Genomic DNA, 56,768 nt, shown 5'->3' with positions numbered 1-56,768 from the left:
CATCAAAGCTTTGCACCGGCACCGGCGCCATGGGCACGCGGCCCACGATCATGCCCAGAGAGGATGACCAGACCGGGCCGATATGCGCCCCGTCCAGCCCGACACCGAACGCCCCGATCAACCCCCAGCCGGGGTCGCGCGCCTCGACCTCGGCGATGCGGGCGGCCAGCAGGCGTTCCCATCCGGCAGGGAAATAGACGTCCTGATGGGCGAAGATGACCACGGGCGCAGTGGTCGCATCCAGCGCGCGGTTGTAGGCCCGCGCGGCGGAAGGCGCATTCCATTCCTCATGCAGGCGGATGCCGTTTCGCAGCAAGGGGGAACGCGACAGGTTATCGGCCAGAATGTCGACCGATGCGCAGGCCGCGGCGACAACAAAACGATCAGGCATTGGCGCCCCCGCGAATCAGCAGCGCCAGCCTTGCGGCCTCGGTCTCGACATTGTGGCGGGCGAAAACGCGATACCGCGCGGCGACACCCATTGCGGCGATCCGTTCCGGCGGGGTTTCGGCCAGCGTGTCGATGGCCGAGGCCAGCGCGGCCGCATCCCCGGCCGGAACCAGCCATCCGGTATCGGCCGTCACCAGTTCGGGCAGGCCCGCGATCGCGGTGGCGATCACCGGCCGGCCAGAGGCCATGGCCTCCATCGCGACGACAGGCAGGCCCTCGGCAAAGGATGGCAGGATCAGCGCCTGCGCCGCGGCCAGTTCCTCGCGCACCTGTGCCCCGGTCAGCCAGCCGGTCAGGGTGACATGGCGGCGCAGTGTCAGGCTTTCGATGCGTGCCTCGATCTCACCCCGCAATTCACCGTCGCCCACCAGCGTGACATGCAGGTCAGGGTGGCGCCGTGCGGCCTCGGCAATAGCCTCGATCAACAGGGGGAAACCCTTCTGCTCGAAGAAGCGCCCGATGGCGATGAGCCGCAGTTTGGCCGGAATCGGAGCCGGGGCAGGGAAATGCCGGGTCTCGATGCCGCAATGGACCACCTTGATCCTTGGCCAGTGCGCCAGTTCGGCCCAGCGGCAAAGCTGGCTGCGCCCGAAGGAGGATACGGCGACTGCGAATTCGGCCCCGGCGATCTTTTCCCGCAGCGAAAGCGCGACCGGGGCATCGAATTCCTCGGGCCCATGCGTGGTGAAGGACCAGCGCGGCCCGCCCAGCAGGCGGCAGAGATGGGCGACCGTCGCGGGATTCGTGCCGAAATGGGCATGCAGATGCCCGATCCCCAGCGCCTTGCAGCGCGCGGCAAGAAAGGCGGCCTCGGCCAGATAGACCAGATGCTTGCGCCTGCGGCCCGCCCGGGCGCCCATCCGCAGGGCGGCGGCAACGGCGCCGGGGGTCGCGAAAGGATGGCGAAGCATCCAGCCAAGCGCACCGGCCAGAACGGCAAGCTTGCCGCGCTCCAGCAAATGCTCTGTGCGGGCATCCTCGGCCTTGTCATCGGGGTCGTTCAGCATCGCGCGGTCGGATCGCATGGCGAAGCGCTGCACCGAAAAATCCAGCTTCTCCAGCGCCTGAATTTCGCGCCGGATGAATGTGTGCGAGGCACGGGGGTAAGTATTCACAAGATAGGCGATTTTCACGGGTAAAGCCGGTGTCTGCAAGAGGTGTGTCCTGATTTCCTACCCTATTGGCAGAAGCTTGTGGCCGAAGAATGGCGCGATTGACCGGATCGCGGGTGCCGCCTAGGGTCGCGCCATGACCGAAGCGGCCCGTTCCAGCCTGTTCGCCCGCGTGATGCGCGGATCGGCCCTGACGGCGGGGTCTTATGCCATCACGCAGGCATTGCGGCTGGCCTCGAACCTGATCCTGACGCGGCTGCTTTTTCCCGAGGCTTTCGGCCTGATGGCGCTGGTCTCGGTGTTTCTGGTCGGGCTGGCGATGTTTTCCGATGTGGGGATCGGCCCCGCCATTTCGCGCAGTCCGCGCGGCGATGAGCCGGCTTTTCTGGATACGGCATGGAGCCTTCAGGTCGGGCGCGGGCTGATCCTGTGGCTGGCCACCTGTGCGCTGGCATGGCCCGCCGCCCGGTTCTACGAAGCGCCCGATCTGGCGGCGCTGCTGCCTGCGGCGGGGCTGACCCTGTTGATCGCCGGGTTCAACCCGACGCGGATCGACACGGCCAACCGTCATCTGCTGATCGGGCGGCTGACCGCGCTGGACCTGACTGCGCAGGTCGCAGGCATTCTGGCGATGGTGGGGCTGGCGTTGCTGTGGCACTCGGTCTGGACACTGGTTCTGGGGGCGATTGTTGGGTCTTTCGCCAAGCTGGCGCTGACCCATTTTCTCCTGCCCGGCCCGCGAAACCGCCTGCGATGGGAGCCCGAGGCGGGGCGTGAACTGATCCATTTCGGCAAATGGATCTTCCTGTCAACCGCCTGCGGCTTCCTGCTGTCGCAAGGCGACAAGGCGATTCTGGGCGCCTTTCTGCGGCTGGACGAGCTTGGGGTTTATAACATCGGCTACTTCCTTGCCTCGTTTCCGGTGCTGCTGGCGGGGGCGGTGACCTCGCGCATCCTGATCCCGATCTATCGCGATCAGCACCCGGCGGCGGCGGCGCAGAACTTCGCCCGGCTGCGCCGCTTGCGGTTCGCGCTGACCGGCGGGGTGCTGGCGCTGCTGGCGGTCATGGCCTTTGCCGGGCAGCCGCTGGTGCATCTGCTTTATGACGCACGTTATACGCAGGCGGGGATCATCGTGGTAATGATTGCCTGCGCGCAGATGCCCCTGGTGATCGGCATGACCTATGATCAGTCTGCCCTGGCGGCCGGGGATGCGCGCAGCTATTTCTGGGTGATGGCGGCGCGCGCGGCGGCGCAAAGCGGGGCCTTCCTTGCAGGCGCGGCCCTGTGGGGGCTGGGTGGCGCCCTCGCCGGGCAGGCCCTTGCCTATTTGGCGATGCATCCGCTGCTGATCTGGCTGGCCCGCCGGCATCGCGCATGGGATGCGCTGCATGATCTGGTTTTCTTCGTCGTGGCCGCTGCCCTGGCGGCGGCGGGGCTTTCCGCCAATCATGCCGCGATTTTCGGAGTCTGACAGGATTGCCGCCAAAGCGCTGAACTCGTGCCGCGTTTTCGCCGCATTTCGCCGACAGGCTGGTTTCAGGTCGTGCTGTGCGGCCAAAGCGGAATCGGGAAAAGCGCCATGTTGATCGGAATGCTCCTTTGCGGTGTGCTGGCCGGGTTCGGCGGTGCGCTTTGGGGGCTGATCGCGGCAGAATCCGTTCTGATGGCTGTCGTGCTGTATCCGGTGGCAGGGATCGCAGGGGTGATGCTGTTTGCAGCATTGGCCATGCTGCGCGCCGGTTTGCCCGGGTATGAGCCGGGGCAGGAGGCGCAGGCCCCCCGGCAGACGGCCTGAATATCGTTTACGGAAACAGTGCAGCGATGAAGCGCCAGCACGTTGGGCAGGCTTATATGCATTTCCGCTCCTCATTGCTTTCCGCCTGATTGCTCAGGGCCCGCGAATCACCAGGCGGCTCACCGGCATGACCCGTGGCAGGAAAATCTCCCTAAAGTTGTGGCTTCTGATTTGTGGCAGCATTGGGGCAGCAATGCGGCAAAATTTCCCCCTCAAATCACGGTTAACGGAACCTTAATTTCTGCGTTTGCAGTCGCCAATGCAGGGGCTGCCCCGGTACAATGCGTGACTGGGGGCGTTACTTCTGAGTGCTTGCGATGTTCTGCGAAACACAAGGTTCTTGCCGGTTTTTCCGGGCTGCCGTCATGGCAGTCCCGAAAGGTTTTGTCTGGAATGTCACGGCTTTGTTGACTGGTGGCGAACAATGATGATCGGATTTCCCCGGCTTCAGGCGGCTGCGCCTGTCGCGCTCGATACGATGGCGACGCCGCGCGCGGCGTCCACCCCGGTTGCGCGGCGCGGGCTATACCGGCATTTCCTCAAACGCAGCATTGATGTCGGCGCGATCCTGCTGGCAGCCCCGATCGTGGTGCCCCTGGTCGCTGTTCTGGCGGTGGTGGTGACCCGTGATGGCGGCCGCGCCTTCTATTCCCAACAGCGCGTGGGTCGGCACGGTCGGGCCTTCCGTATGTGGAAACTGCGTTCAATGGTCAGCGATGCCGATGAACGTATGGCGCAATATCTTGCGGCAAACCCCGACGCGCGCGCCGAATGGGACGAGACGCAGAAACTGCGGAACGATCCGCGGGTGACGCCGCTGGGCCGGTTCCTGCGCAAAAGCTCGCTCGACGAACTGCCGCAGCTCTGGAATGTGCTGATCGGGGATATGAGTCTTGTCGGCCCGCGTCCGATGATGCTGAACCAGCAGGCGCTGTATCCGGGCATGGCCTATTACGCGCTGCGTCCGGGGATTACCGGCCTGTGGCAGACCGCAGGCCGCAACCGGACCACGTTCGAGGCACGGGCTGAGTATGACGCGCAATATGAACAGGATCTGTCGCTGCTGACCGATGCAAAGATCATGCTGCGCACGGTTGGTGTGGTCGTGAACGGCACCGGCTGCTGACCACCGCCTGAATATCGCAGTTATGGAAACAAAACCCCGCATCCTGCGATGCGGGGTTTTTTGCTGGCGATCCGGTCAGCTGCGCCGCAGCTGCCTGCCGCGCAATCTGTGCCACAATCGCGTCACCCAAGGCTCCGAGGTGGCGGGGTGCAGGTTCAGCACCGGCAGGGTGATGACCGGACGGATATCCAGCTCCCGCTCCATCTGCCGGGCGGACCGCAGAACCGGGTTCAGCAGATCCAGCAGGAAGGCCAGCACGATCCCGAAAATCAGGCTGCCGACAGCCCCGGCCAGTGCGATCTTGCGTCCGCCGCCGCCCGTGGGCGAGGCGGGGGCGATGGCCCGTTCCAGCAACGAGAAATGCTCGGCGTGGTTTTCCTCTTCCAGCCGCAGCGCGGTTTCGGCCTCGGCCTTGCGCGCGGACACCAGATCGTACTGGCTTTGCAACTGCTGCAACTGCCGCGCATAGGCTGAAAGCCGCCGCTCCACCTCGGGTGCCTGCGCGGCCCGCTGATCCAGCGCGGCCCGCTGGGCCTGCAAGGCAACCTGCTGGCTTTGCAGAACCCCTTCCTGCACCTTCAGTTCGTCAATGCGGCGCCGGTCGGTTTCGCGCAGCCTGTCCTTGCCTTCCAGCGCGCCGCGTTCGCCCTGAACGGCCAGAATGTCCTGCGACAGCCGCCGCAGATCGCTGTCCAGCGCCGCGCGGTCGGTCGCGGCATCGCTGCCCGCCTGCGCGACCGGGTTCGCATTCTTGAAAACCGCGATCTCGGCCTCAAGTGCCACAATCTCTTGCGAGACGCGCGCTTCTTCCGCCTGGAAGAAGCGCACCGTATCCATCGCGCGGCTGGTTTGCCGGGCGACAGACATATCAAGCACACTTTGCGCCAGATCATTCGCCACGCGCGCGGCCTTTTCCGGGTCGTCCAGCCGCGTGGTGATCATCAGCGCCGAAACGGTGGTCGGTGCACCGAAGTTCTGTTGTGCGGCCGAAGCGATGCTTTGAAAGGTGATCGAGGCCCGAAGCGCTGCAATCTGCTTGTCCAGTGGCAACGCCGCCGCCTCGCCGCCGAACAGCCCGTGCCGTTCGATCATGGCGGCAAGGTTCTCGCGCGTGGTCAGCCGCTGTTCAATCACTTGCAGTACGCGGGCCGACTGGGCACCGGCATTCTGCTCCTGCCCGTCGATCACCGGGCTTTCGACCTGGATCACCGCGCCGGTTTCATAGGTCTTGGGCCGGGTCACGCCGACCATGAACGAGACGATGGCGCCGAACAGCACCACAGCCGCGATCAACAGACGGCGGCGGCGCAGCAGGCTCAGAAATTCCTCGACGCTCTGGATCGGTCCCATACGGTTTTACCTTTTACCCTTGCCATAACGATAACGCCGCCGCCGCCCGTCATCGGCGCGGTTCAGAACCACGCCCATCAGCGGCACGCGGCCCTCGAACAGACGTTCGCAGGCTCTGACATCCTCGGCGGTGGTGCGCGTGGCATCGGCGACCAGAAGCACGCAATCCACCTGCGGCAGGACCGAGATCACATCGTCGTTGCCCAGCGCGTGCGGCAGGTCGATGACCACAGCCGAGGGGGCAAGATGATCGACAATCGCCTTCAGCGTGCCGACGCTGCGCGGATCAAGCAAGGTTTCCGAACCTGCCGCCACCGCTTCGCCGTTCAGCGCCAGCGCCAGCCGGTCACCGACGCGCCGCAGATGGGATTCCAGCGGCTGCTCGCCGGTCAGCACCTCGTGCAGCGGGCCGCAGTGAACGCCGAACAGCCGCGCCAGATCGGGGTGGCGCAGTTCCAGATCCATCAGTACCGTGCGACAGCCAGGCAGGCGGGCCAGTGCCAGCGCCAGATTGGCAGCGACAAGGCTCTTGCCGCAGCCATGGGTGGGCGAGGTCACGGCGATGCGTTTCCACCCGCGTTCCTGCATTGCCTGCCACACGCGGGTGCGCAGAATGTCGAACTGCGCCGTCACCGGGTTTTGTTCCGACAGCGCGAAAACACCGTTTCCAGCCAGAAAATCGGGGTTCAGAACCGACTTGCCCAGCGATTCCCACACCTTCGCGGGATCATGCCGCGGCTCTTGTGGCGGGGGGACGACCTGAAGCGCATCGGAGCGCGGCACAAGCGGCGCCAGCGCGGTGCTGCGCGGCCGGAACAGGGCAATGGCCCCCGGACGCGGGGGCAGATCTGGTTCGAGACGAGAGGAAAAATCGCTGTCTTTACGCATCCCGGGCCCAATATCTGCACGAGAAACGTGCTGGGGGACCAATATCCTGTGTGTCGTCATCGGTCGCAGCGGGCTCCGGGTCATGCAGCCCAAAGGCTGCGGTTAAGGATCGGCCCGATGCAAGGCGAGCCGGTGAACCGGATATAGTGCCGGTCCCCGTGCCACCAAACAGCACATGACCGGATTCGTCCGGGCCCCCGCCCAGTGCTGCATGGCTAGCAGAACTGGGCCTAAAATGAAAGAGTGGCGGGGGCTTGCAGGTGTGAAGCGTTGCACGCAAGTCTCGGACAGGGGCCGGTTTTCCGGCAAGCGTGCGAGGGGCGGTATGGCCGGTGGTCAGGTGGATGCGGTGGTGATCGGGCGCAACGAAGGGGCGCGGCTGACGGCCTGTCTCGACAGTCTTGCCGGGCAGGTGCGGCGGCTGGTCTACGTCGACAGTGGCTCGACGGATGGCAGCCTCGCCGCCGCCGGCACTCGCGGGGCCGAGGTGGTGTCGCTGGACATGACGCAACCCTTTACCGCCGCGCGGGCACGCAATGCCGGTCTGGCGCTTCTGGCTGATGATCCCCCGCAGTTCGTGCAATTCGTCGATGGCGATTGCGAGGTGCGGCCAGACTGGATCGCAACGGCGGCTACCTTCCTGCAAGACCATCCCGAAGTGGTGGTGGTCTGTGGGCGGCGGCGCGAGCGGTTTCCCGAGGCCTCGGTCTGGAACCGGCTGTGTGATCGGGAATGGGATACGCCGGTGGGCGAGGCCACGGCCTGTGGCGGCGATGCGCTGATGCGCCATGCGGCGGTTGCAGCCGTCGGCGGCTATGACCCCACACTGATCGCGGGTGAGGAGCCGGACCTGTGTCTGCGCCTGCGCCGGGCCGGGGGGCGCATCTGGCGGCTGGAGGCCGAGATGACATTGCATGATGCGGCGATGACCCGCTTCGGCCAGTGGTGGCGCCGCAGCCGCAGGGCCGGGCATGCCTTTGCCGAAGGAGCCTGGCGTCATCGGTCCGGGACGGAGCGGCACTGGCAGCGCGAGACGCGCCGCGCCCTGCTCTGGGGTGTCGGCGTGCCGGTTGCCGCCGTGCTGGCCGGGGTTCTGCATCCGGCGGCCTGGCTGGTTCTGGGGCTCTGGCCCGCGCAGGTCTTGCGGCTGGCGCCGCGGATGGGGGGCGAAGCGGCAGTGTTCACCGTGCTGGGCAAGCTGCCCGAGGCGCAGGGTGTGATCGGCTATCATCTGGGGCGCCTGAGGGGGCGGCAGCACGGGCTGATCGAATACAAGTGACGCCCGGCGCAGGCCTCAGGCCCGCCCGGCAGGGGGGGCCATGCGCAGGGCCAGTGCCTTGCGCATCTCGCCCGGCAGCAGTTTGGCGCAGGCCCAGTAGCGCGGCGCCAGCCGTCTGGGATTGCCCAGCATGCGCCAGGCCCATTCCATCGCGATGCTTTGCACCCAGTCCGGTGCGCGCACCTGTGTTCCCGCCAGAAAATCCAGCCCCGCCCCGACAGAGGCAAAGCCGACATGGGGCGCCAGATCGCGACCGCGTGCGGCAAGGATTTCCTGTTTGGGGGCGCCGAGGGCCAGAAAACACAGGCCGATCCCGGCGGTTTCCAGCATGCGCAGATAGCGTGCCGCCTCTTCCCCGGCGGGATCAAACCCCATCGGCGGCGCGATGGTCAGCGCCACATCCAGCCCGCGTGCCTCGACCCGCAGCGCCTCAGCCGCCGTGGCCAGCGCTGTTTCGGTCGAGCCGAGCAAGGCCACCTTCACCCCGGCCTGCGCGGCCAGCCGGGCCAGCGGCAGAACCATGGTCGAGCCGGGCACAAGGTCGACCGGCTGCCGTGCCAGACGCGACAGCCAGACGATCGGGTTGCCGTCCGCCACGACGAAATCCTGCGCGGCATAGGCCGCGCGAAAGGCCGGGTCGGTGTTGAGCTTGACCAGATGATCCAGATTGATCGTGGCAAGGGCAAAGCCCTGACGTGCGGCAAGGCGCTGCCGCACGGCGGCCAGAAGGCTGGCCGCATGAGGTACGTTCACGGGAATCGTTGTGTCATCTATGGTGAACTGCACGGCATCTACTCGATAATCGGGTGCCGCTGGGTATCACGAAACGGCGCGACGTTCACCCCTTGCCGGTCCAACCGCCCGGGCTGTGTCAAAAACACTCTGTTTCCGGCAAACTGCATGGCGCCGCATGCAGGACAGTTGCCCGAAACCGGGCTGCTCGCTTAGCCATGCAACATGAACAACCCGATGCCCCAGAAGGCGGCCGTGCAACACCGGCAGTCCATCGACCTTGCCCGGTTCGTCGCCGCTTTCGGCGTCGTGGCCGCGCACGCACTGGCCTCGCCGCGCGACTGGGTTGGCCATCTGTCGCTGGGGCTGTTCCTGATCCTGACCGCTTTTCTGGCGATCCAGTCGGCTGAGCGGGCAGGGGGCAGCTATCCGTGGCTGGCGCGGGCACGGCGGCTGGTTCTGCCCTGGCTGTTCTGGTCGGCGGTGTTCCGGCTGCTGGACGTCCTGCTGTCGCATGATCCCGCGCGTCTTGTTCCGCTGACCGATCCGTGGAGTCTTCTGATCGGCTCGACCATCCATCTGTGGTTTCTGCCCTTCGTGATGCTGGTCATGGTGCTGGTGCAGCCGGCGGCGCGGCTGATCCGGACCCGGCGCGATCTGGTGGCCGGGGCGGGGCTGATGCTGGGCGTCGGGCTGCCGCTGTTCTGGTTGCATGAATTCGTGCCGATGCCCGATCCTTTGCCTCAATGGGCTTTCGGCCTGCCGCTTTACATCTACGGCCTGTTGCTGGCGCCTGCGCACCGCCTGAACCGGCCTCTGGTGCCGCTGGTGGCCATGGCGCTGCTGGCGGGGGCGGGCTGGGCGATGGCGGGCAAGCCCTGGGCGCTGACGCCGCTGATTGCCGCCCTGGGGTTCGAGCTGTTCTGGCGCTTGCCGCTGCGCCATCGCCTGTTGCCCGCTCTGGGCCGCGTTGCCTTCGGCATTTATCTGATGCATCCGTTCTTCATGCTCGTGGCCTACAAGATTTTCGGTGCAGGCGTGGGGTTCTGGACCCGGACGCTGACCGCTTTCCTGCTGTCCTGGGCCGCCACCGCCGTGGCGTTGCGTCTGCCCGTGATCCGCAGGTTGGTCTGAGGCGCGGGGCGATGCTAAACTCGCACCGCCGCAATCGAGGAGCCCGCCGCTGATCACCCCCAATCCCCTTGCCTGGCTGATGCTGCTGATCTGGCCGCTGGTCGTGGCGGTGCTCTGGCGCCGCCTGCCGCCGGATCGTGCGCTCATCTGGTCGATCCTCGGGGCTTATCTGATCCTGCCGCCGGTCATCGCGCTGGACCTGCCCGTTGTTCCCGATCTGGGGAAAGACAGCATCCCGCCGCTGATGGCGGCGATCATGGTGCTGTTCGTGCGCAGGGAAACCATTCCGATCCTGCCGGACTCATGGATCGGGCGCGGCTTGCTGGTGATCTTCGTGCTGTCGCCCTTTGCCACGGTGCTGACCAATGGCGAGCCCTTGCCCAAGGGGGCGGGCGAGATGATCCAGGGCATGCGCATCTACGACAGTGCGGCGGCTGTCATCAATCAGGGCATCGCGGTCCTGCCCTATTTCCTTGCGCGCCGCTATCTGGGCACGCCCGAGGCGATGCGGGCGATCCTTGCCGCGCTTGTCGCGGCGGGGTTGGCCTATTCGGTGCCAATGCTCATCGAGACGCGGCTTTCGCCGCAGATGAATGTCTGGGTCTACGGATATTTCCAGCACGACTTCTTCCAGACCATCCGCTTTGGTGGCTATCGGCCGGTCGTCTTTCTGCCGCACGGGCTTTGGGTCGCGTTTTTTGCGCTGATGGCCGCGCTCAGCGCCGTGACGCTGTTCCGGGTCGGCCCGTCTGACCGTCGGCCCCGGCAGTTCGCCGTCATGCTGTATCTGCTTGCCGTGCTTGTGTTGTGCAAAAGTGCGGGACCGCTGGTCTATGCGCTGGGCCTGAGCCCGCTGATCCTGTTCGCGCCCCGGCACTGGCAGGTTGTGATGGCGGCTTTGCTGGCGGGGATCGTCATTACCTATCCGCTGCTGCGCGGCGCGCATCTGGTGCCGCTGAACCAGATCATCGCCTTCGCCGAACATCTTTCGCCGGACCGGGCCTATTCCTTCGCCTTCCGCGTCCGGAATGAGGAGGCACTACTGGACCGGGCGGCGCTGAAGGCGTGGTTCGGCTGGGGCGGCTATGGCCGGAACCTGATCTATGATCCGGTAACAGGGGCAGGCACCTCGATTGCCGATGGCGCCTGGATCATCACGCTGGGGATCTATGGCTGGCTGGGCTATCTGGCGCAGTTCGGGCTTCTGGTGCTGCCGCTTCTGCTGATGGGGCGCGAGATGCTGTCGCGGCGCAGCGCGGTTTCGCCCTGGGTCGCGGCGGTTTGTCTGCTGGTGGCCGCCAATCTGGTGGATATGCTGCCGAATGCCACGCTGGTGCCGCTGACATGGATGATGGCGGGGGCGGTGCTGGGCCATGCCGAGGGGCTGGCCCGTGCCCGGCGGGCCGCGCGCGCGGCGGCAGTTCGGGCGCGCTGGCATCCGAAAGCCGGGCGGACGGTGCTGTGATGCAGGTCGACCTGGGGGTCTTTGCGCATAACGAGGCGGCGGGCATCGCGGCGATGGTCGCGCGGCTGAAGGCGCAGGTGGTGCCGGATATCGACCTGCGTATCCTCGTGCTGGCCAATGGCTGCACCGATGATACGGTCGCCTGCGCCCTTGCGGCCGGAGCCGAGGTGGCCGATCTGCCGGAAGGCGGCAAAAGCCGGACGTGGAACCGTTTCGTCCATGACCTGTCCCGCCCCGGGGCCGGTGTGCTGATCTTTGCCGATGCCGATATCCTGTTGCCCGAGCCTGACGCGCTGGCGCGGCTGATCACTGCTTTGCAGGCGCGGCCGGGCCTGCATGTGATGAACTCGCGTCCGGTGAAGGATATCGTGGCCGATCCGCAGGGCCTTGGCTGGCAGGACCGGCTGATCGCCATGGCAGGTGGCACGCTGGATGACTGGCAGACCGCGATCTGCGGCCAGCTTTACGCCATGCCCGCCACCTGCGCCCGCCTGCGCTGGCTGCCTGCGGGTCTGCCGGTGGAAGACGGCTTTCTGCGCGCCATGGTGCTGACCGACGACCTGACCGCGCCCGAAGATCTGTCGCGCATTGGCGGTGCCGATGTCTGGCACATCTACGAAAGCGAACGCAGCCTTGCCGGGCTGATCCGGCATCAGGTGCGGATCGTCATTGGCTCAGCGCTCAACATGGCGGCCTTCGGGGCGCTGCGCGGAATGGCCTCTGTTGCCCGCAGGGCCGCCTTGCAGCAGGCGGCGCGCGATCAGGGCTGGCTGCGCCGCATCGCGCGAAGCCGACTGCCGCGCTGGCCCGACGGATTCGTCCCGCTGCACTTTCTGGTGAAACGCAGCCGGAATCTGCTGGGCCAGCCGCGCCGTTTGCTGCGCCCCAAAGGGGTGTTGCTGTTGATTGCGGGCTTCGGTTTTGACCTGATTGTCTGGCTGATTGCCCAGTTTCGCATGTTCCGGGGCACCGGCGCGGGCCATTGGTAAGGCACTTTCGCCTCAGACCAGCGGAGAATGCGGCGAGAATGTGGCGAAAGCGTGGCATTGTCACCAACTACGGGATGGACCGTTGATCCATCCCCCGTGTCTATCGTCAGGCGGCGGTTTACGTTAAGGTTCACAGGGTTGAGTGGTGTGGCCGCAGCTTTTGGGCGGTTGCCGGATTGGTGAAAGTGGATGTCGGACAAGGGGTTTGAACCGTCGGGGATTTCGGAAACCGACATTGCAATTGTCGGGATGGCGGCGCATCTGCCCGGTGCGCCCTCGGTCGAGGCGTATTGGCAGAACCTGCGCGACGGGATCGAAAGCATCCGCCATCTGACCGAGGCCGAATTGCTGGCCAATGGTGAAAACCCGGCGAAGCTGCGCAACCCGAATTATGTGCCCGCCGCCGCGCCGCTGGACGGCTTTGCCGATTTCGATGCCGATTTCTTCGGCTTCTCTCCGAAAGAGGCTGCGATCCTTGATCCGCAGCACCGGCAGTTCCTGGAGGTGGCGTGGGAGGCGATGGAGAACGCGGGTCATGTGCCCGAGGCGTTCCGCGGCGCCATTGGTGTTTATGCCGGTTGCGGCATGGGCAGCTATTTCTACTTCAACCTCTGCTCCAACCGCGATCTGGTCGACGGCACCGGCATGTTCCTGCTGCGCCATACCGGAAACGACAAGGATTTCCTGTCGACCCGCGTCAGCCATATCTTCGACCTGAAGGGGCCGAGCATCAACCTTCAGACCGCCTGTTCCACCTCGCTGGTGGCGGCGCACTATGCCTCGCAGGCGCTGCTGAATGGCGAATGCGACATGGCGCTGGCGGGCGGCGTGACCATCGAACTGCCGCAGGGCCGGGGCTATGTGTTCCACGAGGGCGAGATCCTGTCGCCCGACGGCCACTGCCACGCCTTCGACCATCGCGCGCAGGGCACGGTTTTCGGCTCGGGCGCGGGTTGTGTGGTGCTGCGCCGCGCGGTCGATGCGATCCGTGACGGCGATCATATCTGGGCCATCGTGAAGGGCAGCGCAGTCAATAATGACGGCGCGGCGAAGGCGGGCTATCTGGCGCCCTCGGTCGAGGGGCAGGCGCGGTGCGTGGCCGAGGCGCAGGCGATTGCAGGCGTGACCTCGGATACCGTCGACTATGTCGAATGCCACGGCACCGGCACCTATCTGGGTGACCCGATCGAGGTGGCGGCGCTGACGCAAGGCTTTGCCGAAAGCGCGCAAAGCGTGGGCACCTGTCGCATTGGCAGCGTCAAGACCAACATCGGCCATCTGGATACTGCCGCCGGGGTGGCGAGCCTGATCAAGGTCGCGCTGAGCCTGCATCACCGCGAGATGCCGCCCAGCCTTGGCTACGAGGCGCCGAACCCGGCGATTGATTTCGAAACCTCGCCCTTCCGGGTGAATGACCGGCTGACCCCGTGGGAGGGCAAGGGCCGCCCGCGTCGCGCCGGGGTCAACAGCCTTGGCGTCGGCGGCACCAATGCCCATGCCGTGCTGGAAGAGGCGCCGGGCCGAGAGGTGTCGGACGCCTCCGACTGGCCGTTCCAGCCCATCGTGATTTCTGCAAAATCGAAGACCGCGCTGGATGCGCAGGCAGTGCGCCTGGCGGCACATCTGCGGGCACACCCGGAACAGCCGCTGGCTGATGTGGCCTTCACGCTGAAGGAGGGCCGCCGCGCCTTTGAAAAACGCCGGGTTCTGGTGGCTGAAAGCCATGCCGGGGCTGCCGATCTGCTGGAGGGCAAAGACCCGCGCCGGGTGTTCAGCCATGACTGGCTGGGGGATGACCCGGAGGTCGTGTTCATGTTCCCCGGTGGCGGGGCGCAATTCGCCGGAATGGCCCGGGATCTTTACGATACCGAACCTGAATTCCGCGACTGGATGGATCGCGGCCTTGCGGTGCTGCAACCGAAGCTCGACTACGACATCCGCGCCCTCTGGCTGCCCGAACCGGGGCAGGAGGCAGCGGCCAATGCGCGCCTGAAACGGCCCTCGGTGCAGTTGCCACTGATCATGATCGTCGAATATGCGCTGGCGAAGCTCTACCAAAGCTGGGGCGTGCAGCCTGCCGCGCTGATCGGGCATTCCATGGGTGAAAATACCGCCGCCTGTCTGGCCGGTGTGATGTCTTTCGAGGACTGCATAGGCCTCGTGCATCTGCGCGGGCAGTTGTTCGATACCGTGCCGCCGGGTGGGATGCTGTCGGTCCCGATGGAGGAGGCAACACTGCGCCCGCGTCTGACCGGCGATCTGGATATGGCCAGCGTGAATGCGCCGGGGCTCTGTGTCGTCTCCGGCCCCGATGCGGCGCTGGCAGACCTGGCCGCCGCCCTGGCGGCGGATGAGGTGGAAACCCAGCGCATCCTTATCGACATCGCCGCGCACAGCCGGATGCTGGAGCCGATCCTGGCCCGCTTCGGCGCCTATCTTCGGTCGATCCCGCTGCATGGGCCGGAGGTGCCTGTAATCTCCAACCGGACCGGGCTGCCCCTGACGGCGGCAGAGGCGACGGACCCCGATTACTGGGTCCGCCATCTGCGCAACACGGTGCTGTTCCGGCAGGGGATGGAGCATCTGACCGCGACGCCGGGCCGGGTGTATCTGGAGATGGGGCCGGGCCGCGCGCTGTCATCGCTGGCGCAGGCCAATGGCGTGGCACCGGGGCAGGTGGTCGCGGCGCTGCGCCACCCCGAACAGCAGATGGCGGATGATGCCTGGCACATGGCCAGCATCGCCCGGCTTTGGGCCTGCGGCGTGCCGGTGGACTGGGAGCCGGTCTGGGGCGGGGCGCGGCGCCGGCGCGTGCCGCTGCCGGGCTATGCCTTCCAGCGCAAAACCTATTTCGTCGAACCGGCGCAGCCGCAGGCCGCCGGGGTTGAGGAAACACCCGCGCGGATCGCGGATGTCGCGGGCTGGGGCTGGCGCCCGGTCTGGCGTGCCCGTGCCGCCGAGGAAGAGGACGAGCCCGCAGCGCACAGCTGGCTGGTCTTCGCCGACGAGGCGGGGCTTGCCGTGCCGGTCGTCACGCGGTTGCGTGCCGAGGGGCATCGCGTGACCGTGGTGCGCAGCGGCGATGCTTTCGCCCGTGATGGTGAAGGGAACTATACCCTCAATCCTGAACGCGGGCGCGAAGGCTATGATGCGCTGATCCGCGATCTGGTCGCGCATGGCCATGCCCCCGACCGCATTGCGCATTTCTGGCTGGTGACGGAGCGCGAAAGCTTCCGACCCGGATCAAGCTTCTTCCATCGCAATATCGAACAGGGCTTCTATGCGCTGATGTTCCTCGGGCAGGCGATTGCCGGGGAAAACCTGCCTCAGCCGATCCACATGACCGTGGTGACCAGCGGCGCGGTGCAGGTCGCGGACGAAGGGCTGCCTTACCCCGAGAAGGCCGCGATTGCGGGGCCGGTGCGGGTGATCCCGCGCGAACTGCCGGGAATGACCTGCGCGACGCTGGACCTGCGGCTGCCCGTCCCGGTGCGCGGCTGGCGGGCCAAGCCCGATCCGGCGGCGATGGAGCGTTTGGCGGCCGAGGTCTGCGAGGATTTGCTTGCCCCGCCGGGTAACCGCATGGCGGCGCTGCGCGATGGCAAGCGGCTGGAGCGCGGGCTGAGGAAACTGCCGCTGCCAGAGGCGCGGCTGGACCTGCCGGAAGGTGCGCCGGTGCTGATCACCGGCGGTTTCGGCGGTATCGGGCTGACGCTGGCCGAAAAGCTGGCGGTTGCAGCGAAGGCAAAGATCCTGCTGATCGCGCGGCGCGATCTGCCGCCGCGTGACGACTGGACAGCGCATCTGGCCCGGCACGGTGCTGCCGATCCGCTGTCGCGGCGCATCCTCGCGGTGCAGCGGCTGGAAAGCCTTGGCGCCGAGGTGCGGGTCGCCCGCGCCGATGTCTGCAACACCGAGGAGATGCGCGCGGCGATCACGGAGGCGGAGGCCGAATTCGGCCGCATCCGCGCGGTGATCCATGCGGCGGGTGTGGTGGACGACGGCCCGCTGCTGACCAAGAGTCCGGCGGCGGTGGAGGAGGTCTTTGCGCCGAAGCTGCACGGCACGCAGGTGCTGGATACGCTGTTCCCCGATGGGACGCTGGATCTGCTGGTGCTGTTTTCCTCGACCTCCACCATCACCGGCCCGGCGGGGCAGGTGGATTATGTGGCGGCGAACGAATACCTGAACGCCTTTGCGCAGGCACGGGCTGGGGGCAAGACGCGGGTTCTGGCGCTGAACTGGGGTATCTGGTCCGATGTCGGCATGGCGGCAGAGGCGTTGGCAGACCGCACCGGCAACCGCCCACCCGCGCCGAAACTGCCGGTCAGCGGGCGCCCCCTGCTGGCCGAGAGCACCTTTGACCGCGAGGGCGCGCGGCTTTACGAGACCGATCTGAATACCGGAAGCTGGCTGCTGGATGGCCACCGCACGACGGCCGGTCAGGCCCTGGTGCCCGGTACCGGCTATCTGGAAATCGCGGCCGAGGCGGCGGCGGAAGAAGGCTGGGCGGCCTTTGAACTGCGCGATCTGATGTTCTTCCGCGCGCTTGAAGTGGCGGATGACGCGCAGCGCGCGATGCGGTTGCGACTGTCCGCCACGGACGAGGGCTTTGCGTTCGAGGTCCGTTCTGCGCAGGACTGGCGCGGGCGGCAGGGGTTTGCACTGAACGCGCAGGGGCGGCTGATGCCGCTGCGGGGAACGGCGGCCACGGTCGATCTGGCGGCGATTGCCGCGCGGATGGGACCGGCAGCCGAGGATGCGAGAGGCATCCGCTCGCCACAGGAGGACCACCTTGCCTTCGGTCCGCGCTGGCGCGTGCTGCACCGCATGGCGCTGGGGCAGGGCGAGGGGCTGGCGGTGCTGACCCTGCCGCTGGCAGCGCAGGTCGATCTGACACAGGGCTGGCTGATGCATCCGGCGCTGATGGATCTGGCGACCGGCTGGGCCATGGGCCTGATCGAGGGCTACCGCCCCGACCACCTCTGGGTGCCGGTCTCCTATGGCCGGGTGCGGGTCTGGGGGCCGATCCCGGCGCGGGTCCACAGCTGGGTGCGCAATGCTGCCGCCAACCGGGGCGAGGGACCGGTGGCGGTATTCGACGTCACGCTGGCGGACGACACCGGCCGCGTGCTGGCCGAGATCGAGGGCTTCACCATCCGGCGGCTGGAAACCGGCTTTGCCGCACCGCCACTGGCCGAACGCGATCTGACCTTCGACACCGATCCCGCAGGCGCCCGCCCGGCCTCGCCGCAAGAGGAGCGGCTGCTGCACAACCTGTCGCAGGGCATCCGCGCCGAAGAGGGCGCCGATGCCTTCCTGCGTGCCGTGGCAACCGGGCAGTCGCAGGTCATCGTCTCGTCGCTGGACCTGCCCGCGCTGGTGCGGCAGGCTGACCGGGCCGAGGCCGCCGCACGACCGGAGGGGCAGAGCTTCGCCCGCCCGGATCTGGACAGCGACTATATCGAGCCACGCAATGACATCGAACGCACGCTGGTCGGCTTCTGGCAGGATCTGCTGGGCGTCGGGCAGGTCGGGGTCGAGGATGATTTCTTCGCGCTGGGCGGGCACAGCCTCATTGCGGTGCGCCTGTTCGCCATGGTGAAAAAGGCGTTCCGGGTGGATTTCCCGATCTCGGTGCTGTTCGAGGCGCCGACCATCGCCGCCTGTGCCCGTCTGATCGAGGAACGCATCGGTCCGCAGGACAGCGTGGCCGAAAAGGCGCCGCAGCCGACCCGTCGCTTCACGCATCTGGTTGCCATGCACGAAGGTGCGGGCGGGCCGAAGCAGCCGTTTTTCCTTGTCGCGGGTATGTTCGGCAATGTGCTGAACCTGCGGCATCTGGCGCAGCTTCTGGGTGGGGATCGGCCGTTCTATGGCCTTCAGGCGCGCGGGCTGTTCGGCGAGGATGAGCCGCACCGCACCTTGCCCGAGGCCGCCCGTGACTACATCGCCGAACTTCGGCAGGTGCAGCCTCAGGGGCCTTACCTTCTGGGCGGGTTCTCGGGTGGCGGCCTGACCGCATGGGAAATGGCGCGGCAACTGGAGGCGGAGGGTGAGGCGGTTTCGCTTCTGGTTCTGCTCGATACGCCGCTGCCGTTGCGCCCGCCGCTGTCCGGTCGCGACAAGGCGCTGATCAAGCTGGCAGAGCTGAAGATGCGGGGGCCGGGTTATCTGCTGGACTGGGCGAAAGCGCGCTGGGCCTGGGAGGTGCAGAAGCGTCGCCCCAAAGCAGTGACGGAAACTTCAAATCAGTTCCACAACGCGGAAATCGAAGCCGCCTTCCGGGCCGCCCTGCCGCAATATGCACTGCCGCTTCGCAAAGGGCCGACCGCCCTGTTCCGTCCGCCGCTGGACCGCAAGTGGAAGGTGTCTAACGGTCAGTGGGTCAGCGCCGCGAAGGAATATGTGTTCGCAGACAATGACCTGACCCGTTTCGCCCCGGCGCTGGTGGTGCAGGAGGTTCCGGGCGATCACGACAGCATGGTGCTGGAGCCGAATGTCCGCGTTCTGGCAGCGCGTCTGCGCGAGGCGATTGCGGCGGCCGAAGCCCCGGCCCCGCATCTGCGCGAGGCGGCGGAGTGACGCGATGCCCCGGCTGCTGACGGTCATTCTCAACTGGCGGACGCCTGACATGACGCTGCGCGCCTGCGAGGCGGCGCTGCGCGAAATGGCCGGGCTTGAGGGCGCCATCACCATCGTTGACAATGCGTCGGGCGATGGCTCGTTCGAGGCGATGCAGGCAGGCGTCACCGCGCGCGGCTGGGACCGTGGCGCGGTGCCTGTGCAGGTGCTGCAATCCGGACGCAACGGCGGCTTCGGCGCGGGCAACAACTTTGGCATTCGTGCGGGCCTGCCGGGCGATGTGCGGCCCGATTACGTCTATATCCTGAACTCGGATGCTTTCCCCGATCCCGGTGCCATCCGTGCGCTGCTGGATCATCTTGAGACCCATCCCGCCACCGGCTTCGCGGGCAGCTATATCCATGGGGATGATGGCGCGCCGCATCGCACAGCCTTCCGCTTTCCGACCCTCTGGTCGGAACTTGAAGGCGCCGCGCGCTTCGGCCCGATCTCGCGCCTGTTGCGACGCCATATCGTTGCCCAGCCGATCCCGCAGGCGACCACGCGGGTCGACTGGCTGGCAGGTGCCAGCCTGATGATGCGGCGGGAGGTGCTGGACCGGATCGGGCTGTTCGATGAAACTTTCTTCCTTTACTTTGAGGAAACCGACCTGTGCCTGCGCGCGGCCCGTGCGGGGTGGCCCACCGATTATGTGCGCGGCTCCGAGGTCACGCATATCGGCTCGGTTTCGACGGGCATGAAGACCTGGAGCCGCATTCCGCAATTCTGGCTGGACAGCCGGCGCCATTATTTCACCAAGAACCATGGGCATATCTATGCCGCTGTCGCGACGCTTGCCCATGTGGCGGGCGGGGTCTTGTGGCGGCTGCGCCTGCTGGTGCAACGCAAGGACCGGGGCGATCCGCCGCATTTCCTGCGCGATCTGATCGTGCATTCCTTGCGGCGGGTCGGGCAGCGCGATCCGGGGTAAACCCGGAGGAAGAATGGTGTGCGCCCCTTGCAACAGGGGCATCGCCGCCCGCAAGGGGCGGAAGGAGTGTATGATGAACCCGGTGTCCTGTTACCTGATCGGCAATGAAAGCCTGACGCGCGAATGCGGTGCGATGTGGCTGGCGCGTGGCCATGCCATTGCGGCGCTGATCACCCGCAATGCGGATGTCGCCGCCTGGGGCGTGGGGCAGGGGCTGACGGTCATCGCGCAGGAACCGGGGTGGGAGACGGGGCTGCCTGGCGCGGTGGACTGGCTCTTGTCGGTGGCCAACCTCTCGCTGGTGCCCGAGACCGCCTTGCAATGCGCGGCGAAGGGCGGCGTGAACTTCCACGACGGGCCGCTGCCGCGTCATGCCGGTCTGAACGCGCCGGTCTGGGCCATTCTGGGCGGCGAGTCGGAACATGGCATCACCTGGCATCGCATCACCGATGGCGTGGACGAAGGCGCTATTCTGGTGCAGCGCCGCTTTCCCATTGCCGCGACCGATACTGCGCTGACGCTGAACACCCGCTGTTTCGAGGCAGCTTTGGACAGCTTCGCCGAGGTGATGGCGGCGCTGGAGGCCGATGCGCCGGGCGTGGCACAGGATTTCACACAGCGCAGCCTGCATCTGCGGACGGATCGTCCAGCTGCGGCAGGACGGATCGATTTCACCCAAAGCGCGGATCAGGTGGCCGGGCTGGTGCGGGCGCTGGATCATGGCAGCTATTGGAATCCGCTGACCACGGCAAAGCTGTGGGACGGGCGGCGTTATGTCGTGGCAGGCGGGGCTGAGGTGGTGCCCGGTGTCGGTGTGCCGGGGCAGGTGCTGGCGGCGCGCGAGGATGCCGTGACGGTGGCCTGCGGCACAGGCGCAGTGCGGCTGTCGCGGCTGACCTGCCAGAAGGGCTTCCCGGTTTCAGGTCTCAGCCTGCCGAACGCGCTGACATCGGCCAGCCCGGCGGAGGCAGAGGCCCTGACCCGCGCGCTGGCCGGGGTGGTGCCGAAGGAACTGGCGCATCGCAGGGCGCTGCTGACGCTCGACCCCGCCGAGGTGCCGGGGGCCACCGCCGCGACGGCACCGGAAGTCTGGAAATCGGTTCCGCTGTCCCTGCCGTCACTGGCACTGGGCGCCCTTGGAGCGGTGCGGCTGTCGGGCAAGCCGGTGGCCGATCTGGCCTGTGGCGCGGCCCATGCGACGGAGGGCATCCTGTCGGACTGGGTGCCGCTGCGGGTGGCGGCCGAGGGCCCGCTGCCCGAGGCGCTGGACCGGGTGGAGGCAGCCTTGCAGGCGGCCGGGCTGCATCCGGCCTTCGCGCTGGACTTGCTGGCGCGTGAGCGGCGGCTGTTCGGGCTGGCCCCGCCCGCCTTTGGCATTGGCCTTGCGCCGGTACCGGGCACGGTGGTCACGCTTTCCCCTGACGCGCTGCATTATGACGCGAGCCGCCTGAGCGTGAAACAGGCGGAGGCGCTGGCTGCACGCCTGTCAACCTTTGCCGCTGCCGCGCAGGGCGAGGCGCGGGTGGAAAGTCTGCCGGTTCTGACTGACGCGGAGCGCGAGGCGGCGCTGGTCGCCCTGAACCGCACGGCGACATCCTATGACGCCACGCAATGCGTGCATCAGGCGTTCGAGGCGCAGGTGGTGCGCAGCCCCGAGGCGGTGGCCGTGGTTTTCGAGGGCGAAAGCCTGACCTATGCGCAACTGAACGCCCGGGCCAATCGTGCCGCGCATGTGCTGGCGGGTATGGGAGTTCTCCCCGGCACGCTGGTCGGCCTGCATTGCCGCCGCTCGCTCGATCTGCTGGTGGGCGCGCTGGCCATCCTCAAGGCGGGGGGCGCCTATGTGCCGATGGACCCTGCCTATCCGGCCGAGCGCACGGCCCTGTTCATCGAAGACAGCGTCTGCCCGGTGATCGTGACGCAAGGCGCACTGTCCGCGGCCTTGCCCGCTGGTCCGGCGCAGCTGTGCCTTGATACCGATGCCCGGCTGGCCACGGCGCCCGAGGCCAATCCGCACAGCGGCGTCACCTCCGCCGATCTGGCCTATATGATCTATACCTCCGGTTCCACCGGACGCCCCAAGGGGGTGATGGTTGAACATCGCAATGTGGCGAATTTCTTTGCCGGGATGGATGACCGCATCGACCACACGACAGGGGCGGTCTGGCTGGCCGTCACCTCGTTGTCCTTCGACATCTCGGTGCTGGAACTGTTCTGGACGCTGGCGCGCGGGTTCAAGCTGGTGCTGACCAGCGACGAAAACCGGGCACTGGTATCGAACGGGCGCATCGGCTCGGCGAAGGGGATGGAGTTTTCGCTTTATTACTGGGGCAATGACGACGGCGCCGGGCCGAAGAAATACGAATTGCTGCTGGAGGGCGCGAAATTCGCCGACAGCCACGGCTTCTGCGCCGTCTGGACGCCAGAGCGGCATTTTCACGCCTTCGGCGGTCCCTATCCGAACCCTGCGGTCACGGGCGCGGCGGTCGCGGCGGTCACGAAGAACATCGGTGTGCGGTCGGGTTCGGTCGTTTTGCCCTTGCATCACCCCGCACGGGTGGCCGAAGATTGGGCCGTGATCGACAATCTGACAAACGGGCGGGCCGCTTTGGCCGTCGCCTCGGGCTGGCAGCCGGACGATTTTGTCCTGCGCCCCGAAAACACTCCGCCGAATAACCGCGCCGCGATGTTCGAGGGGATTGAGCAGGTCCGCCGCCTGTGGCGGGGCGAGACTGTGGATTTCCCGACGAAAACCGGAACCTTTGGTGTGGTGACACAACCGCGCCCGGTGTCGAAGGAGCTGCCGGTCTGGATCACCACCGCCGGTAACCCTGCGACCTGGCGCGAGGCAGGCGAGATCGGTGCCAATGTGCTGACGCACCTGTTGGGCCAGAGCATCGAGGAAGTCGCCGACAAGATCCGCATCTATCACGACGCGCTGCGCAAGGCGGGCCATGATCCGGCGGATTTTAAGGTGACGCTGATGCTGCACACCTATGTTTGCCGCGACCGCGATCAGGCGCGGCGGGTGGCGGAAAAGCCGATGAAGGATTACCTCGCCTCGGCCGTGGGCCTTGTTAAGCAATATGCCTGGGCCTTCCCGGCCTTCAAGAAGCCGCAGGGCATCGAAAATCCGCAGGACATCGACCTGCGCAGCCTGTCGGACGAGGAGAACGAGGCGATCCTCGATTTTGCCTTCCACCGCTATTTCGAGGATTCGGGCCTGTTCGGCACGGTCGAGGATGCGCTGGACCGGGTCGAAAGCCTGAAACGCATCGGCGTGACCGAGGTGGCCTGTCTGATCGACTATGGCATCGCGCCCGAGGCGGTGATGGAGGGGCTCTATCCGCTGGCCGAGGTGCTGCGCCGCGCCAATGCGGGCGGGGAACCTGCGGCAGACGATTTCTCGATTGCCGCGCAGATCCTGCGCCACAAGGTGACGCATCTGCAATGCACGCCCTCAATGGCGCGGATGATCCTGATGAATGCCGAGGCTGGTATGGCGCTGGGGCAGGTAAAGACCCTGATGCTGGGCGGCGAGGCGCTGCCGGGCGCTTTCGTCCGCGATCTGCGCAAGGTGACCGGGGCGCGTATCCTCAACATGTATGGGCCGACCGAAACGACGATCTGGTCCACGGTCGAGGAAGCGGGCGATGGCGAAGGCGTGGTGAACATCGGCACCCCCATTGCCAATACACAGGTCTATGTGCTGGACGACCGGCAGCAGCCGGTGCCCCCCGGTGTGGCGGGCGAGTTGTGGATTGGCGGCGATGGCGTGACGCGCGGCTACTGGCAGCGCGAAGATCTGACGGCGGAGCGCTTCCTGCCCGATCCGTTCGGGGCAGGCGGCCGGATGTATCGCACCGGCGATCTGGTGCGGCTGCGGAGGGATGGCAGGCTCGACTATCTCGGTCGGGCCGATTTCCAGGTGAAGCTACGCGGCTACCGGATCGAACTGGGCGAGATCGAAAGCCGGATGGAGGCGCTTCCGGGCGTCACGCAGGCGGTGGTTCTGGCACGCGAGGATCAGCCGGGCGATTTGCGGCTGGTGGCCTATTACACTGGCACGGCACAGGAAACTGCGCTGCGGACGGCGCTGGCTGACAGCCTGCCCGAACATATGGTGCCCGCGCATTTCCTGCGGCTGGAGGTCTTTCCGCTGACCCCCAACCGCAAGGTGGACCGCAAGGCGCTGCCCGCGCCGCAGGTTCAGGTGGCGGCGGTGGTGCACGAGGCGCCGCAGACGGGCCTTCAGGCGCAGATCGCCGAGGTCTGGCAGCGCGTGCTGGGTGTGCCCAAGGTCGGCGCGAAGGATAATTTCTTTGCACTTGGCGGGCATTCGCTGCTGGCGGTGCAGGCCCACCGGGAATTGCGCGACGGTCTGGGGCTGTCGAAGCTGTCGATCACCGACATCTTCCGCTTCCCCGTTCTGTCCGCACTGGCCGCGCATCTGGGGGACGCCGTGAAGCCCTTGGCTGCCCCTGCTGCCAATACAACCGCGCCGCCGCCGGTGACGGAAGACCGGGCGGCCACGCGGGCCGACATGATGGCGCGGCGGCGTGCGCTGCGGACGGGGCGCGATGGCTGATCTGAAGGCGTTGTCTGTTGCGGCACGGGATCTTCTGCCCGCGGCCGTCGGGGTTGGTGTCAGCGATCCGCAGGGTGATCATCCTCCCTTTCCGGGCGAAGAGGCGAGCGGCCTGCCCCAGCGGCTGGCCGAGTTCCGCGCCGGTCGAGTGGCGGTGCGCGAGGCGATGGCGATGATTGGCCTGCCGCCCCTGCCGGTGCCGATGGGTGAGGACCGCGCGCCGGTCTGGCCCAGGGGGCTGATCGGCTCGATCAGCCATTCGGCGCAGCTTTGCCTTGCCGCCGTCGCCGTGCCCTCGCCCCTTCGGGGGCTTGGTGTCGATCTGGAACCGGCGCTGCCGCTGGAGGACGATCTGCGCGCGGCGGTCCTGCGCCCCGAGGAAGAGCATTACGACCCGCACAGGGCCAAGCTGGCCTTTGCAGCCAAGGAAGCTGCCTACAAGGCGCAATATGGCCTCAGCCGCACGCTGTTCGATTTCCATGTCCTGTCGGTCGATCTGCAACCCGACAGCTTCACGGCGACATTTCAGGAGGAAATCACCCCCTTCCGTGGCGGCCATATCCTGCATGGCAGATGGGCCGAGGTGGCGGGCCATTTCCTGTGTACGGTAACGCTCTGATCTTTTCGCGGCGCTGCGGCGCCGCTATGACAGGATCATGCGCGAGACCCTGACCCAGATCTACGAAGCCCGTGTCGCTGCCGGACGGCTGCGGCCCGATCCAGCCCAACATGCAGTATTGCCGATCCTTGAGGATCTGCGCCGCTGGCTGGAGGAAAACGCCACCCGCAAGGTGGGGCTGTTCGCGGGCCTGTTCGCCCGCCCGGTGACGCCACCCAAGGGGCTGTATCTTTGGGGCGGGGTGGGGCGCGGCAAGTCCATGGTGATGGATCTGTTTGTCGAAAGCCTGGACATTACGCAGAAGCGGCGGGTGCATTTCCATGCTTTCATGCAGGAAATCCACAAGGGTATGCATGAGGCGCGACAGCGCGGAGTGGAAGATGCGCTGAAGCCTGTGGCTGACCGCGTGGCCAAAGATGTGCGCCTGCTGGCCTTCGACGAAATGCAGATCACCGACATTACCGATGCGATGATCGTCGGGCGGCTGTTCCAGCTGCTTGCCGATCAGGGCGTGGTGATCGTGACCACCTCGAACCGGGTGCCCGAGGATCTCTACAAGAACGGGCTCAATCGCGGGCTGTTCCTGCCCTTCATCGACTGGCTGCGCGAGAGGTTCATCGTGCACGAGCTGGAGAGCCCGAACGATTACCGCCAACACCGGCTGCAAGGGGCGCAGGTCTATTTTCATCCGGCAGGGCAAAGCGGCCCGGCGATCGAGGCGATCTGGCGCGATCTGGTGGGCGGGGTCTCTGGTCAGCCGCTGCTGCTGGAGGTGAATGGCCGACAGGTGGAAATTCCGCGCTTTGCCAATGGCGTGGGGCGCGCAACCTTCTGGGATCTCTGTGCCCGTCCGCTGGGACCGGCGGATTATCTGGCCATCGCGCAGGCCTTGCGCGTGCTGGTGCTGGAGGATGTGCCACAACTTTCCGCCTCGAACTACAACGAGGCGAAGCGCTTCGTGACGCTGATCGACGCCTTGTATGAGGCAAAGGTGCGGCTGATCTGTTCGGCGGCGGATGTGCCCGAACGGCTTTATGCCGAGGGCGCCGGGGCGTTTGAATTTGAACGCACCGCCAGCCGTCTGCGTGAAATGCAGGATGCCGCCTGGGGCAGCGAGGCGGCGGCGGAGTAACCGCCGCCGCGAAGGCTCAGAACGGCACGAAGGCCTTGGCTGCAGGGTCGTATTGTTCCAGCCCGCCTTCGCCGATGTCGTTCCACAACCCGTGCAGGGTCAGGATTTCCGATTCGACGGCTTCGCGCACGAAGGGGAAGGTCATCAGGTTTTCCAGGCTGACCAGCACCGCTTCCTTTTCCAGTGCGCGGGCGCGGTCGGCATCGGGCAGATGGGCAACCCGTTCATAACCGGGGCGCAGAATATCCATCCAGCGGCCGACGAAGCTGGTTTTTTCCAGCAGTTGCGGCGCGTGGCCGGAACACATGTCGTCGCAGCCCTTCACGCCCCCGCAATTGGAATGGCCGATGACGATGACATGCGCCACTTTCAGCGCCGTCACCGCATATTCGACCGTGGCCGAAGTGCCGTGATTGCCGCCATCGGGGCTGTAAGGCGGCACGAGACCGGCGATATTGCGGTGGATGAAGAACTCGCCTTCATCCGCACCGAAGATCGAGGTCACATGTTGACGCGAATCGCAGCAGGAAATGATCATGGCGCGGGGATGCTGGCCATGGGCGGCGAGGCGGCGATACCAGGCCTTGTTGTCCTGATAGGTCGTGGCCTTCCAGCCTGAGTAGCGGCTGACAAGGTAGTGCGGCAGCGGTCTGGCGTATTCCATCGGGGCCTCCGTCAGATCTGGCAGAATGTGGCCCGGCAATACGATGCAATCGCAGAAAATTCGAGAGGTTTCTTTTACAAGCCGCAACCTTTTGTTCAGCCTGCCCGCGCAGGATGGACGCGGGTGTGAAACAACGGGTTGGGTGACGCCATGAGCGTTCAGGTAACGGTCCTTCGACCGAAAGAGCAGTTGCGGCAGGATGTGGAGCCTGTTGCGGCCATGTATCGTGATATGGGCACCGCGCAGGCGGAACAGGTGGTGACGCGCGCGCTGGGGGAGCTTGCGCTGACCATGGCGGGGCTGGCGCAGCAGGTGCGCGGCCATGACATGACGAACCTGTCACGCCAGTTGCGCAGGCTGCAACGTATGTCTGAACATATGGGCATGATCAGCCTTGGCCTTGTGGCCGCCGATGCCCGCGATTGTCTGGAACAGGGCGATTCGACGGCTTTCGCGGCGGTCTGGGCGCGGCTGTTGCGGGTGGCCGAGCGGTCTTTGGTGGTGGACAAGGACGTGCTGGACCAGAGCCTTTAGCGGGGCTTGCGGGCGGCGGTGGAACGGCTAGGCTTCGGCCGATCTGGAAGGAGTTGCCATGACCCCCGCATTCGCCGATCCGCAAAGCCTCTCGCGCCCGCTGCATGTGGTGGCTGCCGACGATCTGGAACGCTGGCTGGAGGCCGCGCCGCCCGGTCTTGCCGTCTGGGCGCGGGACAATGCCTTCAGGGCCGGTCTGGGCGATGTGCTGCCCCTGCCGGGCGAGGGTGGGGTCATGGCCGGGGCGCTGATCGGGTTCGGCACCGCGAAGACCCGCGCGCGCAGCCGGTTCGGCCTGTCGCGTGCGGTCACCACCCTGCCTGCGGGCGACTGGCATTTCGAGGGATTGCCGCCGGATCACGCCGCCGAGGCGGCTCTGGGCTGGCTGCTGGCACAGTATCGGTTCGACCGTTACAAACCTTCGACCCGCATTCTGCCGGGCCTGAAATGCCCGGCGGGTGTGGATGAGGCGCAGATTCTGGCGATGGCGGCGGGGGAATATCTGACCCGCGACCTGATCAACACCCCCGCACAGGATATGGGACCGGCCGAGCTTGAGGCGGCCTTCCTGGCGCTGGCCGGGCGTTTCGGTGCCGCGACCCAGATTGTCGCGGGCGAAGCGCTGGAGCGGGACTTCCCGATGGTTCATGCGGTCGGCAAGGGATCGGACCGGGCGCCACGTCTGATGTCGCTGCGCTGGGGGCAAACGGGGCCGAGCCTGACGCTGGTCGGCAAGGGGGTGTGCTTCGATACCGGCGGGCTGAACCTGAAACCGTCCTCTGGCATGCAGCTTATGAAGAAGGACATGGGCGGCGCGGCAACGGTCATGGGGCTGGCGCTGATGATCATGCAACTGGACTTGCCCATCCGGCTGCGCGTCATCGTTCCGGCTGTGGAAAACAGCGTGTCGGGCCGTTCGATGCGGCCGAAGGACATCCTGCGCTCGCGGAAGGGACTGACGGTCGAGGTAAATGACACCGATGCCGAAGGACGGCTGGTGCTGGGTGACGCGCTGACATGGGCGGCAGAGGAAAACCCGGAGCTTCTGGTCTCGATGGCGACGCTGACCGGCGCGGCGCGGGTGGCGGTGGGGCCGGATCTCGCCCCCTATTACACCGATGACGCAAGGCTGGCAGCGGCGCTGGAGGCGGGGGCTGCCACAGGTGCCGATCCGGTGTGGCGGCTGCCGTTCCATGATGCCTATGAAAGCGTGATCGAGCCGGGGATTGCCGATCTCGACAATGCGCCGGGCTTCGGCTTTGCCGGGTCGATTACTGCCGCGCTGTTCCTGCGCCGCTTTGCCGATCATCCGCGCTATATGCATTTCGACATTTACGGCCATACGCCCAGCGATGCCCCGGCCCGGCCCAAGGGCGGCGTGGGGCAAGGCGCGCGGGCGCTGCTGTGCGCGCTTCCTGATATGCTGGGACTCTGATTTGGACCGGCGCCTGACCCCCGCAAATGCCCGTGCCGCGCTGGACAGCTTGCGCGGGATTGTCGATGCGCCGGTCTATGTGCCGGGTGAACCCGCGCGGGTTCTGCCGGCTGTTTCGGATCTGCTGAAAACGCCCGAAGGCGCGCGGGACCGTCAGGTGCTGCACGGCGAGGTGATGACGGTCATTGACAGGCATGAAGGCTGGGCCTTCGTGCAGGCGGCGAAGGATGGCTATTGCGGCTATCTGCCGGACAGGGCGTTGGGCGCGCCAGAGGCGGCAACTCACTGGGTCTGTACCCCGTCAACGCATCTCTACGAAGGGCCTAAAGTGCAGCACCGCGCATTGATGCAGCTGCCGATGGGGGCCAGGCTGAGGGTCATCGGGCAAACCGGCCCCTGGGCGGAAACGGCGGCAGGCTTTGTGCCCGCAATGCATCTTATGGCGCTGGGGCAGCACCATCCGGACCCGGCGCGTGTGGCGCAGAGGTTTCTGGATGCGCCCTACCTTTGGGGCGGCAATTCCGTGGCCGGGCTTGATTGTTCGGGGCTGGCCCAGCTTGCCTTCGCCGCCTGCGGGGTTTCACTGCCCGGTGACAGCGATCTGCAATCCGCCTGCGGGCGGGCCATCGCGGCCGAAGAGCCGCTGCGCCGCAATGACCTTCTGTTCTGGAAGGGTCATGTTGCCATCGCCCTGTCCGCGGACCACATGATCCACGCCACTGCTTCGGTCATGGCGGTGACGGAAGAACATATCGGTGAGGGTATCGCCCGTATCCTTGCGGCAGGGGAGGGGCCTGTGACGCACCGGCAGCGGATCGTCTAGCCTGACGGCCTATTCGATGGGACGGATCAGCTTGCGGTCAAAGACACGCAGCACGGCCACCAGATCATGCCCGCGTCGCAGCACCTGCCCGCCTTCCCCGATCACGGCATAGGCCCCCTGTTTCTGCCGCAGCTTCGGGCGCTTCTCGATCCGGTACAGCGGCACTTCGGCAGTGCGGCGGAAAACCGAGAAGATCGCAACATCGCGCAGGGCAGAGATCGCATAATCGCGCCACTCGCCTGCGGCGACCATGCGGCCATAGACCGAAAGGATCTGGCCCAGTTCCATCCGGTCGAAACGCACAACCTCTGCCGAAGTCGAGGGCAGCGGGATTGGGGCAGGCGGCACGGGAGGCAGGATCGACATGTCATGATGCTGTCACCAACCCTGCCGCAAATCAAGCGGTCTGGCGGCGCGGCCCTTTGGCCTCAAGCTTGCCGCGATCTTCGTCAAAAGGCCCGGATGGCACCATGATTGCGCCGCGAATCCGGGGGATGGTGAGAGCAGGGTGAAAGCCGGGGTCGATGGACGAAAGCCCCCACCCAGCCTGTCGGCCCCGGTTTTTGCCTGTGAGTGGCCCCCCGGACAGCCCTTTCGGCTTTTCGGGGGGTCTTGTCATTTGGCCAGCGCGTGCGCCGGGCGGTCAGGCGCCGGGGAAGCCTTCGGCAAGCCGGATCTCGCCCGTCTCGATCCCGCGCCAGTTGCGCTGGACCGCAGCGAGCCGCCGCCGGGCAGCGGGATGCGCCGGGTCCAGCACGCCAAGGCGCACCAGAAGTGCGGCGATGGCGGCCTCCGACGCGCGGCTGTTGCCATCGATGATCTTCAGCGCAATGCCCATCCTGCGTTCGGGCACGATAGCGACGAATACCGCTTCGGCTCCGGTCTTGATCGTCACGCGGCCGCCCATGGCACGCATCAGCTCGGTACAGGCACGACCTTCACCACCCACAAGTTCGGGAAATTCTGCCATGGCGCGCGTCAGGCGGTGCGCCGCGCGGTCGCGGGCATCTCCCGTGCCGGTGGCGGCGGCGAAAGAGGCCATGGCGCGGGCAAGGCCATGGACCGTGGTGGCGAAGTTCGGGGCCGAACAGCCATCGACACCCCAGCCGGGGCTGGCCTCGCCCGTCACCTCTTCAAAGGCGGCGCGGATGGCGCGTTGCAGCGGATGGTCGATTTCCACATATTCAGGGCCCGCCTTCACATGACGGCTGTAGGTCAGGAAGCCCGCATGCTTGCCGGAACAGTTGTTGTGATACTGGCAGGGCTCGTCCCCCGCACGGATCAGCCGGTCGCGTTCCGCCCGGTCTGACGGCTCGTGGCTGCCGCAGCGCAGATCGGCCTCGGCCAGACCCAGACCCTCCATCCAGGCGCGCACCGTATCGACATGCAGCGCTGCGCCCTGATGGCTGGCGCAGGACAGCGCGAGTTGTGCCGGGCGCAGACCCGCCGCATCGGCGGCCCCGCTTTCGACCAGTGGCAGCGCCTGCAACATCTTGCAGGAGGAGCGCGGAAAGATCACCGCACCGGGGTCGCCCCAGCTTTCGACGATCGCGCCGGTTTCATCGCAAATCACTGCATGGCCGCTGTGGCTGCTTTCCGGCAGCCCCCCACGCCAGAGTTCGACCATCCGCACCGCTGCTGTCATTTTCATCCTCACAGATGCGCGATTCCTTGCCCAGCAGACTTTCGCGCCTTGCCATTTTCTTGTTATGCAGGGATATCGGGTGAAATGCCCGCCCGCCACAGGAAAAGCCGGAAGAACGGTACTGGCGGGGCGGCAGAGGCAAAGACACGGCTGGAGGCTGTATCAGATGACATCCCTTCTCGCACGCACGCTTGGCGGGGCAGCGCTGGCATTCGTTGCGGTGACCGGAGCGCAGGCGCAGGAATCGACCAACCAGGTTGCGGTTCAGACCGACTGGTCTGTGTTCGTGGAACCCAAGGATGGCAAGCCCAAGGAATGCTGGGGCGTTTCGGTTCCCAAGGAAACGGTGAACAGCCGGGACGGCAAGCCTGTCTCGGCCCGCCGTGGCGACATCCTGCTGTTCGTCACCTATCGCGCAGGCGGTGGTGGTCGTGGCGAGGTGAGCTTCACCGGCGGCTATCCTTTCGCCAGCGGATCGACCGTAACGGTGGATATTGGCGGCACGACCTTCGATCTGTTCACCGATGGCGAATTCGCCTGGGCCGCGCCGGAACAGGATGCGTCCATCCTTGCGGCGATGAAGAAGGGCAACAGTGCCATTCTTTCGGCCCGGTCCGGGCGCGGGACGCAGACCAAGGATACGTTCTCGCTGCGCGGCTTCACCGCAGCGATGGACGATGCGGCCAAACGCTGCCAGTAAGGCGGTGATCTGGTCCCCCGCAGGCCGCCTTCGGGCGGCCTTTTGCGTTTCGTCGCCCAAGCCCCTTTGGCAAAGGCGGCGATTTCCTGTATGAACCCCCTTCATCCGAAGGAATCCGTTGCCATGAACGCCCCGAATCCCATGCCCGAGGCTCCCGCTGCCGTCGCCCCGATCACGCAGGACGTGCTGACCATCCCGCGCAAACTGCCTGAGGGCGGGTTGCGCAATCTCGTCGGCCTCACGCGCGATCAGTTGCGCGACGCGCTGATTGCGGCGGGCACGCCGGAAAAGCAGGCCAAGATGCGGGTCGGGCAGATCTGGCAATGGATATACCATTGGGGCGTGCGCGACTTCGCCGCGATGACCAATCTGGCGAAGGATTATCGCGCGCTGCTGGCCGAGCATTTCGAGATTTCGGTGCCCGAAGTGGTGACGCGGCAGGTCTCCGCCGATGGCACGCGGAAATATCTGCTGCGCATCGCGGGCGGGCACGAGGTCGAGGCGGTCTATATTCCCGAGGAAACCCGTGGGACGCTGTGCATCTCCAGCCAGGTTGGCTGCACGCTGACCTGTTCGTTCTGCCACACCGGCACGCAAAAGCTGGTGCGCAATCTGACAGCGGCGGAAATCGTCGGTCAGGTTATGGTGGCGCGCGACGATCTGGGCGAATGGCCGGTGCCGGGTGCGCCGAAGGATGAGACGCGGCTGGTATCGAACGTTGTGCTGATGGGCATGGGCGAGCCGCTTTACAACTTCGACAATGTGCGCGACGCGATGAAGGTGGTGATGGATGGCGAGGGCATCAGCCTGTCGCGTCGCCGCATCACCCTTTCCACCAGCGGCATCGTGCCGGAAATCGCCCGCACGGCCGAGGAAATCGGCTGTCTGCTGGCGATCAGCTTCCATGCCACCACCGACGAGGTGCGTGATCGCCTGGTGCCGGTGAACAAGAAATGGAACATCGCCACCTTGCTGGACGCGCTGCGCGACTACCCGCGCCTGTCGAACAGCGAGCGCATTACCTTTGAATATGTGATGCTGAAAGGCGTGAACGACAGCGATGCCGATGCAAAACGCCTGGTGAAGCTGATCGCGGGCATTCCGGCCAAGATCAACCTGATCCCCTTCAACGAATGGCCCGGTGCGCCTTATGAGCGTTCCGACTGGGAGCGGATCGAGGCCTTTGCCGACATCGTCTACAAGGCCGGTTACGCCAGCCCCATCCGTACCCCGCGCGGCGAGGATATCATGGCGGCCTGTGGCCAGTTGAAATCGGCGACCGAACGCGCGCGCAAGTCGCGCGCCGAAATCGCGTCGGAAGCCGGGCTGTAAGCCCGGCGCCGGTCAGACGAAGACGATCTGATCGCGGTCAGCCCAGACCAGATCGGTGAAGCGCAGATGCGCCTCGCCGATGGTGATTTCCAGCTTGCGACCACTATAGCGGCTGAATACCGGCTCAGCCTCGCCGTCGATACGGATCGAGTCGGTCCCTGTGTCGAAGCCCATGATCCGGTCGATGCCCTTGTCCCGCGCCGGATCGATGATCACCACATGGTCCCAGCCGCTCAGGCGCAGCACGTCATCCCCCCGACCGCCACTCACCTCAGCGTAAATGCTGTTCCTGCGGACGACCAGCACATCGGCGCCCGATCCCCCGAGCAGGGTGGAATTGCCTCCGATCATCTCCAGCCGGTCATCGCCCGCGCCGCCCGACAGGATGTCATTCCCCGAGGTCGAGATGAGCGTGTCATTTCCGCCGTCACCATGAAGCAGATCATCCCCGTAATCATAGCGACCGCTGTCCGAGGTAATGTGGTCGTCGCCCGTTCCGCCGCGGAGCAGATCCGAACCCGAGCCGCCTTGCAGCGTGTCACTGCCCGCGCCGCCGAACAGTAACTCGTCCGCCCAGCCGCCGGTCAGGCTGTCGTTCCCACCTTCACCATAGAGCCTGCCCTGCGTATCTGTCAGGACGTCAGCGCCACGACCACCCCGGAGAACATCATCCTCCCCGCCGCCGATGATCGTATCATTCCCGCCCATGCCCGAGAGGGTGCTCTGGCCAATGGGGCCAAGCAAGAACTCCGAGCGGCTGCTCATTTTCAGACTTACGCCGAAGCCGTCCGCCTCAACCTGCCAGCCTTTCGTGTTCAGTGGCTGGCCATAAAGCTTCTGAAGCGCCTCAGTATCCAGGGAGCGGTAGCTTGAGAAAAAACTGTTCCCGCTTTGCGTGTAGGACATCAGGGTATTGCTGCTGTTGTCATGCTGACCCGGCAGGGTGACCGAGCCTTCGAACGGGTGCTTCAGACCAAGAGCATGGCCCAGTTCATGCAGCATCACCTCGAAAGCGAAGGTTCCGGGCGCGTAACTGGTGTTCTGCGGAAAATCCAGCACGAGATCCCCGCCGCTTGGCAACGAGCCGTCTACCCAAGGATAATTGGCCCAGCCCGCATAGCGATTGGTGCTGATGGAGTTGTAAATGTCGATCATCGCCCCGCCGGACTCGCTTTCAACCAGCAGGATCCCGGCGGTTTTCATGGCGATGTCGGCGGCCTTACGGAATTCTTCGCGCTGTGCCGCGTTGAACGGAATATAGCGGTCACTGTCGTAGGGGTTGACGTCGGACAGTGAGGGCAATTCCTTTTTAGACAGAAAGGAATACGTCACGACAACGGGCGTCTTGAGATCCGTGAGGGCGTTCCAGCGCGCGCTGGGGTGCTCAAGATAGGCCAGCAGGGCGCGCGAGCTGCCTGCGGGGGGCGCGGGAATCTCTGCGCCGGGGCCATCATCCCCTTCACCCGGACTTTTGGCACCAAGCACACACAACAGACACATGCACGGCCTCCTACTGGCAAGATACAACCTTGGGGCGTGAACTTAGTCTGTGGGCAGGAGTGGCACAAGAGGCGGTGACCGCCGCTGAGGGCCGTGCCGCCCTGTCGGGTCAGGCCGAGCTCAGGATGCGGCTACCTTCGAAATCGAACCATTGCGGCAAGTCTGCGCTTAGGCGCCTGGGTGGCGCTTTGCCTGCTGCAATCCATAATTGCTGTGGCAAGCCGGAATGCAGCGCGGAACAGACACGGGCGCGGGGTTCTCTGGCTTGTCTGTGGCGCGCCTGCTGCTAACCTGCGGCCATGTCTCAGCTCCCGCTTGTTCCCAACGCCCGCGCCCGGCGCATTTTTCTGGACCGTCATGCGCTGGCCGAGGCGCCGTCAGGTGTGGCCAGTGGTGCGGCGCTGCATGAACTGATCACCCGGATCGGGTTCGTGCAGGTGGACAGCATCAACACCGTATCGCGGGCGCATCACATGATCCTGTGGGCGCGGCGTCAAAGCTATCGCCCCGAGGCGCTGGCCCGGCTGATGGAGCGTGACCGGCTGCTGTGGGAACACTGGACCCACGATGCCTCGATCCTGCCGGTGGCGTGGTTTCCGTTCTGGCGGCGCCGGTTTGAACAGGATCGCGCCCGTCTGGTGCAGCGCTGGACCGGCTGGCAGCGCGCGGGATTCCACGAGAAGTTTGACGAGGTGCTGGCACGGGTTGCTGATCATGGTCCCGTCACCTCGGCCGATGTGGGGGAGGGGGAGGCGCGCGGGTCTGGTGGCTGGTGGGACTGGCATCCGTCAAAGGCGGCGCTGGAATATCTGTGGCGCGTGGGCGAGCTGTCGGTGACGCGGCGCGACGGGTTTCGCAAGGTTTATGACCTGACCGAGCGGGTGATCCCGGCGGAATGGCGTGACCACCTGCATGATGATGCCGCGGTTATCGACTGGGCCTGCAATACCGCGCTGGACCGGCTGGGCTTTGCAACACCGGGCGAGCTGGCGGCCTATTGGGCTGCTGTCACGCCGGATGAGGCAAAGGTCTGGTCCGAAGCCGCGCTGGCCTCGGGCGCTGCGATTCGTGTCGCGGTGGAAGGGGCCGATGGCAGCCTGCGCACCCATCTGGCCCGTCCCGATCTGCCGCAGTTCGACCCGCCCGAACCGCCGGGGCGCCTCCGCATCCTTTCGCCCTTCGATCCGGCCCTGCGCGACCGCAAGCGGGCCGAGCGACTGTTCGGGTTTCATTACCGGATCGAGGTTTTCGTGCCCGAGCCGCAGCGGCGGTTCGGCTATTACGTCTTTCCGGTGCTGGAGGGCGCACGGCTGGTGGGGCGTGTGGATGCCAGGGCGCAGCGCGACCGGGGCGTGCTGGCGGTCCGTGCCTTCTGGCCCGAGGCCGGAGTGTCGATGGGAACGGGACGCCGCGCGCGGCTGGAGGCGGAACTGGATCGCCTCGCCCGGTTTTGTGGCTGTGATAACGGCGTCGAATTTGCCGCCGACTGGCTGCGCGACCATCTGCCGCCTGAACGTTGAGGCCGGACGGCGCTATTCCGCTGCCAGTGGCATCGCGCCGCCGGGGCGGCGGAATGCCCCCGCGAGTTCGGTGATGATGCCGGCGATCACCTGCCGGAAGGCGGTGAAATCCGTACTGCGGCGGATCGCGGTTTCGTCCATATAAAGCGCGCGGTCGATTTCGATCTGCACCACATGCTGCTGCTGCGACGGGCGGCCATAGGTCTGGGCAATATAGGCCCCGGCGAAGGGTGCATTGCGGACCACCCGCAGGCCCGCGCGGCGGAAGGCGGCCTCGATCCGATCCGTTACCTCGCGCGCCGCAGAAGCGCCGAAACGGTCGCCCAGCACGACCTCGGGATGGGCAATGCCGGGGCGTGAATGCACCTCGATCGCCTCATGTGGCATGGAATGCCAGTCGAGCAGGATGGCCTGCCCCGCGCCCAGATGCGCCTCGCGCAGCAGTGTCTTCAACTGGTCGTGCCACGGATGCCAGTGCCGCGCGATGCGTGCTTCCGCCTCGGCCAGGGAAATCTTTCCGCGATAGATATTGCGACCCTGCGCCACCACACGGGGAATCACCCCTAACCCGGAGCTGACGCGCGGATTATGCGCCGCCCGGCCGATTCCCTCGATCACTGCCGGGTCAAGTTCATCGCTGCCCCGGTTCAGATCCAGAAACGCCCGTGGTACCCGCGCCGCCAGAAGCGGGATGCCCGCTGCCGGCGCCGTGCCGATAAGCTCGTCGACAAAGGCGTCTTCCGAGCTGCGGATCTGGGATGAATCGAGCAGAATGTTATCGAGAAACGCCGGATCATAGGCCCGGCCGCTATGCGGCGATGAAAATACCAGCGGCCCCCGCCCGATCTGCGGGGTGTTCAGGACATAGGCTTCGGTTTCGGTCCGGTGGATCATGTCAAAAGGTATAGCGCGGATTTTTCTGTTGTCGAAACCCCTTGAACACCGCTGCGACTCTCTTTATAGACCCCTCCACGACGCGGTTCTGCCCGCGTCCTTTGTTTTTACAAAGGCTGCGGCAGGGGCAAGTCAGGGCGGTTAGCTCAGCGGTAGAGCACTACGTTGACATCGTAGTGGCCACTGGTTCGATCCCAGTACCGCCCACCATTTTCGTCCCGCAAGGGGCACAAGGCAAGAAGGCGCACGCGCGCCGCGATAAGGAGACGACCCATGAAGGTCAAGAACTCGCTGCGCTCGCTGAAGACGCGTCACCGCGACTGTCAGGTTGTGCGCCGTAAAGGCCGGGTCTATGTGATCAACAAGACCCAGAAGCGCTACAAGGCCCGTCAGGGCTGATTGGCGCCAAGCCATCGCTTTGGAAAGACCGCCGCGGGAAACCCGGCGGTCTTTTTCATTTCAGCGCGCCATGGCGTGATATTCGGGGTTCGGCCGCATCTCGACCGCCGCCGCCAGCCGGTTCGACATGTTGTAGAAAGCGGCGACGGCGGCGATATCCCAGATATCCGCATCGCTGAATCCTTCCGCCCGCAGGGTGGCCCGGTCGGCCTCGCCCATTTCGGCGGGATGGTTGGTCAGCTTCACCGCGAAGGCCAGCATGGCCCGCTGCCGGGGGGAGATATCGGCCACGCGCCAGTTCTGCGCCACGGTTTCCGCCAGCGCCGGATCGCCGGAAAGCTGGCGCAGCGCCGCGCCATGGGCAGTCAGGCAATAGACGCAGGCATTCTGCGCCGAAACGGCGACCGCGATCATCTCGCGTTCCGCTTTGGTCAGCCCCGAGGGTGCCAGCATCAGGTCGTTATACATCGCACTGAAGGCGCGCAGTTTTTCCGCGTCGAAAGCATAGGCCAGCAGCACATTCGGGATCATGCCCAGCTTTTCCTGACACTTGCCGAAATAGGCGGCGATGTCGTCGGGCAGCGGGTTTTCGGGCTCCAGATCCAGCGCGGTTACGGTTTCGGTCATTGCATCCTCCCTTATAAGTGACAGCCTGCACCGAAGCGGGAAAGGTTCCAACGCGAAATCGCGGGGCTATGCTGCCTGAAGTCGAATCGCCGACCGGAGGACAGGATCATGCGGCTGTTTCATTCCCCGACCTCGCCCTATGTGCGTAAGGTCATGGTTTTGCTGCACGAAACCGGGCTGCTGCCAAGGGTCGAACTGGTGGCGGCGCAGGGCACGCCGGTTGATCCGGGGTCCATGCCGGTGGACCGCAATCCACTGGGCAAGATTCCAGCGCTGGAAACCGACGAGGGGGTGGCGCTTTATGACAGCCGGGTGATCTGTCGCTATCTGGATGATCTGGGCACCGCAGGGCTTTACCCGCCTGCGCCCGCCCTGTGGGAGGTGCTGACACTGGAAGCGACAGCGGACGGTATCCTCGATGCCGCGATCCTGATGGTCTACGAATCGCGGGTGCGGCCCGAGGAGCGGCGGCATCCCGACTGGGTGGAAGGGCAGTGGGCCAAGATCGCCCGTGCGCTGGATGCGGCCGAACGGCGGTGGTCCGGTCATCTGGCCGGGCCGCTGGACATGGGCCAGATCGCCCTGGGTTGTGCGCTGGCCTACCTGGACTTCCGGCATTCTGACCGACCGTGGCGCGCAGCGCATCCGCATCTCGCCGCCTGGGAGGCCGAGTTTTCCGGCCGGGCCTCGATGCTGGCGACGCGCCCGTCAACGGTTTGATTTCGAAGGGCTTCTAGGTTCTGGAAGGCAGGTGCGACCAGAGGCTGCGGCGGCAGGCGGCGCGCAGGCTGCCAAGCCATCGGATCACGGTGCGGCGTGCGTGGCTGTCGCGGCGCAGCACGCGTTCTCCCAGCCAGCCCAGAACGGCCCCGGCCAGAACCTGCCAGATGTCATGGGCCTGCGCCTGAATGCGTGAGGCCCCCACAAAACCCGCCCCGATCACCACTACCGCACGGGCGACCGGATGCGGCGGCAGGCAGTCATGCAGCAGCGCGCTGGCGCCGAAACCGGCAGCGGCGGTGTGCGCCGAGGGGAAGCCATCGCTGCCACCGCCGGGCCGCCGGTTCAGCGCCGTGTTGCCCAGCAGTTGCTTGGTGCCATGCGCAACGGCAATCACCCCGGTAAACCGCAAAAGCAGCTCGCCCGCCCGGCCATCCGCTGCGGCACAGGCCAGGGCCACGACCGGCAGCGCGATCTGAAGCCGGTCGCCATAGCGCCGCGCCGCCGGTTCGCAGAGAATCAGGCTCAGCGACAGAGCTGCCAGCACCAGCTGGACACGGCCGAGCATTTTCCAAAAGGGCCTGATCATCGGTGCCTCCGCCACTTGCGGGCCTGCCTAACGTGCCGATGTAACAGGCAGTTCACGCGCCCGTGTCGCAGGCATTGTGGCATTGCGAGGGGCGAATGATGCGAAAATGCCGCATCAAACCGGGGCCTGCGCGCCTATGACCGCTGGACGTGACGGGGGCGCTTGGCTAAAACCCGCCCATCACGGCTGCGGGCGACCGCCGCCCCTGATTTGCATGGGTCGCATGAGGCGGCCCTTGAGAGGGAGAAGATCTCGTGTCCCACGCAGAAGATCACGCAGGCACCCGCAGGGATTTCCTGTACTATGCAACGGCTGGTGCCGGCGCCGTCGCTACCGGCGCGGCGGTCTGGCCGCTGATCAACCAGATGAACGCTTCGGCTGACGTGCGCGCCCTTGCCTCGATCCATGTCGATGTCTCCAATGTGGCTGTGGGCTCGCAGCTCACCGTGAAATGGCTTGGCAAGCCGGTCTTCATCCGCCGCCGCACCCCCGAAGAGATCGACGCCGGACGCGCCGTTGCGCTGACCGATCTCGTCGATCCCCATGCCGACAATGCCAATAAGCCGGATGCCGATGCCGCCGACCAGAACCGCACGCTGGACGAAGCGGGCGAGTGGCTGGTGATGATGGGCGTCTGCACCCACCTCGGCTGCGTGCCGCTGGGCAATGGCGCCGGTGACTTCGGCGGCTGGTTCTGCCCCTGCCACGGCTCGCACTACGATACGGCTGGCCGCATCCGCAAAGGGCCCGCGCCGCGTAACCTGCCTGTGCCGGTGGCGCAGTTCACCGATCCGAACACCATCAAGCTGGGCTGAGGGAGACACCGATGGCCGGAATTCCGCACGACCATTACGAGCCCAAGACGGGCATCGAAAAGTGGCTGCATTCGCGCCTCCCGATTGTCGGGCTGGCCTATGACACGCTGATGATCCCCACCCCGAAGAACCTCAACTGGATGTGGATCTGGGGCATCATCCTGACCTTCTGCCTTGCATTGCAGATCGTGACCGGCATCGTGCTGGTGATGCACTACACGCCGCATGTCGATCTGGCCTTCGCCAGCGTCGAGCACATCATGCGTGACGTGAACGGCGGCTTCGCGCTGCGTTATCTGCATGCCAACGGCGCCTCGCTGTTCTTCGTGGCCGTTTACCTGCACATCTTCCGGGGTCTCTACTACGGCAGCTACAAGGCGCCGCGCGAAGTGACCTGGATCGTCGGCATGCTGATCTACCTCTGCATGATGGGCACCGCCTTCATGGGCTATGTTCTGCCCTGGGGTCAGATGTCCTTCTGGGGCGCGACCGTGATCACCGGCCTGTTCGGCGCCATTCCGGGCATCGGACCGGATATCCAGGCCTGGTTGCTGGGCGGACCGGCTGTCGACAACGCCACGCTGAACCGCTTCTTCTCGCTGCACTACTTGCTGCCCTTCGTGATCGCGGCCCTCGTCGCCGTGCACATCTGGGCCTTCCACACCACCGGCAACAACAACCCCACCGGGGTCGATGTGCGCCGCGGGTCGAAGGAAGAGGCGAAGAAAGACACCGTTCCGTTCTGGCCCTACTATGTCATCAAGGATCTGTTTGCGCTGGCAGTGATTCTGGTGGTGTTCTTCGCCATCGTCGGTTTCATGCCGAACTACCTTGGCCACCCGGATAACTATATCGAGGCGAACCCGCTGGCGACGCCTGCGCATATCGTGCCGGAATGGTACTTCCTGCCGTTCTACGCCATCCTGCGTGCCTTCACTTCGGACGTCTGGGCGGTGCAGTTCGTTCAGTTCATCACCTTCGGCATCGTGGACGCCAAGTTCTTCGGCGTGCTGGCGATGTTCGGCGCGATCGCGGTCATGGCGCTGGCGCCCTGGCTCGATACCTCGTCGGTGCGTTCGGGCAAGTATCGTCCGATGTTCAAATGGTGGTTCTGGCTGCTCTGCGTCGACTTCATGGTCCTGATGTGGGTTGGCGCCCAGTCGACCGAGTTCCCCTATGACTGGATCTCGCTCATCGCTGCGACCTACTGGTTCGCCTACTTCCTCGTGATCCTGCCGCTTCTTGGCGTGATCGAAAAGCCGCTGGCCATCCCGGCGACCATCGAGGAAGACTTCAAGGCCCATTATCCGCACGCGGCCGAGTGAGAGAAAGGAAGTAACTGAGATGCTTCGCAAAATCGCAATCAGCGCGATCTCGGCTCTGGCCATCACCTCCGGCGCCGCCATGGCCGCCGGTGGCGGCGGCCACATCGAGGATGTCGCCTTCTCCTTCGAAGGTCCGTTCGGCAAGTTCGAAAAGAACCAGCTCCAGCGCGGTCTTCAGGTCTTCACCGAAGTCTGTGCGGCCTGCCACGGTCTGAAATATGTGTCGATCCGCACGCTTTCGGACGAGGGCGGCCCGCAGCTTCCCGATGATCAGGTCCGTGCCTATGCCAAGAACTTCTCGGTGGTCGACAAGGACACCGGCGAAGAGCGTGAGGCGGTCCCGTCGGATCACTTCCCGCCGAACACCGGCGCGGGTGCCCCTGACCTCAGCCTGATGGCCAAGGCGCGTGCGGGTTTCCACGGCCCTTACGGCACGGGTCTGAGCCAGCTGTTCAACGGCATCGGCGGCCCGGAATACATCCATGCGATTCTCACCGGCTATACCGGCGAGACCAAGGAAGAAGCGGGCGAGACCTATTACGAGAACCACGCCTTCTCGACCGGCTGGATCAAGATGCCCCCGCCGCTGGCGGATGATCAGGTGACCTATATCGACGGTCATCCCGCGACGGTGGACGCCATGTCGGAAGACGTGTCGGCCTTCCTGATGTGGACCGCCGAGCCGAAACTGATGGCGCGCAAACAGATGGGTTTTGTCGCCGTTCTGTTCCTGATCGGCCTTTCGACGCTGCTTTACCTGACCAACAAGCGGCTCTGGGCCAAGGTTAAGGGCAAGAAGCTGGTCTGATCTGGCGCCTGTGAAACGAAAAGCCCCGCAGGAAACTGCGGGGCTTTTTCATGTGCCGAGATAGCGGGCCAGCGCAGGTGGCGGATTGGCGAATAGCGCTTCCGTTGACGCAGGGGGGGCGGCGACACCATCAGCCACCAGAATGGTGTGCGAAGAAAAGCGCTGCGCATCCTCGGGGTCATGCGTGACCATGAGGACCAGCGCCGGACCCGCGAGTTCTTCGACCAGCGCCAGCATTTCGGCCTTAAGGGCCGGGCCAAGCGCGGCGAAGGGTTCATCCAGCAGCAGCATCGGCCGGGCGCGCAGCAAGGCGCGGGCCAGCGCAGCGCGGCTTTGCTGGCCGCCCGACAGCGCGGCGGGGCGCCTGTTGCCCAACCCCCCCAGCCCGACCCGCTCCAGCGCCCGGTCAACCGCCGCCGAGTCGACGCGCCGCAGCGAGGGGTCAAGCCCGAGGCCAAGGTTCTGCGCCACAGTCAGATGCGGGAACAGGTTCTGATCCTGAAACAGGATCGACAGCGGGCGCCTGCCCGGCGTCAGCTCGTCCAGCGGCTGACCTTCCCAGCGAATATGACCTGACGCCAGCGGTATGAAGCCTGCAAGAGCATTCAGCAGGGTCGACTTTCCGGCCCCAGAGGGGCCGATGACCGCGATACGCTGGCCCGGCCCGGCCTGCCAGTTGGCGACCAGGCTGAAATCGTCCTGCTGAATCGTGACATTCTCAAAGCTCAGCACCGGCGCGCCCCCATCTGTCACATATCCAGAACACGCCGAAGGCCGCGATCACCAGCAAAAGCGACGCCGCCGCCGCCGCCTCCATCCGATAGGCGGCCATCAGGCGGGAAATCACAAGGGGCAGGGTCGCCCCGTGCTCTGCCGCGAACAGCGCGACGACGCCCAGGTCACCCACCGCCAGCGCGGCAGTCAATCCCAGTGCAAAGCCCAGCGGGCGGCGGAGGCGGGGCAGGATCAGCAGGCGGAGCGCGGCCCAGCCACACAGGCCCAGTGATTCCGCCAGCGTGCCATAATCGGCCACCAGCACGCGCGCCTCTGGCAAAAGGATGCGATAGGCGAAGGGCAGCGCCATGACGGCGGTCACCAGAATGGTGACCGGCACCGCCATGTCGGGTGGTGCCACGAACGGAAAGACCAGCAGAAACAGCCCGGTGCCCAGAACAAGCTGTGATCCGGCCATGGGCAGCATCGCCACCGGCTCCAGCCAGCGGGCCCCATGGGCGCGGGCCAGCGCCAGCACCAGCGCGGCAGAAACGGCCAGAGGTGCGGTGCAGAGGGCGACCAGCAGCGAGGTCAGCAGGCCGGGCCAGACCCCTGCGGGCAGGCTGGCAAGGCCGGGAACGCCACGCAGCACCACTGCGCCGATGGGCAGGGCGAGGAAGGTCGCCGCCAGCCCGATGGCGCCAAAGTCGATCAGCTGCCGCCAGCCGCCGGGCGCGGGCAGATCGGCCTGACGGTCGAGGCCGGCGCCGAATCCGCCCGGCGTGGTGAAGAAGGACGCCAGCGCCACCGCCAGCCCGCAGGTCCCCACCTGCATCAGGGCCAGCGTGGCGGCACGGGGCAGGTCGAACTCGAACCGGATCGCCTGATAGATTGCCAGTTCCACGGTCGTGGCCGCCGGACCGCCGCCCAGAATCAGCACCACGGCAAAGCTGGTCAGGCAGATCGCAAAGACCGCGAGCAGCACGCCGGGCAGCACATCGCGCAGCATCGGTGCCTCGATATGGCGCCAGAAATCGGTGGGCCTGAAATCGAGACTGGCGGCAAGCCTCAGGCGTTCCGCCGGAATGGCCTGCCAGCCTTGCAGCAGCATTCGCGTCGCCAGCGGCATGTTCAGAAAGATATGGGCCAGCACCACGCCGCCCAGCCCGAAGATCGAGACGGGGGCCAGACCCAACAGACGCAGCCCGCCATTCACAAGACCGGCGCGGCCGAAAACCGCCAGCAGGCCCAGCACCGCCACGATGACCGGCAACAGGAAGGGTGCCCCCAGCGCAGTGATCATCAGCCTGCGCCCGGCAAAGCGGCGGCGGGCCAAAGCACGGGCAAGCGGCACCGCACAGGCGGTGGAGGCCAGCGCGGAAAGCGCGGCCTGCGTTACCGTAAAGCGCAATGCGGCCAGATCGGCTGTGCCGACCCCGCCGCGCCCGGCTTGCGCCAGAACGACTGCCACGGGGCCCAGCGTCAGCGCCGCCAGCCCCGCCGCAATCAGCGCGCCAGCGCGGCGCGCCATTCTTCCAGTGCCGGGGCGCGCAGCGCCTCGGCCTCATCCGCGCCCAGCAGCAGCGATTTGGTCGGCTGCACCAGCGTCTCGAACCCCTTCGGCAGCCCCTCGGCGGGTACATGGGCGGGATACATCCAGTTCGTCGTCGGCAGCACCGCCTGCGCCGCATCCGACAGCATATAGGCCATAAAGCGGTCAGCCAGTTCAGGCTGGTCGGAAGCGGCCAGTTTGCCCATCACTTCGACCTGCATATAATTGCCCTCGTCGAAGACGGCGGCGGTCTTGCTGTCATCCTGTTCCGAGATCAGGTGATAGGCGGGCGAGGTGGTGTAGCTGAGCACCATATCCGCCTCGCCTTCAAGGAACATGCCATAGGCTTCGGACCAGCCGGGGGTGACGGTGACGATATTGTCGGCCAGATCCTTCCAGACCTGCGCCGCCTCGTCGCCATAGGCCGCCTTCACCCACATCAAAAGGCCCAGACCGGGGGTGGAGGAACGCGGGTCCTGAATGACGATCTTCAGGTCCGATCCCGCCAGATCACGGAAGTTCTTCGGTGCATCCAATGTGCGGTTGTGGACAAAGGCGAACCAGCCCCAGTCGTAGGGCACGAAGTTCGCATCTTCGAAGGCGACCGGCAGGTCGAGTTCGGGGGCCTGACCATGTGGCGCGAACAGGCCGGTTTCGCGGGCCGCGGCGGTCAGGTTGGTGTCCAGACCCAGAACCACGTCGGCATCGGTCCTTGCGCCTTCCAGTTGCACGCGCGCCAGCAGCGCGGCACCGTCCCCTGCCGGTATGAAGCGCAGATCGCAGCTGCATTCGGCCTCGAAGCCCGTTTCGATGGCCGGGCCGGGGCCCCATTCGGATACGAAGCTGTCATAGGTCAGCACGTTCAGTACCGGGGTCTCTGCCGCCACGGATGTGGCGACAAAAGCGAGACCCGCAGCAAATTTGAGAGATTTCATCGTCATTCTCCTATCTGCGACGGGCGGAGACGGGAGTATGGCCGGGCCACGCACCTTCCCTCCGCCGGTCCTAACCGGTTCAGGTTCAACGGGTCCGCGTTGCCGCATCTCAGCCCAGTAGGGCCCCCCGAGGTGCGGGAGACAATAGGGCAGGGTGAGCCATGTGCAAGGGGAATCGACAGGAAACTGGACGGCGCCACCGGCCCGGGGGAGGTGGCGCCCGGTCGGGGGTCAGCCCCAGACCTCGGTGAACTCGCGCCATTCGCCCTTGCTCATGCCGCTGTCTTCCTGCGCGACTGTTTCGCCCGCGAGACGACGCTTCAGGACGGCGATGGCCCTGGCCGACAGGGTGACTCCGCCCATGCGGTAATCCTCGAAAGCGCCAAACGCGACCGGCACCCAGTCCGCCACCACTTTCGCAATCGCCTCGGCATAGACGCGAATTTCATATTGTGCATGGGCGTCGGCGCGCAGCCGCAGGAAGTGGAACAGGTTGTGCAGATCGACCTTCCAGTACCATTGCGTATAGATATTGGCGGGCAGGTTCATCCGCGCCAATTCGCGCGCAAGGCCCTGCTGGCCGTCCTGGCTGAGCATTTCCTCGTAATGGTCATAGCTGCGGGCGGCATCGGATTTCAGGATTTCCAGCACCCGCGCCGCTTCATCGCCTTGCAGCACGGCGCCACGGCCCTGATTGTTGACCGTCGATTGCGCGGCCAGATGTTCAGGGGTCGGGATGTAGAACTCACGGTCCATGATCGAATAGCGGGCGCTGTATTCGTTCACATTGGCGGTGCGGTGGCGAATCCACTGGCGCGCGACAAAGATCGGCAGCTTCACATGCAGCTTCACCTCGCACATCTCGAACGGGGTGGAATGCCAGTGCCGCATCAGATAGCGGATCAGGCCGCTGTCGTCGTTCACTTTCCTCGTGCCCGCGCCATAGCTGACCCGCGCGGCCTGCACGATGGCGGCATCGTCGCCCATATAGTCGATCACCCGGACAAAGCCGTGGTCCAGCACCTGATGCGCCCGGTAAAGATGGGCCTCCATCCCTTCGGAGACAGCGCGAAGGGTAGGGCGCGGGGTCGCACGCAGGGCGTCGATCTCGGCTTGCTGTTCAGGGGTCAGGGGCATGGTGTGGTCCTTCGTATGAGTCGGAAACCACTATATCTGGGCGAAGCCCCGCATATAACCCACCGGATGATGCGTGGTGCAGAGATGCCGCAGCCTTCATCCAAAGTGATGAACGGTGCGAAACTCGTTGACTTTACAGGGATTTTGGAAAATCTGGAAAGAAAAACGCAGCAGTGTCACAGGACCGTTATCATGTCTCAGCTTCGTACGGCGCTTGCCGCGCTTCTGCTTTTGTCTGCCTGTAGCGGCAGCCCGTTCGAGGACCCGACCGACGGGGGCACCGATGGTGGCACAGACGGCGGGACCGATGGCGGAATTGACAGCGACCGCGAGCTGCCTCCCGGCACCGCCAGCCCCAAACCGGATAAGCGGATCGTCCGGTACGAGGCGCGGGGTACGGCCTCCACCGATGGCGACAGCGGCAACGGCTATGTGACGAAGGTCAGCTACAACCGCGACAGCGACACGTTCAGCGTGGATGGCCTGCCCTTTGATGGCGACAATGCCTATACCCGTGGCACCAAGGTCGGCTCGCTGGGCAAGGTGGCGGTTTACGAAGGAAAGCCCACCCTGGACGGGATCGAGCAGATCCAGCACCGTGCGCTTTATGGTGTCAGCAGCGACGGGCAGGTCGAATTCGCCATCGTCCGCACCGGCGGCTATGTCGATTACGGCTTCGGCGGGTTCATCTATCAGCGGAACGGATCGGTCACTCTGCCCGCCGAGGGCACCAATACCGCCGACTATCGCGGCCAGGCGCGTTACAAGGGCAAGTTCGATTCGCTGCGGGATTTCAAGGCCAAGAGCGGGCTTGAATATGGCCGCGCTGACATGACCATGGATATCGACTACGACGATTTCAACGATGGCAATGGCGTCAAGGGCCGCATCTACAACCGCAAGATCTATGATATCAACGGCAAGGAAATCACCGACGAGGTGGTGGCCGCGCTGTCCGCGGAGTCGGATCGCAAGCAGGACGGTCTGCCTGAAATCCGCTTCCGCGTGCAGCAGGGCGTGATGGACGACAATGGCGAGATCGTCGGAACCGTCTCTTCCAGCTATTACAATGGCAGCGGGGCGATCGAGGGCTTCGAGGAAGGCAACTACTATGCCATCGTCTCGGGCAAGAATGCCGAGCGGGTGGTTGGTGTGGTTGTGGTCGAAGGCGACGACCCGCGCTGGTCGGGCGTGACCACGCGCGAGACCGGCGGCTTCATCCTGAAGCGCAAGAAGGCGAGCGCGAACTGACGATGCTTCGGCCGCTGCGGTTCCGGCTGGTGGCGGGGCTGATCGCCGCCGCCCTGCTGGGGCCAACCCAGATCCGGGCCGAGGATGCCATGACGGCGCAGGAATTGCGCCGCATCGGCTATGCGATGATGGCCGAGGGCGATGCCCGGGGCGCCGAGGCGCTCGCCGAGGCCCTGCTGGCGAGGGATGCAGGCGATACCGCCGCGCTGATGCTGCGGGCGCAGGCCCGGCTGAAGCTGGGTCGCGCGGGCAGCGCGCGGGCTGATGCGCGCGAGGTCTACCGGATCAGCGACAAGCAACAGGCCCGGTTCGGGGCGGCGATGTTCGTCGCAAGCTCGCTGGTGGAAGATGGCTATGTCACGCGCGGTCAGCTCTGGTTGCGTCTGGCGGCGCAGGCTGCGCCGGACGACGCCAGCCGGGCAGCGGTGGCCAAGGATTACGATTTCGTCCGTTCGCGCAATCCGTGGCTCTGGAACTTCAACCTGCGCGCCAATCCTTCGTCCAACGTGAACGACGGATCGACCGAGGCGAGTTACACCAATCCGGGCATCCCCTGGCTGGGCCCCGAGATCGAGATTACCGGCGCGCAGAAGGCGCTGTCGGGGGTGGAGGCGACTGCCGGGTTCGGCGTGACCTACCGCTTGCCCCCTACCGCCACCACGATGACCGCGCTGCATTTCCGCGCGGAACAGACCAAGGTACAGCTTTCATCCGAAGCGAAGCGCATCGCGCCCGGTGCCCTTGGCCGCGACTATGACAGCGCCAGCGTCGAGGCGGGCATCAGCCGCCGCTGGCGCCCCGAAACCGGCCAGACAACCTATGGATTCGGGGCCTATGCCTCGCATGACTGGGCGGGTGGCTATGACCTGTCCAACGCGCTGCGGCTGGAGGCACAGGCAGACCGGCCGCTTGGGAACGGTGTGGCGGGCATGGTGGCGCTGAGCGCGGAACGGCAATGGCGGCTCGATTCCGCGGTGCGTTCGGCGGATGTCGTGTCGCTGACCTTCGGAGTGCAGCGCCAGCTCGCCAATCAGGACCGGCTTCAATTGACGTTGGGAGGGCGTGTTACCGCGACCGACAGCCCTGGCCTGCGCAACAATGCCGTCACGGCCCGTCTGGCCTGGGACAAGGCCCGGCCTCTGGCCGGGTTTTCGGTTGGCGGTGCGCTGACCTTCGAGGCGCGCGACTACCCGGATTCGCCCTTTGATCTGCGTGACGGGCGGCAAGACCGGCGCATGTCGCTGGATATCTCGATCCAGCATGAGGATGTGCAGTTTTACGGCTTTTCACCGACACTGGATATCCGTGCGGCCCGTAACCATTCCGATGTCGGGCTGTACAGCTCGCGCGGGCTGGGCGTGACGCTGGGCATCCAGTCCAGCTTCTGACTGGCATCCGCCGGATTTGACCCTATGTTTCCGCTACCGGCGGCACAGCCGCCACGGCCAAAGGCGAGGGAACCCGATGAAGCTGAAATATCTGCACACCATGGTCCGCGTGCTGGACCTTGAAAAATCCATGGCCTTCTATCGCCTGCTGGGGCTGGAGGAAACGCGGCGCTACGAAAACGAACAGGGCCGGTTCACGCTGGTCTTCCTGGCGCCGCCCGGCCAGCCGGAATGCCCGGTAGAACTGACCTACAACTGGGATGGCGACGACGGCCTGCCCTCGGATAGCCGCCATTTCGGCCATCTGGCCTATGAGGTGGAGGACATCTACGCCACCTGCCAGCATCTGATGGACAATGGCGTGACCATCAACCGTCCGCCGCGCGACGGTCGCATGGCCTTCGTCCGCAGCCCGGATAATGTATCGGTGGAGCTGTTGCAGGCGGGCACGGCGCAGGCGCCGGCCGAACCCTGGACCTCGATGCCGAATACGGGGCACTGGTAAGGCAGGAAACCCCTTGCGGGCACGGGGCGAAGCGGTCAGGACGGGCGCATGACGGATCGAGCTTTTCTGAATGTCGAAGCCTCGCTGACCGGACGGCGCTGGCTTGGCCCCGACCCATCGGTCACCCGGCAGGCCGAGGCGCTGGCCCAGGCAACGCGGCTTCCCGCCGCGTTGTGTCAGGTTCTGGCCGAACGCGGCGTGACCCCGCAGGAGGCGCCCGCCTTCCTTGCGCCCGCGCTGCGCGACCTGCTGCCTGATCCGCTGAGCCTGCGTGACATGGCCCCGGCGGCAGAACGCTTCCTGAAGGCGCTGCGCGGCCGCGAACGCATCGCCATCTTCGCCGATTATGATGTGGATGGCGGCTCGTCCGCCGCGCTGCTGCTGACGTGGTTGCGCGCCATGGGGCGGCCTGCGACGCTTTATATCCCCGACCGTATCGACGAGGGTTATGGTCCCAACGTGCCTGCCATGCAGGCGCTGGCCGCCGCGCATGACCTGATCATCTGCGTCGATTGCGGCACGCTGAGCCATGAGCCCATCGCCGCCGCGAAGGGCGCGGATGTGGTGGTGCTGGATCACCACCTTGGCGGCGAGACGCTGCCCGAGGCGGTCGCGGTGGTGAACCCCAACCGGCAGGACGAGGATGGCAGTCTTGCACATCTTTGCGCGGCTTCGGTCGTGTTTCTGTTGCTGGTCGAGGCGAACCGCCGTCTGCGGGCCGAAGGCGTGCAGGGACCGGATCTGATGGCGCTGCTCGATCTGGTGGCGCTGGCCACCGTGGCCGACGTGGCGCCGCTCATCGGGGTGAACCGTGCCTTCGTGCGGCAGGGGCTGCGGGTGCTGGCGCGGCGCGAACGCGCGGGGCTGCGCGCGCTGGCCGATGTGGCGCGGATGGATCAGGCACCCACGCCCTACTCGCTGGGCTTCCTGCTGGGGCCAAGGGTGAATGCGGGCGGGCGGATCGGTCAGGCCGATCTGGGCGCCCGTCTTCTTGCCACCGATGACCCGGCCGAAGCGGCGGCGCTGGCCGAACGTCTGGACCAGCTCAACACCGAGCGGCGCGAGATCGAGGCGGCGGTGCGTGCCGCGGCCCTCGCGCAGGCCGAAGCCCGCGGGCTGGATGGTCCGCTGGTCTGGGCCGCTGGGGCAGGGTGGCATCCGGGCGTTGTCGGCATCGTGGCCGCGCGTCTGAAAGAGGCGACGAACCGCCCCGCCGTGGTGATCGGGCTTGAGGGCGGCATCGGCAAGGGCTCGGCCCGGTCGGTGACCGGCGTGGACCTTGGCGCAGCGGTGCAGCGCGTGGCGGCCGAGGGGCTGCTGCTGAAGGGCGGCGGGCACAAGATGGCGGCGGGTCTGACGGTGGTCGAGGATCAGATCGAACCCGCCATGGCGCGGCTGGCCGAACTGCTGGAGCGGCAGGGGGCGGGGGCCACTGGCCCCGCTGACCTGCGGCTGGACGGTCTGCTCAGCCCGATGGCGGTCAGCCCCGCGCTGATCGAACAACTTGAGGAAGCCGGTCCCTTTGGCGCTGCCGCCCCGGCCCCGCGCTTTGCCTTTGCCGATCAGGCGGTCAGCGCGCGTCGCGTGGGCGAAAGCCATCTGCGGCTCAGCTTCGGGGATGGCAGTGGCCCGAAGATTGACGCCATCGCCTTTGGCGCCTTCGATGGCCCGCTTGGCCCCGCGCTGGAGAACGCGGGACACCAGCGTTTCCATCTTGCCGGGCGGCTGGAGCTGAACAGCTATGGTGGCCGCACGCGGGTGCAATTGCGTCTGGAGGATGCGGCGCGCGCTTGATGCGAAACTGTCGCATTTTCCTCTTGCGCCGCAGCCAACGCGCCGCTAGATAGCCCCTCACCGGCCACGGCCCGTTCGTCTATCGGTTAGGACGTCAGGTTTTCAACCTGAAAAGAGGGGTTCGACTCCCCTACGGGCTGCCACTTCCTTGTCAGGAAGTGGCGGGTTTTCCCAAGAAGTGGAATACATGCTTGCCCACCTGCCAGGTGCGGGCTACTGCGGGAAACTGGTAAATTCATGGAGCGTCAGATGATCCTTTACGGCATCTCCACCTGCGACACATGCAAGAAAGCTCTGAAGGCCATCGAGGCGGCGGGTCATGCGGTGACGTTCCGCGATATCCGTAAAGAGCCGCTCAGCGAGGCGGAAATTGCGGCGCTGATGGTGGAGTTCGGGGATCGGATCATCAACAAATCCTCGACCACCTATCGTAGTTTTAACGATTTTCTGAAGGCATCCGAACCGGAGGCGCAGCTTGCTGCTCAGCCGACCGTTATGAAACGGCCGGTCATCGAATCGGAGGGTAAGTGGTTTCTGGGCTGGGATGCCGCAGTGCAGGGCGCGGTTTTGGGTTAAGCCGTTCAACGCGGCCGCAAAATGCAAACGGCCCCTCGCGGGGCCGCAGCGTACCGCTTCGATCCGGGCGGATCAGAGCAGTTTCAGATCGCCAGCCGACGAACGGCCGTCACGGCCCGATTGAAGCTCGTAACCGATTTTCTGGTTGTCGCTCAGACCCTTGAGCCCGGCGCGTTCCACCGCCGAGATATGGACGAACACGTCCTTGCCGCCATCGTCGGGTGCAATGAAGCCATAGCCCTTGGTGGCATTGAACCATTTCACGGTGCCGGTCGGCATGCCGTCTCTCCTTCATCAGACATCCCGCGGCGGAATTACCGTGGGCCGTGCAGCCAGGTCTTCCAATTCTCCGGCTGCCTGTCCGGCAGAAGGCGGTCGAAAGTCTGTCGTCACTTGATCCATGATGACACGGGCTTGGTAAAAATCAAGAAAATAGCTTGGGCGGCCAATGGACCGCCCAATTCTTCAGGTCTTCAGCAGCACGTCCGGGCGAACGTCAGGGCATCTGCCCTTCCTTGGCCAGTTGCGGGATGATCTGGTCCAGCGCAACGGTTTCCGTGCGCGTCTCGCCCAGACGCCGCACCGATACCGAACGATCTTCCACCTCTTTCATGCCGATGGCAAGGATCACGGGCACCTTGCCGACGGAATGTTCACGGACCTTGTAGTTGATCTTCTCGTTCCGGGTATCCGCCTCGGCCCGGATGCCCGCCGCTTTCAGCGTGGCGACCACCTCATGCACATAGGCATCGGCGTCCGAAACGATGGAGGCGACAACGACCTGACGCGGGGCCAGCCAGAACGGCAGCTTGCCGGCATAGTTCTCGATCAGGATGCCGATAAAACGCTCGAACGAGCCCAGAACAGCGCGGTGCAGCATGACGGGGCGATGCTTGGCGCCATCCTCGCCAACATATTCCGCATCCAGCCGCACAGGCAGGTTGAAATCGGCCTGGAACGTGCCGCACTGCCATTCGCGCCCGATCGCATCGGTCAGCTTGAAGTCGAGTTTCGGCCCGTAGAACGCCCCGTCGCCGGGGTTGATCTCATAGGGCAGGCCAAGGCTTTCAATGGCCTTTTGCAGCGCATTCTCGGCCTTGTCCCAGATTTCGTCGCTGCCCACACGCACATCGGGACGGGTGGACAGTTTGATGTCGAACTTCTCGAACCCCAGGTCGCGGTAAACCGACGACAGCAAGCCGATGAAGCCCGCGCATTCGGCCTCGATCTGATCCTCGGTGCAGAAGATATGCGCATCGTCCTGCGTGAAGCCACGCACCCGCATCAGCCCGTGCATGGAGCCGGAGCTTTCATAGCGGTGGCACGACCCGAATTCGGCCAGCCGCAGTGGCAGGTCACGGTAGGATTTCAGGCCCTGATTATAGACCTGCACATGGCAGGGGCAGTTCATGGGCTTCAGCGCATTGATGCGCTTTTCCTTGGCGCCTTCCTCGTCCACCTCGACGATGAACATGTTCTCGCGATAGGCTTCCCAGTGGCCGGATTTCTCCCACAGCACGCGGTCAACCACTTGCGGCGTCTTGATTTCCTTGTAATCCGCCTGCCGCAGCCGCTTGCGCATATAGTCTTCCAGCGTGCGATAGACGGTCCAGCCATTCGGATGCCAGAACACCATGCCCGGCGCCTCTTCCTGAAGGTGGAACAGGTCCATCTCGCGGCCCAGCTTGCGGTGGTCGCGTTTTGCGGCCTCCTCCAGCATCGTCAGATGCGCCTTGAGGTCGTCGCGGTTGCGGAATGCCACACCATAGATGCGTTGCAGCATCGGGCGCGTGGCATCGCCCAGCCAATAGGCGCCAGCGACATGCGTGAGCTTGAAGGCATCGGCCGGAACCTGGCCCGTGTGTTGCAGGTGCGGGCCACGGCACAGATCCTGCCAGTCGCCATGCCAATACATGCGGATGTCCTGATCTTCGGGAATCCGGTCCAGCAGCTCCAGTTTGAACGGTTCGCCCTTGCCGCGATAATATTCGACGGCGCGCGCGCGGTCCCACACTTCGGTTTTCACCGGCTCGCGGGCGTTGATGATCTGCTTCATCCGCGCCTCGATCTGGCCGAGGTCTTCGGGCGTGAAGGGTTCTGCGCGGTCGAAATCGTAGAACCAGCCATAGTCGCGGACCGGGCCGATGGTGACTTTCACATCGGGCCAGATCTCCTGCACGGCACGCGCCATGATATGCGCGAGGTCGTGGCGGATCAGTTCCAGCGCCTGTGCCTCGTCCTGCATCGTGTGGATGGCGATGGTCGCATCCGCCGGGATCGGCCATTGCAGATCCCAGTGCGCGCCGTTCACCGTCGCGCTGATCGCCTTTTTCGCAAGGCTGGTGGAAATGGCGGCAGCCACTTCAGCAGGCGTGACGCCCGTCGTGAAGTCGCGCTTGTTGCCATCGGGGAATGTCAGGGAAATCTGGCTCATGGCCATCCTCCTCGTCGGTTTGGCGCCCACGGAACGCCCGGTTGCGGGTATGTCGGCGCGGTTTTGCGCCCTGTGCGGGGCGGCGTCAAGCCACTGTCGCGCCTTCTTGCCGGGCGCGGGCGGTTCTGCCACGCTAGACCGACCAGGTGGGGGAGGGTGGCGATGCGCAGCTTTGATGAAATTCTGACCATCGCGGCGGCCCGTAAGGGTAGCGCCGAGGCGGTTCTTGCTGGCGCCACGCCGGTGAAACCGGCTGCCGAACTTGCCGCCATTCCGGGGGACCGCTGGCTTGCCACCATGGCGCGCGGCATCTTTCAGGCGGGCATAAGCTGGACGGTGGTCGATGCCAAATGGCCTGGCATCGAAGCGGCTTTTAGCGGCTTCGATGTGGGCCGCGTGTCGATGATGGACGATGCGTGGTTTGATGCGCTGCTGGCGGATACCCGTGTCATCCGCAGCGGACCGAAGATTGCGGCGATCCGTGACAATGCCGCGTTCATCCGTCGGGTCGACGAAGCCGAGGGCGGTTTCGCCCGCCGTATCGCCGACTGGCCGGTGGAGGATTATGTCGGCCTGTTGGACTGGCTGACGAAGAATGGCAGCCGTCTGGGCGGCAATACCGGCGCCTACCTGCTGCGGTGGATGGGCAAGGAAAGCTTCATCCTCTCGCAGGATGTGGTGGCGCGGCTGGTGGCGGAAGGCGTGGTGGACACGGCGCCCAAGTCGAAGAAGGCCATGATGCCGGTGCAGGTGGCGTTCAACCAGTGGCGGGCCGAAAGCGGGCGAAGTTTCAACGAAATCGGCCGCGTTCTGGCGCAGAGCATCGGTTGAGCCGTTCCGCGCGCCTCTGCTAAGACTCGGGCAAAGGAGAATGCCATGCCCGAATTTCTGACCACGCCGCAAGGCCGCCGCATCGCCTATCACCGCACAGCGGGAAAGGGGCCGGGAGTGGTGTTCCTTGGCGGGTTCAAATCTGACATGACGGGCACCAAGGCAGTACATCTGCAAGCCTGGGCCGAGGCGCAGGGCCGTGCCTTCCTGCGGTTCGATTATTCCGGCCATGGCCAATCCTCGGGCGATTTTCTGGATGGCTGCATCGGCGACTGGGCCGAAGATGCGATTGCGGCAGTGGCCAGCCTGACCGAGGGGGCGCAGATCCTTGTCGGCTCGTCGATGGGGGGCTGGATGGCGCTTCTGGTAGCGCGCGCCATGCCGGAACGGGTCGCCGGGCTGATCGGTATCGCCGCCGCGCCGGATTTCACCGAAGATCTGATGTGGGCGGGCTTTACCGAAGCTGAACGCGCCGCAGTGATGGCCGGGCGGCTGGAGCAGCCCTCGGAGTATTCGGACGAGCCCTACGTCATCACACGCAAGCTGATTGAGGACGGCCGTAACCGGCTGGTCCTGCGCACGCCCCTGCCGCTGCCTTTCCCGGTGCGGCTGTTGCAGGGCACGGCGGATGTGGATGTGCCTCCTGCGGTGGCGCTGCGCCTTCTGGACCATGCTGAAAGCCCTGACCTGAGGCTCAGTCTTGTGAAGGGGGCGGATCACCGCTTCTCGACGCCCGAATGTCTTGATCTGATCACGGCCAGCCTTGGCGAGATTGACGCGGTCCTTTGACCGCTGTGGCGCAAATGCCCGCAGTCGCCGCCGCGCGAAGGGGCACTCTGGCCCGCGCGGGGGCCTTGCAGTAACCTTGGCGGCAACACCGCCCTCAGACGCGGTGATCCACAAGGTCTTGAGGCCCATGAACGAGCCGGTCATCCTGATTCCAGGGCTGCTTTGCGACGCCCGTGTCTTTGAACATCAGATCCTGCATCTGTCGCGGCACCGGCCTGTGACGATCGCCCAGCCGCAGGGCCATACGGTCGAGGAAATGTCAGCCGCGCTCGTCCCGCAACTGCCGCCCCGGGCGGTTGTGGTAGGGCAGGGGCT

49 protein-coding genes, 2 tRNA genes and 1 riboswitch (2 of these 52 cut by a window edge) are annotated in these 56,768 nt (G+C 65.5%); of the genes, 33 read left to right on the top strand and 18 right to left on the bottom strand.

Going from position 1 to position 56,768, the window contains the following annotated elements; genetic code table 11:
• A protein-coding gene (locus IE126_RS17550; RefSeq protein ID WP_054301876.1) for a glycosyltransferase family protein crosses the window boundary here: on the bottom strand, positions 1–391 show its start. It extends 398 nt beyond the left edge of the window; only the first 391 of its 789 coding nucleotides appear in the window; its start codon is at positions 389–391; the stop codon falls past the left edge of the window.
• Entirely contained in the window at positions 384–1,583 is a 1,200-nt protein-coding gene (locus IE126_RS17545) for a glycosyltransferase family 4 protein (protein ID WP_189381739.1), read from the bottom strand. The genes IE126_RS17550 and IE126_RS17545 overlap by 8 nt, the downstream gene beginning before the upstream one ends.
• A 115-nt stretch (positions 1,584–1,698) precedes the next feature.
• Here IE126_RS17545 and IE126_RS17540 point away from each other — a divergent pair, with 115 nt between their 5' ends.
• The 3 genes from IE126_RS17540 to IE126_RS17530 all read left to right on the top strand — a co-directional run bounded on the left by IE126_RS17540 (position 1,699) and on the right by IE126_RS17530 (position 4,486).
• Positions 1,699–3,036 carry an oligosaccharide flippase family protein gene (locus tag IE126_RS17540; protein WP_189381738.1) on the top strand — a complete coding sequence of 446 codons (1,338 nt, stop codon included), beginning with the start codon at positions 1,699–1,701 and terminating at the stop codon, positions 3,034–3,036.
• Between the two features lie 108 nt (positions 3,037–3,144).
• Positions 3,145–3,360 (top strand): hypothetical protein, encoded by a 216-nt coding sequence (locus IE126_RS17535; protein WP_152968360.1) that lies wholly within the window; start codon positions 3,145–3,147, stop codon positions 3,358–3,360.
• Positions 3,361–3,784: 424 nt separating this feature from the next.
• Entirely contained in the window at positions 3,785–4,486 is a 702-nt protein-coding gene (locus IE126_RS17530; protein WP_054301872.1) for a sugar transferase, read from the top strand.
• Positions 4,487–4,561: 75 nt separating this feature from the next.
• On the opposite strand, the gene IE126_RS17525 is transcribed toward IE126_RS17530, so the two are convergent.
• Entirely contained in the window at positions 4,562–5,836 is a 1,275-nt protein-coding gene (locus IE126_RS17525) for a Wzz/FepE/Etk N-terminal domain-containing protein (RefSeq protein WP_108129698.1), read from the bottom strand.
• Positions 5,837–5,842: 6 nt separating this feature from the next.
• Positions 5,843–6,724 (bottom strand): P-loop NTPase, encoded by an 882-nt coding sequence (locus IE126_RS17520; RefSeq protein WP_158640715.1) that lies wholly within the window; start codon positions 6,722–6,724, stop codon positions 5,843–5,845.
• A gap of 325 nt (positions 6,725–7,049) precedes the next feature.
• On the opposite strand from IE126_RS17520, the gene IE126_RS17515 reads away from it, so the two are divergent.
• Entirely contained in the window at positions 7,050–8,003 is a 954-nt protein-coding gene (locus IE126_RS17515; RefSeq protein ID WP_189381765.1) for a glycosyltransferase family 2 protein, read from the top strand.
• A gap of 15 nt (positions 8,004–8,018) precedes the next feature.
• Here IE126_RS17515 and IE126_RS17510 read toward each other — a convergent pair whose 3' ends face one another.
• On the bottom strand, positions 8,019–8,756 hold the full coding sequence (locus tag IE126_RS17510) for a WecB/TagA/CpsF family glycosyltransferase (protein ID WP_407646056.1): 738 nt from the start codon (positions 8,754–8,756) through the stop codon (positions 8,019–8,021).
• A gap of 216 nt (positions 8,757–8,972) precedes the next feature.
• On the opposite strand from IE126_RS17510, the gene IE126_RS17505 reads away from it, so the two are divergent.
• From IE126_RS17505 to zapE, 8 genes are all read left to right on the top strand, one after another.
• Positions 8,973–9,869 carry an acyltransferase family protein gene (locus IE126_RS17505; RefSeq protein ID WP_189381737.1) on the top strand — a complete coding sequence of 299 codons (897 nt, stop codon included), beginning with the start codon at positions 8,973–8,975 and terminating at the stop codon, positions 9,867–9,869.
• Between the two features lie 79 nt (positions 9,870–9,948).
• Positions 9,949–11,334 (top strand): hypothetical protein, encoded by a 1,386-nt coding sequence (locus tag IE126_RS17500; RefSeq protein ID WP_189381736.1) that lies wholly within the window; start codon positions 9,949–9,951, stop codon positions 11,332–11,334.
• Positions 11,334–12,323, top strand: coding sequence for a glycosyltransferase (locus IE126_RS17495; RefSeq protein ID WP_189381735.1), 990 nt, complete (start codon positions 11,334–11,336; stop codon positions 12,321–12,323). The genes IE126_RS17500 and IE126_RS17495 overlap by 1 nt, the downstream gene beginning before the upstream one ends.
• A 189-nt stretch (positions 12,324–12,512) precedes the next feature.
• The gene (locus IE126_RS17490; RefSeq protein ID WP_189381734.1) at positions 12,513–18,908 is read left to right on the top strand and encodes a type I polyketide synthase; all 6,396 of its coding nucleotides are present in this window, start codon (positions 12,513–12,515) and stop codon (positions 18,906–18,908) included.
• 4 nt (positions 18,909–18,912) lie between these two features.
• Positions 18,913–19,878, top strand: a complete 966-nt coding sequence (locus IE126_RS17485) for a glycosyltransferase (protein ID WP_108129706.1) — start codon at positions 18,913–18,915, stop codon at positions 19,876–19,878.
• Between the two features lie 73 nt (positions 19,879–19,951).
• Positions 19,952–24,466 carry a MupA/Atu3671 family FMN-dependent luciferase-like monooxygenase gene (locus IE126_RS17480; protein WP_189381733.1) on the top strand — a complete coding sequence of 1,505 codons (4,515 nt, stop codon included), beginning with the start codon at positions 19,952–19,954 and terminating at the stop codon, positions 24,464–24,466.
• Positions 24,459–25,085 (top strand): 4'-phosphopantetheinyl transferase family protein, encoded by a 627-nt coding sequence (locus IE126_RS17475; protein WP_189381732.1) that lies wholly within the window; start codon positions 24,459–24,461, stop codon positions 25,083–25,085. The genes IE126_RS17480 and IE126_RS17475 overlap by 8 nt, the downstream gene beginning before the upstream one ends.
• A gap of 37 nt (positions 25,086–25,122) precedes the next feature.
• Positions 25,123–26,217, top strand: coding sequence for a cell division protein ZapE (gene zapE / locus IE126_RS17470; protein ID WP_189381731.1), 1,095 nt, complete (start codon positions 25,123–25,125; stop codon positions 26,215–26,217).
• A 16-nt stretch (positions 26,218–26,233) separates the two neighbouring features.
• Here the strand turns inward: zapE and IE126_RS17465 are convergent, their stop codons facing one another.
• The gene (locus IE126_RS17465) at positions 26,234–26,881 is read right to left on the bottom strand and encodes a carbonic anhydrase (RefSeq protein WP_108129710.1); all 648 of its coding nucleotides are present in this window, start codon (positions 26,879–26,881) and stop codon (positions 26,234–26,236) included.
• 150 nt (positions 26,882–27,031) lie between these two features.
• Here IE126_RS17465 and IE126_RS17460 point away from each other — a divergent pair, with 150 nt between their 5' ends.
• From IE126_RS17460 to IE126_RS17450, 3 genes are read left to right on the top strand one after another with little or no spacing between them, the layout of a single operon-like run.
• The gene (locus IE126_RS17460; RefSeq protein WP_189381730.1) at positions 27,032–27,415 is read left to right on the top strand and encodes a hypothetical protein; all 384 of its coding nucleotides are present in this window, start codon (positions 27,032–27,034) and stop codon (positions 27,413–27,415) included.
• A 58-nt stretch (positions 27,416–27,473) separates the two neighbouring features.
• On the top strand, positions 27,474–28,850 hold the full coding sequence (locus tag IE126_RS17455; RefSeq protein WP_189381729.1) for a leucyl aminopeptidase family protein: 1,377 nt from the start codon (positions 27,474–27,476) through the stop codon (positions 28,848–28,850).
• 1 nt (position 28,851) lies between these two features.
• The gene (locus IE126_RS17450; RefSeq protein WP_054302737.1) at positions 28,852–29,673 is read left to right on the top strand and encodes a C40 family peptidase; all 822 of its coding nucleotides are present in this window, start codon (positions 28,852–28,854) and stop codon (positions 29,671–29,673) included.
• Between the two features lie 9 nt (positions 29,674–29,682).
• On the opposite strand, the gene IE126_RS17445 is transcribed toward IE126_RS17450, so the two are convergent.
• On the bottom strand, positions 29,683–30,039 hold the full coding sequence (locus tag IE126_RS17445; protein WP_108129712.1) for a DUF2794 domain-containing protein: 357 nt from the start codon (positions 30,037–30,039) through the stop codon (positions 29,683–29,685).
• Positions 30,040–30,316: 277 nt separating this feature from the next.
• Positions 30,317–31,318 carry an asparaginase gene (locus IE126_RS17440; protein ID WP_189381728.1) on the bottom strand — a complete coding sequence of 334 codons (1,002 nt, stop codon included), beginning with the start codon at positions 31,316–31,318 and terminating at the stop codon, positions 30,317–30,319.
• 166 nt (positions 31,319–31,484) lie between these two features.
• On the opposite strand from IE126_RS17440, the gene IE126_RS17435 reads away from it, so the two are divergent.
• Both IE126_RS17435 and rlmN read left to right on the top strand, forming a co-directional pair.
• A complete protein-coding gene (locus IE126_RS17435; RefSeq protein WP_054302739.1) occupies positions 31,485–32,018 on the top strand; it encodes an invasion associated locus B family protein in 534 nt (177 codons plus the stop codon).
• A 141-nt stretch (positions 32,019–32,159) separates the two neighbouring features.
• Entirely contained in the window at positions 32,160–33,350 is a 1,191-nt protein-coding gene (rlmN, locus tag IE126_RS17430) for a 23S rRNA (adenine(2503)-C(2))-methyltransferase RlmN (protein WP_108129764.1), read from the top strand.
• Positions 33,351–33,362: 12 nt separating this feature from the next.
• Here rlmN and IE126_RS17425 read toward each other — a convergent pair whose 3' ends face one another.
• Positions 33,363–34,850, bottom strand: coding sequence for a hypothetical protein (locus IE126_RS17425; protein ID WP_054302740.1), 1,488 nt, complete (start codon positions 34,848–34,850; stop codon positions 33,363–33,365).
• Between the two features lie 299 nt (positions 34,851–35,149).
• Between IE126_RS17425 and IE126_RS17420 the strand changes: the two genes are divergently transcribed.
• Positions 35,150–36,370 (top strand): winged helix-turn-helix domain-containing protein, encoded by a 1,221-nt coding sequence (locus tag IE126_RS17420; protein WP_189381727.1) that lies wholly within the window; start codon positions 35,150–35,152, stop codon positions 36,368–36,370.
• Between the two features lie 12 nt (positions 36,371–36,382).
• On the opposite strand, the gene IE126_RS17415 is transcribed toward IE126_RS17420, so the two are convergent.
• The gene (locus tag IE126_RS17415) at positions 36,383–37,264 is read right to left on the bottom strand and encodes an N-formylglutamate amidohydrolase (protein ID WP_189381726.1); all 882 of its coding nucleotides are present in this window, start codon (positions 37,262–37,264) and stop codon (positions 36,383–36,385) included.
• Between the two features lie 135 nt (positions 37,265–37,399).
• Here IE126_RS17415 and IE126_RS17410 point away from each other — a divergent pair.
• Together IE126_RS17410 and ykgO are read left to right on the top strand one after the other, a co-directional pair.
• Positions 37,400–37,474: transfer RNA gene (locus IE126_RS17410), tRNA-Val, on the top strand.
• A 63-nt stretch (positions 37,475–37,537) separates the two neighbouring features.
• Positions 37,538–37,663: a type B 50S ribosomal protein L36 gene (ykgO, locus tag IE126_RS17405; protein ID WP_054302743.1), complete on the top strand. Its 126-nt coding sequence runs from the start codon at positions 37,538–37,540 to the stop codon at positions 37,661–37,663.
• A gap of 60 nt (positions 37,664–37,723) precedes the next feature.
• Here ykgO and IE126_RS17400 read toward each other — a convergent pair whose 3' ends face one another.
• Entirely contained in the window at positions 37,724–38,290 is a 567-nt protein-coding gene (locus IE126_RS17400; protein ID WP_108129714.1) for a peroxidase-related enzyme, read from the bottom strand.
• 108 nt (positions 38,291–38,398) lie between these two features.
• On the opposite strand from IE126_RS17400, the gene IE126_RS17395 reads away from it, so the two are divergent.
• Positions 38,399–39,010 (top strand): glutathione S-transferase, encoded by a 612-nt coding sequence (locus tag IE126_RS17395; RefSeq protein ID WP_054302745.1) that lies wholly within the window; start codon positions 38,399–38,401, stop codon positions 39,008–39,010.
• Between the two features lie 13 nt (positions 39,011–39,023).
• On the opposite strand, the gene IE126_RS17390 is transcribed toward IE126_RS17395, so the two are convergent.
• On the bottom strand, positions 39,024–39,599 hold the full coding sequence (locus tag IE126_RS17390) for a phosphatase PAP2 family protein (protein WP_189381725.1): 576 nt from the start codon (positions 39,597–39,599) through the stop codon (positions 39,024–39,026).
• A gap of 254 nt (positions 39,600–39,853) precedes the next feature.
• Between IE126_RS17390 and petA the strand changes: the two genes are divergently transcribed.
• The 3 genes from petA to IE126_RS17375 are packed head-to-tail and all read left to right on the top strand — an operon-like array spanning position 39,854 to position 42,547.
• Entirely contained in the window at positions 39,854–40,414 is a 561-nt protein-coding gene (petA, locus tag IE126_RS17385; protein ID WP_108129716.1) for a ubiquinol-cytochrome c reductase iron-sulfur subunit, read from the top strand.
• An 11-nt stretch (positions 40,415–40,425) separates the two neighbouring features.
• Positions 40,426–41,739 (top strand): cytochrome b, encoded by a 1,314-nt coding sequence (gene petB / locus IE126_RS17380; protein ID WP_054302748.1) that lies wholly within the window; start codon positions 40,426–40,428, stop codon positions 41,737–41,739.
• 19 nt (positions 41,740–41,758) lie between these two features.
• The gene (locus IE126_RS17375) at positions 41,759–42,547 is read left to right on the top strand and encodes a cytochrome c1 (RefSeq protein ID WP_054302749.1); all 789 of its coding nucleotides are present in this window, start codon (positions 41,759–41,761) and stop codon (positions 42,545–42,547) included.
• Positions 42,548–42,595: 48 nt separating this feature from the next.
• Here IE126_RS17375 and IE126_RS17370 read toward each other — a convergent pair whose 3' ends face one another.
• The 4 genes from IE126_RS17370 to thyX all read right to left on the bottom strand — a co-directional run bounded on the left by IE126_RS17370 (position 42,596) and on the right by thyX (position 46,885).
• The gene (locus tag IE126_RS17370; RefSeq protein WP_054302750.1) at positions 42,596–43,279 is read right to left on the bottom strand and encodes a thiamine ABC transporter ATP-binding protein; all 684 of its coding nucleotides are present in this window, start codon (positions 43,277–43,279) and stop codon (positions 42,596–42,598) included.
• Positions 43,266–44,792, bottom strand: a complete 1,527-nt coding sequence (locus tag IE126_RS17365) for an ABC transporter permease family protein (RefSeq protein WP_189381724.1) — start codon at positions 44,790–44,792, stop codon at positions 43,266–43,268. The genes IE126_RS17370 and IE126_RS17365 overlap by 14 nt, the downstream gene beginning before the upstream one ends.
• Complete coding sequence (gene thiB, locus IE126_RS17360) at positions 44,768–45,748, bottom strand: thiamine ABC transporter substrate binding subunit (RefSeq protein ID WP_054302812.1); 981 nt, start codon at positions 45,746–45,748, stop codon at positions 44,768–44,770. The genes IE126_RS17365 and thiB overlap by 25 nt, the downstream gene beginning before the upstream one ends.
• 39 nt (positions 45,749–45,787) lie before the next feature.
• A riboswitch (TPP riboswitch) is annotated at positions 45,788–45,888 on the bottom strand.
• A 91-nt stretch (positions 45,889–45,979) separates the two neighbouring features.
• Positions 45,980–46,885 carry an FAD-dependent thymidylate synthase gene (gene thyX, locus IE126_RS17355; RefSeq protein ID WP_054302752.1) on the bottom strand — a complete coding sequence of 302 codons (906 nt, stop codon included), beginning with the start codon at positions 46,883–46,885 and terminating at the stop codon, positions 45,980–45,982.
• Between the two features lie 192 nt (positions 46,886–47,077).
• Here thyX and IE126_RS17350 point away from each other — a divergent pair, with 192 nt between their 5' ends.
• From IE126_RS17350 to IE126_RS17325, 6 genes are all read left to right on the top strand, one after another.
• The gene (locus IE126_RS17350; RefSeq protein ID WP_189381767.1) at positions 47,078–48,136 is read left to right on the top strand and encodes a hypothetical protein; all 1,059 of its coding nucleotides are present in this window, start codon (positions 47,078–47,080) and stop codon (positions 48,134–48,136) included.
• A 2-nt stretch (positions 48,137–48,138) separates the two neighbouring features.
• Positions 48,139–49,524, top strand: a complete 1,386-nt coding sequence (locus tag IE126_RS17345) for a surface lipoprotein assembly modifier (protein WP_189381723.1) — start codon at positions 48,139–48,141, stop codon at positions 49,522–49,524.
• A gap of 76 nt (positions 49,525–49,600) precedes the next feature.
• Entirely contained in the window at positions 49,601–50,029 is a 429-nt protein-coding gene (locus tag IE126_RS17340) for a VOC family protein (protein ID WP_054302754.1), read from the top strand.
• 48 nt (positions 50,030–50,077) lie between these two features.
• The gene (gene recJ / locus IE126_RS17335) at positions 50,078–51,823 is read left to right on the top strand and encodes a single-stranded-DNA-specific exonuclease RecJ (RefSeq protein WP_189381722.1); all 1,746 of its coding nucleotides are present in this window, start codon (positions 50,078–50,080) and stop codon (positions 51,821–51,823) included.
• Positions 51,824–51,891: 68 nt separating this feature from the next.
• A tRNA-Glu gene (locus IE126_RS17330) sits at positions 51,892–51,966 on the top strand.
• A gap of 106 nt (positions 51,967–52,072) precedes the next feature.
• Complete coding sequence (locus tag IE126_RS17325) at positions 52,073–52,399, top strand: arsenate reductase family protein (protein ID WP_189381721.1); 327 nt, start codon at positions 52,073–52,075, stop codon at positions 52,397–52,399.
• Positions 52,400–52,471: 72 nt separating this feature from the next.
• On the opposite strand, the gene IE126_RS17320 is transcribed toward IE126_RS17325, so the two are convergent.
• The gene (locus IE126_RS17320) at positions 52,472–52,678 is read right to left on the bottom strand and encodes a cold-shock protein (protein WP_054302756.1); all 207 of its coding nucleotides are present in this window, start codon (positions 52,676–52,678) and stop codon (positions 52,472–52,474) included.
• 217 nt (positions 52,679–52,895) lie between these two features.
• Complete coding sequence (gene thrS / locus IE126_RS17315) at positions 52,896–54,833, bottom strand: threonine--tRNA ligase (protein ID WP_189381720.1); 1,938 nt, start codon at positions 54,831–54,833, stop codon at positions 52,896–52,898.
• A 162-nt stretch (positions 54,834–54,995) separates the two neighbouring features.
• Between thrS and IE126_RS17310 the strand changes: the two genes are divergently transcribed.
• From IE126_RS17310 to IE126_RS17300, 3 genes are all read left to right on the top strand, one after another.
• Positions 54,996–55,664 (top strand): DNA-3-methyladenine glycosylase I, encoded by a 669-nt coding sequence (locus tag IE126_RS17310; RefSeq protein ID WP_189381719.1) that lies wholly within the window; start codon positions 54,996–54,998, stop codon positions 55,662–55,664.
• 45 nt (positions 55,665–55,709) lie between these two features.
• Complete coding sequence (locus tag IE126_RS17305; protein ID WP_189381718.1) at positions 55,710–56,453, top strand: alpha/beta hydrolase; 744 nt, start codon at positions 55,710–55,712, stop codon at positions 56,451–56,453.
• Between the two features lie 127 nt (positions 56,454–56,580).
• On the top strand, positions 56,581–56,768 hold the 5' portion of the coding sequence (locus IE126_RS17300; protein ID WP_189381717.1) for an alpha/beta fold hydrolase. It continues 514 nt past the right edge of the window; 188 of the gene's 702 nt are visible here — the first part of the coding sequence; it begins with the start codon at positions 56,581–56,583; its stop codon lies off the right edge, out of view.

It is taken from the genome of Gemmobacter nanjingensis, assembly GCF_014652195.1.
Lineage (GTDB): Bacteria > Pseudomonadota > Alphaproteobacteria > Rhodobacterales > Rhodobacteraceae > Gemmobacter > Gemmobacter caeni.
Note: the sequence above shows the minus strand (reverse complement) of the source record. Positions and strands in the feature narration are given on the sequence as shown.

What these genes read in the sequence shown, in the direction of transcription:
- IE126_RS17540 (WP_189381738.1), top strand. Translation starts at nt 1,699, where the DNA reads ATGACCGAAGCGGCCCGTTCCAGCCTGTTCGCCCGCGTGATGCGCGGA.
- IE126_RS17535 (WP_152968360.1), top strand. Translation starts at nt 3,145, where the DNA reads ATGTTGATCGGAATGCTCCTTTGCGGTGTGCTGGCCGGGTTCGGCGGT.
- IE126_RS17530 (WP_054301872.1), top strand. Translation starts at nt 3,785, where the DNA reads ATGATGATCGGATTTCCCCGGCTTCAGGCGGCTGCGCCTGTCGCGCTC.
- IE126_RS17525 (WP_108129698.1), bottom strand. Translation starts at nt 5,836, where the DNA reads ATGGGACCGATCCAGAGCGTCGAGGAATTTCTGAGCCTGCTGCGCCGC.
- IE126_RS17520 (WP_158640715.1), bottom strand. Translation starts at nt 6,724, where the DNA reads ATGCGTAAAGACAGCGATTTTTCCTCTCGTCTCGAACCAGATCTGCCC.
- IE126_RS17515 (WP_189381765.1), top strand. Translation starts at nt 7,050, where the DNA reads ATGGCCGGTGGTCAGGTGGATGCGGTGGTGATCGGGCGCAACGAAGGG.
- IE126_RS17505 (WP_189381737.1), top strand. Translation starts at nt 8,973, where the DNA reads ATGCCCCAGAAGGCGGCCGTGCAACACCGGCAGTCCATCGACCTTGCC.
- IE126_RS17500 (WP_189381736.1), top strand. Translation starts at nt 9,949, where the DNA reads ATGCTGCTGATCTGGCCGCTGGTCGTGGCGGTGCTCTGGCGCCGCCTG.
- IE126_RS17495 (WP_189381735.1), top strand. Translation starts at nt 11,334, where the DNA reads ATGCAGGTCGACCTGGGGGTCTTTGCGCATAACGAGGCGGCGGGCATC.
- IE126_RS17490 (WP_189381734.1), top strand. Translation starts at nt 12,513, where the DNA reads ATGTCGGACAAGGGGTTTGAACCGTCGGGGATTTCGGAAACCGACATT.
- IE126_RS17485 (WP_108129706.1), top strand. Translation starts at nt 18,913, where the DNA reads ATGCCCCGGCTGCTGACGGTCATTCTCAACTGGCGGACGCCTGACATG.
- IE126_RS17480 (WP_189381733.1), top strand. Translation starts at nt 19,952, where the DNA reads ATGAACCCGGTGTCCTGTTACCTGATCGGCAATGAAAGCCTGACGCGC.
- IE126_RS17475 (WP_189381732.1), top strand. Translation starts at nt 24,459, where the DNA reads ATGGCTGATCTGAAGGCGTTGTCTGTTGCGGCACGGGATCTTCTGCCC.
- zapE (WP_189381731.1), top strand. Translation starts at nt 25,123, where the DNA reads ATGCGCGAGACCCTGACCCAGATCTACGAAGCCCGTGTCGCTGCCGGA.
- IE126_RS17465 (WP_108129710.1), bottom strand. Translation starts at nt 26,881, where the DNA reads ATGGAATACGCCAGACCGCTGCCGCACTACCTTGTCAGCCGCTACTCA.
- IE126_RS17460 (WP_189381730.1), top strand. Translation starts at nt 27,032, where the DNA reads ATGAGCGTTCAGGTAACGGTCCTTCGACCGAAAGAGCAGTTGCGGCAG.
- IE126_RS17455 (WP_189381729.1), top strand. Translation starts at nt 27,474, where the DNA reads ATGACCCCCGCATTCGCCGATCCGCAAAGCCTCTCGCGCCCGCTGCAT.
- IE126_RS17445 (WP_108129712.1), bottom strand. Translation starts at nt 30,039, where the DNA reads ATGTCGATCCTGCCTCCCGTGCCGCCTGCCCCAATCCCGCTGCCCTCG.
- IE126_RS17440 (WP_189381728.1), bottom strand. Translation starts at nt 31,318, where the DNA reads ATGACAGCAGCGGTGCGGATGGTCGAACTCTGGCGTGGGGGGCTGCCG.
- IE126_RS17435 (WP_054302739.1), top strand. Translation starts at nt 31,485, where the DNA reads ATGACATCCCTTCTCGCACGCACGCTTGGCGGGGCAGCGCTGGCATTC.
- rlmN (WP_108129764.1), top strand. Translation starts at nt 32,160, where the DNA reads ATGCCCGAGGCTCCCGCTGCCGTCGCCCCGATCACGCAGGACGTGCTG.
- IE126_RS17425 (WP_054302740.1), bottom strand. Translation starts at nt 34,850, where the DNA reads ATGTGTCTGTTGTGTGTGCTTGGTGCCAAAAGTCCGGGTGAAGGGGAT.
- IE126_RS17420 (WP_189381727.1), top strand. Translation starts at nt 35,150, where the DNA reads ATGTCTCAGCTCCCGCTTGTTCCCAACGCCCGCGCCCGGCGCATTTTT.
- IE126_RS17415 (WP_189381726.1), bottom strand. Translation starts at nt 37,264, where the DNA reads ATGATCCACCGGACCGAAACCGAAGCCTATGTCCTGAACACCCCGCAG.
- ykgO (WP_054302743.1), top strand. Translation starts at nt 37,538, where the DNA reads ATGAAGGTCAAGAACTCGCTGCGCTCGCTGAAGACGCGTCACCGCGAC.
- IE126_RS17400 (WP_108129714.1), bottom strand. Translation starts at nt 38,290, where the DNA reads ATGACCGAAACCGTAACCGCGCTGGATCTGGAGCCCGAAAACCCGCTG.
- IE126_RS17395 (WP_054302745.1), top strand. Translation starts at nt 38,399, where the DNA reads ATGCGGCTGTTTCATTCCCCGACCTCGCCCTATGTGCGTAAGGTCATG.
- IE126_RS17390 (WP_189381725.1), bottom strand. Translation starts at nt 39,599, where the DNA reads ATGATCAGGCCCTTTTGGAAAATGCTCGGCCGTGTCCAGCTGGTGCTG.
- petB (WP_054302748.1), top strand. Translation starts at nt 40,426, where the DNA reads ATGGCCGGAATTCCGCACGACCATTACGAGCCCAAGACGGGCATCGAA.
- IE126_RS17375 (WP_054302749.1), top strand. Translation starts at nt 41,759, where the DNA reads ATGCTTCGCAAAATCGCAATCAGCGCGATCTCGGCTCTGGCCATCACC.
- IE126_RS17365 (WP_189381724.1), bottom strand. Translation starts at nt 44,792, where the DNA reads ATGGCGCGCCGCGCTGGCGCGCTGATTGCGGCGGGGCTGGCGGCGCTG.
- thiB (WP_054302812.1), bottom strand. Translation starts at nt 45,748, where the DNA reads ATGAAATCTCTCAAATTTGCTGCGGGTCTCGCTTTTGTCGCCACATCC.
- thyX (WP_054302752.1), bottom strand. Translation starts at nt 46,885, where the DNA reads ATGCCCCTGACCCCTGAACAGCAAGCCGAGATCGACGCCCTGCGTGCG.
- IE126_RS17350 (WP_189381767.1), top strand. Translation starts at nt 47,078, where the DNA reads ATGTCTCAGCTTCGTACGGCGCTTGCCGCGCTTCTGCTTTTGTCTGCC.
- IE126_RS17345 (WP_189381723.1), top strand. Translation starts at nt 48,139, where the DNA reads ATGCTTCGGCCGCTGCGGTTCCGGCTGGTGGCGGGGCTGATCGCCGCC.
- IE126_RS17340 (WP_054302754.1), top strand. Translation starts at nt 49,601, where the DNA reads ATGAAGCTGAAATATCTGCACACCATGGTCCGCGTGCTGGACCTTGAA.
- recJ (WP_189381722.1), top strand. Translation starts at nt 50,078, where the DNA reads ATGACGGATCGAGCTTTTCTGAATGTCGAAGCCTCGCTGACCGGACGG.
- IE126_RS17325 (WP_189381721.1), top strand. Translation starts at nt 52,073, where the DNA reads ATGATCCTTTACGGCATCTCCACCTGCGACACATGCAAGAAAGCTCTG.
- IE126_RS17320 (WP_054302756.1), bottom strand. Translation starts at nt 52,678, where the DNA reads ATGCCGACCGGCACCGTGAAATGGTTCAATGCCACCAAGGGCTATGGC.
- thrS (WP_189381720.1), bottom strand. Translation starts at nt 54,833, where the DNA reads ATGAGCCAGATTTCCCTGACATTCCCCGATGGCAACAAGCGCGACTTC.
- IE126_RS17310 (WP_189381719.1), top strand. Translation starts at nt 54,996, where the DNA reads ATGCGCAGCTTTGATGAAATTCTGACCATCGCGGCGGCCCGTAAGGGT.
- IE126_RS17305 (WP_189381718.1), top strand. Translation starts at nt 55,710, where the DNA reads ATGCCCGAATTTCTGACCACGCCGCAAGGCCGCCGCATCGCCTATCAC.